The 57671-nt window shown below is 39.7% G+C and carries 60 protein-coding genes and 2 tRNA genes (1 of these 62 running past the window's edge); 20 read left to right on the forward strand and 42 right to left on the reverse strand.

Annotated elements, in window-relative coordinates; all coding sequences use genetic code 11:
* From F580_RS0103315 to F580_RS26265, 3 genes are all read left to right on the forward strand, one after another.
* Window positions 1-271, forward strand: a 271-nt coding sequence (locus F580_RS0103315; RefSeq protein WP_019026269.1) for a transposase, incomplete at its 5' end; no start/stop codon positions are given.
* Window positions 272-561: 290 nt separating this feature from the next.
* On the forward strand, window positions 562-2547 hold the full coding sequence (locus F580_RS0103320; protein ID WP_019026270.1) for an alkyl sulfatase dimerization domain-containing protein: 1986 nt from the start codon (window positions 562-564) through the stop codon (window positions 2545-2547).
* A gap of 267 nt (window positions 2548-2814) precedes the next feature.
* Window positions 2815-2976 carry a hypothetical protein gene (locus tag F580_RS26265; protein ID WP_019026271.1) on the forward strand — a complete coding sequence of 54 codons (162 nt, stop codon included), beginning with the start codon at window positions 2815-2817 and terminating at the stop codon, window positions 2974-2976.
* Window positions 2977-3165: 189 nt separating this feature from the next.
* Here F580_RS26265 and F580_RS0103330 read toward each other — a convergent pair whose 3' ends face one another.
* A complete protein-coding gene (locus F580_RS0103330; RefSeq protein ID WP_157442985.1) occupies window positions 3166-3696 on the reverse strand; it encodes a hypothetical protein in 531 nt (176 codons plus the stop codon).
* A 463-nt stretch (window positions 3697-4159) separates the two neighbouring features.
* Between F580_RS0103330 and F580_RS0103335 the strand changes: the two genes are divergently transcribed.
* Window positions 4160-4633 (forward strand): hypothetical protein, encoded by a 474-nt coding sequence (locus tag F580_RS0103335; protein WP_019026273.1) that lies wholly within the window; start codon window positions 4160-4162, stop codon window positions 4631-4633.
* 321 nt (window positions 4634-4954) lie between these two features.
* Here F580_RS0103335 and F580_RS25355 read toward each other — a convergent pair whose 3' ends face one another.
* Window positions 4955-7039, reverse strand: coding sequence for a sensor domain-containing diguanylate cyclase (locus F580_RS25355; protein ID WP_019026274.1), 2085 nt, complete (start codon window positions 7037-7039; stop codon window positions 4955-4957).
* A 710-nt stretch (window positions 7040-7749) separates the two neighbouring features.
* Between F580_RS25355 and F580_RS0103345 the strand changes: the two genes are divergently transcribed.
* Window positions 7750-8328: a lipid-binding SYLF domain-containing protein gene (locus F580_RS0103345; RefSeq protein ID WP_019026275.1), complete on the forward strand. Its 579-nt coding sequence runs from the start codon at window positions 7750-7752 to the stop codon at window positions 8326-8328.
* A 410-nt stretch (window positions 8329-8738) separates the two neighbouring features.
* On the opposite strand, the gene F580_RS0103350 is transcribed toward F580_RS0103345, so the two are convergent.
* A complete protein-coding gene (locus tag F580_RS0103350) occupies window positions 8739-9221 on the reverse strand; it encodes a YajQ family cyclic di-GMP-binding protein (RefSeq protein ID WP_019026276.1) in 483 nt (160 codons plus the stop codon).
* A 209-nt stretch (window positions 9222-9430) separates the two neighbouring features.
* Between F580_RS0103350 and F580_RS25360 the strand changes: the two genes are divergently transcribed.
* Both F580_RS25360 and F580_RS0103360 read left to right on the forward strand, forming a co-directional pair.
* Entirely contained in the window at window positions 9431-9769 is a 339-nt protein-coding gene (locus F580_RS25360; RefSeq protein WP_157442986.1) for a VanZ family protein, read from the forward strand.
* Window positions 9770-9845: 76 nt separating this feature from the next.
* Window positions 9846-10811 carry a ketopantoate reductase family protein gene (locus F580_RS0103360; protein ID WP_157442987.1) on the forward strand — a complete coding sequence of 322 codons (966 nt, stop codon included), beginning with the start codon at window positions 9846-9848 and terminating at the stop codon, window positions 10809-10811.
* 38 nt (window positions 10812-10849) lie between these two features.
* On the opposite strand, the gene thiI is transcribed toward F580_RS0103360, so the two are convergent.
* The 3 genes from thiI to pomA form a co-directional block, all read right to left on the reverse strand.
* Window positions 10850-12304: a tRNA uracil 4-sulfurtransferase ThiI gene (gene thiI, locus F580_RS0103365; RefSeq protein WP_019026280.1), complete on the reverse strand. Its 1455-nt coding sequence runs from the start codon at window positions 12302-12304 to the stop codon at window positions 10850-10852.
* A 109-nt stretch (window positions 12305-12413) separates the two neighbouring features.
* On the reverse strand, window positions 12414-13361 hold the full coding sequence (locus F580_RS0103370) for a flagellar motor protein MotB (protein WP_026301220.1): 948 nt from the start codon (window positions 13359-13361) through the stop codon (window positions 12414-12416).
* A gap of 74 nt (window positions 13362-13435) precedes the next feature.
* Window positions 13436-14200, reverse strand: coding sequence for a flagellar motor protein PomA (pomA, locus tag F580_RS0103375; RefSeq protein ID WP_019026282.1), 765 nt, complete (start codon window positions 14198-14200; stop codon window positions 13436-13438).
* 598 nt (window positions 14201-14798) lie between these two features.
* Here pomA and F580_RS0103380 point away from each other — a divergent pair.
* The 3 genes from F580_RS0103380 to dxs are packed head-to-tail and all read left to right on the forward strand — an operon-like array spanning window position 14799 to window position 17909.
* Window positions 14799-15047, forward strand: coding sequence for an exodeoxyribonuclease VII small subunit (locus F580_RS0103380; protein WP_019026283.1), 249 nt, complete (start codon window positions 14799-14801; stop codon window positions 15045-15047).
* The gene (gene ispA / locus F580_RS0103385) at window positions 15047-15949 is read left to right on the forward strand and encodes a (2E,6E)-farnesyl diphosphate synthase (protein ID WP_019026284.1); all 903 of its coding nucleotides are present in this window, start codon (window positions 15047-15049) and stop codon (window positions 15947-15949) included. Before F580_RS0103380 ends, ispA begins: the two co-directional genes overlap by 1 nt.
* Before the next feature lie 55 nt (window positions 15950-16004).
* The gene (dxs, locus tag F580_RS0103390; protein WP_019026285.1) at window positions 16005-17909 is read left to right on the forward strand and encodes a 1-deoxy-D-xylulose-5-phosphate synthase; all 1905 of its coding nucleotides are present in this window, start codon (window positions 16005-16007) and stop codon (window positions 17907-17909) included.
* A gap of 142 nt (window positions 17910-18051) precedes the next feature.
* Here dxs and nqrM read toward each other — a convergent pair whose 3' ends face one another.
* The 29 genes from nqrM to F580_RS0103535 all read right to left on the reverse strand — a co-directional run bounded on the left by nqrM (window position 18052) and on the right by F580_RS0103535 (window position 41973).
* Window positions 18052-18282, reverse strand: a complete 231-nt coding sequence (nqrM, locus tag F580_RS0103395; RefSeq protein ID WP_019026286.1) for a (Na+)-NQR maturation NqrM — start codon at window positions 18280-18282, stop codon at window positions 18052-18054.
* Between the two features lie 289 nt (window positions 18283-18571).
* Window positions 18572-19603: an FAD:protein FMN transferase gene (locus F580_RS0103400; RefSeq protein WP_019026287.1), complete on the reverse strand. Its 1032-nt coding sequence runs from the start codon at window positions 19601-19603 to the stop codon at window positions 18572-18574.
* A gap of 262 nt (window positions 19604-19865) precedes the next feature.
* A complete protein-coding gene (gene nqrF / locus F580_RS0103405; RefSeq protein ID WP_019026288.1) occupies window positions 19866-21089 on the reverse strand; it encodes an NADH:ubiquinone reductase (Na(+)-transporting) subunit F in 1224 nt (407 codons plus the stop codon).
* A gap of 118 nt (window positions 21090-21207) precedes the next feature.
* Complete coding sequence (nqrE, locus tag F580_RS0103410; protein ID WP_019026289.1) at window positions 21208-21831, reverse strand: NADH:ubiquinone reductase (Na(+)-transporting) subunit E; 624 nt, start codon at window positions 21829-21831, stop codon at window positions 21208-21210.
* Window positions 21832-21835: 4 nt separating this feature from the next.
* A complete protein-coding gene (locus F580_RS0103415) occupies window positions 21836-22459 on the reverse strand; it encodes an NADH:ubiquinone reductase (Na(+)-transporting) subunit D (RefSeq protein WP_019026290.1) in 624 nt (207 codons plus the stop codon).
* Window positions 22459-23271, reverse strand: coding sequence for a Na(+)-translocating NADH-quinone reductase subunit C (locus tag F580_RS0103420; protein WP_019026291.1), 813 nt, complete (start codon window positions 23269-23271; stop codon window positions 22459-22461). The genes F580_RS0103415 and F580_RS0103420 overlap by 1 nt, the downstream gene beginning before the upstream one ends.
* The gene (locus F580_RS0103425; protein WP_019026292.1) at window positions 23264-24475 is read right to left on the reverse strand and encodes an NADH:ubiquinone reductase (Na(+)-transporting) subunit B; all 1212 of its coding nucleotides are present in this window, start codon (window positions 24473-24475) and stop codon (window positions 23264-23266) included. Before F580_RS0103425 ends, F580_RS0103420 begins: the two co-directional genes overlap by 8 nt.
* A 2-nt stretch (window positions 24476-24477) precedes the next feature.
* Complete coding sequence (locus tag F580_RS0103430) at window positions 24478-25815, reverse strand: Na(+)-translocating NADH-quinone reductase subunit A (RefSeq protein WP_019026293.1); 1338 nt, start codon at window positions 25813-25815, stop codon at window positions 24478-24480.
* A gap of 546 nt (window positions 25816-26361) precedes the next feature.
* Window positions 26362-27720 carry a hypothetical protein gene (locus F580_RS0103435; RefSeq protein ID WP_019026294.1) on the reverse strand — a complete coding sequence of 453 codons (1359 nt, stop codon included), beginning with the start codon at window positions 27718-27720 and terminating at the stop codon, window positions 26362-26364.
* A complete protein-coding gene (locus F580_RS0103440) occupies window positions 27720-28586 on the reverse strand; it encodes an ABC transporter ATP-binding protein (protein WP_019026295.1) in 867 nt (288 codons plus the stop codon). Before F580_RS0103440 ends, F580_RS0103435 begins: the two co-directional genes overlap by 1 nt.
* A 38-nt stretch (window positions 28587-28624) precedes the next feature.
* Window positions 28625-28990, reverse strand: a complete 366-nt coding sequence (locus tag F580_RS0103445; protein ID WP_019026296.1) for a GntR family transcriptional regulator — start codon at window positions 28988-28990, stop codon at window positions 28625-28627.
* A gap of 231 nt (window positions 28991-29221) precedes the next feature.
* Window positions 29222-29626 carry a hypothetical protein gene (locus tag F580_RS0103450; RefSeq protein WP_019026297.1) on the reverse strand — a complete coding sequence of 135 codons (405 nt, stop codon included), beginning with the start codon at window positions 29624-29626 and terminating at the stop codon, window positions 29222-29224.
* A gap of 84 nt (window positions 29627-29710) precedes the next feature.
* Window positions 29711-30007 carry a two-component regulator propeller domain-containing protein gene (locus F580_RS27270; protein ID WP_019026298.1) on the reverse strand — a complete coding sequence of 99 codons (297 nt, stop codon included), beginning with the start codon at window positions 30005-30007 and terminating at the stop codon, window positions 29711-29713.
* 69 nt (window positions 30008-30076) lie between these two features.
* Window positions 30077-30529, reverse strand: a complete 453-nt coding sequence (locus F580_RS0103460; protein WP_019026299.1) for a two-component regulator propeller domain-containing protein — start codon at window positions 30527-30529, stop codon at window positions 30077-30079.
* On the reverse strand, window positions 30522-30737 hold the full coding sequence (locus tag F580_RS27275; RefSeq protein WP_019026300.1) for a two-component regulator propeller domain-containing protein: 216 nt from the start codon (window positions 30735-30737) through the stop codon (window positions 30522-30524). The genes F580_RS0103460 and F580_RS27275 overlap by 8 nt, the downstream gene beginning before the upstream one ends.
* A 12-nt stretch (window positions 30738-30749) precedes the next feature.
* Window positions 30750-30998 (reverse strand): two-component regulator propeller domain-containing protein, encoded by a 249-nt coding sequence (locus tag F580_RS0103470; RefSeq protein ID WP_019026301.1) that lies wholly within the window; start codon window positions 30996-30998, stop codon window positions 30750-30752.
* Between the two features lie 229 nt (window positions 30999-31227).
* Window positions 31228-32118, reverse strand: coding sequence for an RNA polymerase sigma factor RpoS (gene rpoS / locus F580_RS0103475; RefSeq protein WP_019026302.1), 891 nt, complete (start codon window positions 32116-32118; stop codon window positions 31228-31230).
* A gap of 96 nt (window positions 32119-32214) precedes the next feature.
* Window positions 32215-33084 (reverse strand): peptidoglycan DD-metalloendopeptidase family protein, encoded by an 870-nt coding sequence (locus tag F580_RS0103480; protein ID WP_245560584.1) that lies wholly within the window; start codon window positions 33082-33084, stop codon window positions 32215-32217.
* 55 nt (window positions 33085-33139) lie between these two features.
* Complete coding sequence (locus F580_RS0103485) at window positions 33140-33718, reverse strand: YqaA family protein (RefSeq protein ID WP_019026304.1); 579 nt, start codon at window positions 33716-33718, stop codon at window positions 33140-33142.
* Window positions 33718-34368: a protein-L-isoaspartate(D-aspartate) O-methyltransferase gene (locus tag F580_RS0103490; protein ID WP_019026305.1), complete on the reverse strand. Its 651-nt coding sequence runs from the start codon at window positions 34366-34368 to the stop codon at window positions 33718-33720. The genes F580_RS0103485 and F580_RS0103490 overlap by 1 nt, the downstream gene beginning before the upstream one ends.
* 19 nt (window positions 34369-34387) lie before the next feature.
* Window positions 34388-35143, reverse strand: a complete 756-nt coding sequence (gene surE, locus F580_RS0103495) for a 5'/3'-nucleotidase SurE (RefSeq protein WP_026301224.1) — start codon at window positions 35141-35143, stop codon at window positions 34388-34390.
* 19 nt (window positions 35144-35162) lie between these two features.
* Window positions 35163-36263, reverse strand: coding sequence for a tRNA pseudouridine(13) synthase TruD (gene truD, locus F580_RS0103500; RefSeq protein WP_019026307.1), 1101 nt, complete (start codon window positions 36261-36263; stop codon window positions 35163-35165).
* A gap of 50 nt (window positions 36264-36313) precedes the next feature.
* Window positions 36314-36826: a 2-C-methyl-D-erythritol 2,4-cyclodiphosphate synthase gene (ispF, locus tag F580_RS0103505; protein WP_019026308.1), complete on the reverse strand. Its 513-nt coding sequence runs from the start codon at window positions 36824-36826 to the stop codon at window positions 36314-36316.
* Between the two features lie 16 nt (window positions 36827-36842).
* A complete protein-coding gene (ispD, locus tag F580_RS0103510) occupies window positions 36843-37556 on the reverse strand; it encodes a 2-C-methyl-D-erythritol 4-phosphate cytidylyltransferase (protein ID WP_019026309.1) in 714 nt (237 codons plus the stop codon).
* Window positions 37557-37562: 6 nt separating this feature from the next.
* Window positions 37563-37880 (reverse strand): cell division protein FtsB, encoded by a 318-nt coding sequence (gene ftsB / locus F580_RS0103515; RefSeq protein WP_019026310.1) that lies wholly within the window; start codon window positions 37878-37880, stop codon window positions 37563-37565.
* Between the two features lie 66 nt (window positions 37881-37946).
* Complete coding sequence (locus F580_RS0103520; RefSeq protein ID WP_019026311.1) at window positions 37947-38597, reverse strand: hypothetical protein; 651 nt, start codon at window positions 38595-38597, stop codon at window positions 37947-37949.
* An 18-nt stretch (window positions 38598-38615) separates the two neighbouring features.
* Window positions 38616-39734, reverse strand: coding sequence for a beta-ketoacyl-ACP synthase III (locus F580_RS0103525; RefSeq protein WP_019026312.1), 1119 nt, complete (start codon window positions 39732-39734; stop codon window positions 38616-38618).
* A gap of 241 nt (window positions 39735-39975) precedes the next feature.
* Window positions 39976-41007: an ABC transporter permease gene (locus F580_RS0103530; protein ID WP_019026313.1), complete on the reverse strand. Its 1032-nt coding sequence runs from the start codon at window positions 41005-41007 to the stop codon at window positions 39976-39978.
* A gap of 84 nt (window positions 41008-41091) precedes the next feature.
* Complete coding sequence (locus F580_RS0103535) at window positions 41092-41973, reverse strand: ABC transporter ATP-binding protein (protein ID WP_019026314.1); 882 nt, start codon at window positions 41971-41973, stop codon at window positions 41092-41094.
* A 173-nt stretch (window positions 41974-42146) separates the two neighbouring features.
* On the opposite strand from F580_RS0103535, the gene F580_RS0103540 reads away from it, so the two are divergent.
* Window positions 42147-42353 carry a hypothetical protein gene (locus F580_RS0103540; RefSeq protein ID WP_019026315.1) on the forward strand — a complete coding sequence of 69 codons (207 nt, stop codon included), beginning with the start codon at window positions 42147-42149 and terminating at the stop codon, window positions 42351-42353.
* Between the two features lie 594 nt (window positions 42354-42947).
* Here F580_RS0103540 and F580_RS0103545 read toward each other — a convergent pair.
* A complete protein-coding gene (locus tag F580_RS0103545) occupies window positions 42948-45161 on the reverse strand; it encodes a tRNA(Met) cytidine acetyltransferase TmcA (RefSeq protein ID WP_019026316.1) in 2214 nt (737 codons plus the stop codon).
* A gap of 241 nt (window positions 45162-45402) precedes the next feature.
* Between F580_RS0103545 and napE the strand changes: the two genes are divergently transcribed.
* From napE to pdxH, 8 genes are all read left to right on the forward strand, one after another.
* The gene (gene napE, locus F580_RS0103550) at window positions 45403-45564 is read left to right on the forward strand and encodes a periplasmic nitrate reductase, NapE protein (protein WP_011041898.1); all 162 of its coding nucleotides are present in this window, start codon (window positions 45403-45405) and stop codon (window positions 45562-45564) included.
* A 28-nt stretch (window positions 45565-45592) separates the two neighbouring features.
* Window positions 45593-46120 (forward strand): ferredoxin-type protein NapF, encoded by a 528-nt coding sequence (napF, locus tag F580_RS0103555; protein ID WP_019026317.1) that lies wholly within the window; start codon window positions 45593-45595, stop codon window positions 46118-46120.
* An 18-nt stretch (window positions 46121-46138) separates the two neighbouring features.
* Window positions 46139-46465 (forward strand): chaperone NapD, encoded by a 327-nt coding sequence (locus tag F580_RS23905; RefSeq protein WP_019026318.1) that lies wholly within the window; start codon window positions 46139-46141, stop codon window positions 46463-46465.
* 88 nt (window positions 46466-46553) lie between these two features.
* On the forward strand, window positions 46554-49052 hold the full coding sequence (gene napA / locus F580_RS0103565; RefSeq protein WP_019026319.1) for a nitrate reductase catalytic subunit NapA: 2499 nt from the start codon (window positions 46554-46556) through the stop codon (window positions 49050-49052).
* 9 nt (window positions 49053-49061) lie between these two features.
* Window positions 49062-49565 (forward strand): nitrate reductase cytochrome c-type subunit, encoded by a 504-nt coding sequence (locus F580_RS0103570; protein WP_019026320.1) that lies wholly within the window; start codon window positions 49062-49064, stop codon window positions 49563-49565.
* A 168-nt stretch (window positions 49566-49733) separates the two neighbouring features.
* Window positions 49734-50321 (forward strand): NapC/NirT family cytochrome c, encoded by a 588-nt coding sequence (locus F580_RS0103575; RefSeq protein ID WP_019026321.1) that lies wholly within the window; start codon window positions 49734-49736, stop codon window positions 50319-50321.
* 347 nt (window positions 50322-50668) lie between these two features.
* On the forward strand, window positions 50669-50896 hold the full coding sequence (locus F580_RS0103580; protein WP_019026322.1) for a PA3496 family putative envelope integrity protein: 228 nt from the start codon (window positions 50669-50671) through the stop codon (window positions 50894-50896).
* A gap of 121 nt (window positions 50897-51017) precedes the next feature.
* Window positions 51018-51671: a pyridoxamine 5'-phosphate oxidase gene (pdxH, locus tag F580_RS0103585; RefSeq protein ID WP_019026323.1), complete on the forward strand. Its 654-nt coding sequence runs from the start codon at window positions 51018-51020 to the stop codon at window positions 51669-51671.
* Between the two features lie 60 nt (window positions 51672-51731).
* Here pdxH and F580_RS0103590 read toward each other — a convergent pair whose 3' ends face one another.
* The 6 genes from F580_RS0103590 to F580_RS0103615 form a co-directional block, all read right to left on the reverse strand.
* Complete coding sequence (locus F580_RS0103590; protein WP_026301225.1) at window positions 51732-52544, reverse strand: M48 family metallopeptidase; 813 nt, start codon at window positions 52542-52544, stop codon at window positions 51732-51734.
* Window positions 52545-52893: 349 nt separating this feature from the next.
* Complete coding sequence (locus F580_RS0103595; protein ID WP_019026325.1) at window positions 52894-54024, reverse strand: sodium ion-translocating decarboxylase subunit beta; 1131 nt, start codon at window positions 54022-54024, stop codon at window positions 52894-52896.
* An 8-nt stretch (window positions 54025-54032) separates the two neighbouring features.
* On the reverse strand, window positions 54033-55811 hold the full coding sequence (gene oadA / locus F580_RS0103600; RefSeq protein ID WP_019026326.1) for a sodium-extruding oxaloacetate decarboxylase subunit alpha: 1779 nt from the start codon (window positions 55809-55811) through the stop codon (window positions 54033-54035).
* A 65-nt stretch (window positions 55812-55876) separates the two neighbouring features.
* Complete coding sequence (locus F580_RS0103605; protein WP_019026327.1) at window positions 55877-56155, reverse strand: OadG family protein; 279 nt, start codon at window positions 56153-56155, stop codon at window positions 55877-55879.
* A 1134-nt stretch (window positions 56156-57289) separates the two neighbouring features.
* Window positions 57290-57366: transfer RNA gene (locus F580_RS0103610), tRNA-Arg, on the reverse strand.
* 82 nt (window positions 57367-57448) lie between these two features.
* A tRNA-Ser gene (locus F580_RS0103615) sits at window positions 57449-57541 on the reverse strand.
* A gap of 14 nt (window positions 57542-57555) precedes the next feature.
* Between F580_RS0103615 and F580_RS26675 the strand changes: the two genes are divergently transcribed.
* Window positions 57556-57671 carry part of the coding region annotated (locus tag F580_RS26675) for a hypothetical protein (RefSeq protein WP_211215605.1) on the forward strand (this coding region is incomplete at its 3' end). 77 nt of the annotated region lie beyond the right edge of the window, so 116 of the 193 annotated nt are shown.

A 57671-nucleotide genomic window follows, 5' to 3' on the forward strand; every position in this document is an offset into this window, starting at 1 on the left:
ACTTGAAGCTTGGTGCCGTCTAGCAGAATCAACTAATATATTGGCCTTACATAATTTTGCAGTCGGACTAAGAATGCACAAGGTAGGCATTTGTAACTATGCCAAATATAAGTTGACCAGTGCCCGTATTGAGGCAGGAAATGTTTCTATTGGGATGATTAGGAGGCGAGCCAGAGGAGTAAGGGATACCGAATACTTCAAATTAAAAATAAGGCAAACATCAGTTCCAGCAACGCATTCTATCTTTTATCCAAAAATCAACCTCACATAACCGGAGAAGAGCCGATTTTGTATCGAAAACGCCCCATTAAGAGTTTCATTAAACCATTACAAATTATAGAGTAATTGAAAAAAAAATGATTTGTTAAATTATTGTACACATGCAAGAATCCATAGAGTTTTTCATATACGCAATCTCATTGCCGACACTGTAGGTGGTACTACAATGATGTGGGAGATCGAACGGATTAGTAGGTTTAACACATGCAACCTTTAATCAGTTAGTACACAAAGCTCGCGTTTATTAACTGATCTTATACTTAATTGAGGAAGTAATTAAATATGAATAAATCATTTATAACAACTATAAATATGGCTCTACCCATTGCTATTACGGCTGCACTTTTTGCAACAGGTTGTGCAGCAGATACAGCTTATATCGAGGCGACGTCAAAAGTGGGTCAAGAACTTCAAACGAGTTCAGCTGCTCAATACCAAAACATCGATATTAACGCACGTTATAAAGATGAAGTTCTGTTTGAACATGAATCAAACCTATTTTGGGGTAAAGGTGAGCGCATTAAAGTATTGTCTAAAACAGGTGATTCTCTAGCGTACACAAAAGAATCTGAATTTGTGCATCCTACGCTAACTAAGCATGGTCGTAAAATGGATCAAGCGATGATTCAAGTCGATGACAATGTCTATCTTGGTTACGGTTTCGGTCTGGATACACCAGTCATGATAGAAGGTGATGACGGTATCATTATCATCGATCCAGGCGAGTCTGTTCAGATGGCTCTGTCGGTAAAAGAGCAGTTCCGTAAGATTACTGATAAGCCACTAAAAGCGATCATTTACACTCACAACCACATCGATCACATCGCTGGCGTTCGTGCCTGGGTTACAGATGCAGAAGTGGCATCGGGTGCAGTGAAAATCATCGCACATGAAGATCTAACCGCTGCCGTTGCTAACTGGTCTTCAAACCTTGGTACGCTCTTAGGTCAGCGTGTTTCTTACACGGGAGCTAAGAACGTTGAAGAGGGTGAGCACGGCACTGTAAACGATGGTCTTGGACCTCGCTTTATGCAAGGTGATACTTCATTCATTACGCCTAATGTACTTGTTAAAGATAAAGACAAGCTGGAGATCACAATCGCAGGCGTAAAATTAGAAATCGTCAGCGTGCCATCTGAAACGGCGGATGAACTGGTTATTTACTTGCCGGAACAGAAGATTTTGCATGCAGCTGAAGTGCTTCAGGGTGAAAACTTCCCTAACCTTCATACTATTCGTGGTACGAAGTTCCGTGAGCCAGCGATGTGGTTCAAGGGTATCGACGTCATGCGGGAGTTCGACACTGAAGTGATGGTCCTCTCGCACGGTCGTCCTGTTGAAGGAAGCGAAGCCGTCGCTAATGTATTAACCGCTTATCGTGATGCGATTCAGTTCACACACGATCAGACTATCCGTTTCATGAACAAAGGCATGATACCTGATGAGTTAGTAGAAGTGGTTAAACTTCCTAAGCATTTGGCTGAGCATCCATGGCTCGGTGAACACTACGGTACTGTAGCTCACGCGGTTCGTCAGATGTACGTTGGTTACATTGGCTTCTTCGAGGCAGATCCATGGCAGCTAGAGCCAATGGCTTATAATCAACGCGCTAAAGCGTTTGTTGAAATCATGGGCGGTCGAGAAAATATTATCGCAACGGCGAAAGCTGCAATCAGTGCAGAAAACCACACATTTGCCGCAGAGATATTAACTTACCTTATTACAGTAAATAAAGATGACACTGAAGTGCGGAATCTGAAAGCCGCCGCTTACAAAGCATGGGCAGCTAATCAAGTGAACATCAACTGGCGCAACTGGGCATTAAACGCAGCATCTGAGCTAGAAGGCACACGTGACTTCTCTAACATGATCAGCTTTGCATCGGTTGACATATTGACAGCCCTTCCAAGCGAGCAAATCTTCGACATGATGACTTCCACTATCATCGCAGAGAACACGCTTGACGTTCAAATGACGCTAACGTACAACTTTGCAGATACGAACGAATCATTCACTATCGAAATTCGTAACGGTATTGCACAGCTACATGATAAAGCGCTAGAAGGTGCAGACGTTCAAATCAACACCACGCGTGCGGTCCTGAACCAAATCCTAATGGCAGGCTCAAAAAGTCAAGAAGTTATCGGTAAGAATATACAGTCTGGTGACTTTAAGTTCGCTAAAGGTGACATCAAGGGTTTTGGTCAGTTCATGAGCTACTTCGATAAGCCATTGACGCCAGAAGAAATCATGCTAATCGTTCGCTAATCTCTTTTGCTAACGATTAGTTATAACTGATTGATATTGTCAAACGAAGTCGTGCCAGGGTACGCGACGCATGGTTACAACTGATCGCAGAGTTCGAAGCAAGCGGTCTCTCAAGAGCTGAGTTCACCCAGTTGCCGCCCTTCGACTATCTCTGCGAGTTGATGGAACGTGCCAAATCGAGCCCTGAGTGATTGGCCTACCTGCGTCGGTACGGCGTATAAGTAGAATAATAATTATATTGGTCAATTGAAAATTAGGTTGAATAATATGACGCTGCTTAAAATCACCTTTGTCATACTACTAGGCTGGCAAGCTACGGCCTGTGTAAAGGGAAAATATGCCTCTATGTCGGATAAAGAATTGGCCGAAAAGCAGAATCATTGTGACAGCATTCCAAAAAAGTCAGCCGTTTTCGCCAATGGTAGATAATTATATAATTGGCTAATTTGATAAAGATATGAAATAGGTACATGATCTGAACACCCTGATTATAGGTTTATTCAGACTGAAAAGACTATATAGCGCACATTGCTGACCTTTTTTAGGTATTAAAAAGCCGTCTCATAAGGACGGCTTTGTGCCAAGAGCAGTCGTTAATTTTTTTAAATTGATTCTAAATCAACTGTAACATTCCTCTTCAATGTACCAGCCAGCTTTGAGCGGTGCTATTTTAAAGTAGAATCTACCTTCCTCTCTAGTTTTTGGTATTTTTCCATCTTGATTATTTTTTACTGCAGTTACGCACCCCACATTTCTATGTACGGGCACACTAGTAACTCCTTTGCCGTGGCAATGTACTATAAAATATCCATCAACGTCATCCAACAACTCTAAGTAAGTGTTGTATCTTTCAATAGATAAGTTAGCTGCCGATAAAACTTGTTTTATGCTTGCATTCTTTATTTTAGGTTTGAATGCTAAATCTGAATTCCAGTAAATTCCCTGTCTGCGAGTATGGCCAACTCGGTCATCTGCCACATGAAAACAATTAGTTCCCCATCGCTCTTGTTTGATCATCGAATTTAGTTTTACAAAGCTATCAAAATCATCCTCAAACTTATCTTTAATTTCACTTAAGTCAGCGGGCCATATGCAGCCTTGGAGCAATCCAATTGATATTACAATCGCCAATTTAGCTTTCATTTTCATATTCCACCATAAACACATAGTTTTATATCTAATCTTGGTATATCTCTCCGGTCAACGCAATGAGCACTATAAATTGTCTATACAGATCTGAGTAATATTTTGTACAATTAGCGGTCAGTAGCAATGCTACTCTCGTTGGTAAATCAATTGTTAAAATTCCGCTTTTCGCTCTAAGGAGACATTAATATTTTCAAGCTGTTACGTCAACTATGCGCACCAAGAAGTCATTAGCGGTGAACTAGTTTTAACGTTCAATTAGTTAAAAGCTAAGGCTCACTGTTACCACTAAGAAGTCCTTAGCACTAATTGATTTTAGGGCCAAAAACTGGACTGCATGGGGAGGCAAATTCTTACCACATAAGAGTCATCTATTACAGGAGGAGTATTATTCATGACATATTCTCCTGAACTTTCAAGTCACTAATAGATATACTATACTTCCAGAAAATGGATGTTATAACAAATGAAACTGGAGAAATCAGTGAAACTTGGCTATAGGATAGACGACTTTGGAAATGAGGTTATTGGAACTTCAACTATCTCTACACGTATTAAGGAACTTGATGTAAAGCTTCTGATTCATATCAACAAAGATGTGAGTTATCCACTTCAAAGCCCACATAACAAAGGATTTCACGTCAAAGTTCGAGGAAAAGACGGAAAGTTGATTTCTGACTTTAACGTGAATGATGTAACAACGGAATCTGAATTGATTGATGCGGTTATAGATTTTTTCAACAACAAAGACAAGTATGTGATGATTACATCGGCTGTTTCGGGTGAAACATTCCAATATGAAACCAAAGTATATAATCAGACTGCTATCGATAACAAAAGTTACGATTGCTGGGATGAAGATTTGGAAGATCTAGAAGACAATATTGATCATATTGTGACGGTGTTTTTAAATAATGAACTACGTTGGGAAGTTGAATAGCTCAGCTGGCTGCATCTTCAAGTAGCTACCTATACAATCTAAGGCGCTTTGTGTCCCCAAAATATATAAAGCTAATAGTCACTATTAACGATCAGTTGACCTAACGAACAACCGATAGCTAACTTCCGCTCTACGCCCTGAGACCTTTCACAAGCTATTTCATTTGGAGTTCACAATTTTTTTAAATGAGTTGTTAAGGGCGGTAAGTACCACAAAGAAGACATTATAACATTCGACAATACGGGCAGCTATGAGCAACAAAGCGGACTTCAGGAATTAACCTTTTATTACTATAAGTTCAATCAAGTAATTTGTTACCAGTTATGCACATTCAACCCTGTTACGGCCATTTTTCTTGGCTTTATATAGCAGCTTGTCAGCTGCGCTGATCAGTGATGCTGGTTGGGTACTGATCGATGGAATGGTTGTGCTGACGCCAATGCTAATGGTAACCACATCATTGATTTCAGACGATTCATGAGGGATCTGCTGTTCGGTAATTTTGTTACGATATATTTCAGCCAACCGGTTGGCCTCTTTAGCATCCGTTTCAGGAAGCAATAGAATGAATTCTTCCCCTCCATATCGAGCAACCAAATCCGTCACTCGTTTGGATACTGACGTCAAGGCTCTGGCGACGGATATCAGGCAAATATCGCCATGTTGGTGTCCATATAAATCATTAAACTGTTTAAAAAAATCGATATCGATCATCATTAAGGAGAGCGGTTGTTGATTGCGTTGGGAACGGCTCCACTCGCAATCTAGCGTTTGGTCAAACATTCTTCTGTTTGCAATACCGGTCAGGCTATCCTGATAAGAGAATTGTTCCAATTTCCTTTGCAAAGATGCAAGTTCTTTTTCAGCTTGTTTGCGTTTGCTAATGTCCCGGATTGTTCCCTGAATAATTTTTTTACCATCCATATACAGGGAGGTTAACAGGACTTCGGCTGGGAAAACCTCACCTCCGGAGCGAATATGATTCCACTCAAAAGCATGATGTCCCCGGTGGAAGGCAGCAGTCATATTCTCCTCTATCAGTTCACTAGTACATTTCGAACCACACATTTGTGTATCTGAGGACCACTCTATCGGGTGTGTTCCGAGAAGTTCTTTTCTGCTTTTACAGCGGAACATGTGTAAAGTAGCATTGTTACAATCAATAAAACCTGTTTTATCTAGCAACATCAAAGCATCCGCACTTGATTCAAAAATTGTGCGAAATTTTCCCTCAGACTCTTTTAACTCTTTCGTCCGAACTTCAACCTTCTCTTCCAATTTGGTAAATGCTCTTGTTAATTCTTCTTTTGTTCTTTTCTCCAGTCTTAACATAAGGGATAACAAAACAAAAGATAGGGTTACGGTTAGGAACAGTACAAAAATGATGGTGAAACGTGTTTCATAATAAGGCCGCATAGCCTCTTCAGCGTCAATCTCAGTTGCAATACCAATGTCCAATGCCTCGTCCCATACCCACGCACCTAACACAGGGACACCGCGGTAGTCCCTGTAGCTGCCTATATTGTGGAACGGTAGTCCAGATATGGCACTCTTGGCCAATAGGGTAAGCGGCCTTTTTTTTGGAGGGATGCTAGAAATAAAACCCTCAAGCATGTTTCCGCCCGGGTCCGCTACCCGAATTGACAGTATTCCTTCATTTTCATAGCTAATGAGCCCAACGCGTCGAAGTTGATGGTCAAATCGGCTTTTGGTGATTAATAATCCTCCATAATCGAATGCATACGTTTCACCACTGTCCCCAATTCTGCCTAATTGTGTGATTCGGGTAAAATTACTTGAAGGGTCCAGGCGAAATGTAAGGACAGCTATGATATCCCCAGAATCACCCCTGATTGGTGATGCAACAAAAATCGTTGGCTGGTGCTTTCGCAGTTCACCAGAGCTAGTTTTAAGAGGAACATCGGAGTAGATAGTCGGGATAAATAGTGTCTCACCCGCAAACACACGTTCCAGGTATTCTTTTCTATGACGATGGATAATATTTTCACTGCCAACATTTTCGTCACGCATTGAGGCAACACTTGTTCGATCAGGTGCAATAACAAAAAAGCCCATGGCCGCCTGTTTCTTCATTTCCTTTGCCATTATCCGTCGTAATTTTTTCAGCGATGGACTATTGATTACGTCTTGGTGATTATTGTGTTCTGAAATAATTGTGCGAGTTAAAGTGACGACTTCACCTTCATTGGCAATATCCATCAAGTCACTTTTACGTTGCCCTATCCATATATGGAGTGCTTCTTGAGTTGTCTGGACGACAGTATGCAGTGATTTTATAACGTTTTGACGGGAATTTAATTCAATTCGTGAAAGTGCAAACCATGCAGAGCCTAAGACAATAATCAAAAATATAATTGTGATGATAGATCTGGGAGAAACTTTCAATACGATACCTTTTCACTAATTCAAAGCCTCGCTTGGCAGTCCAAACACCTGAATGATGAGGTTGGATATATCCCTTAATATTTGTTTCTGTTCGGCGTCGGACAGAGCAGTCACTGCCTGTAGAAGGCATAGTATATGTTCAGTATCCAAAAGTCTACGGGTATGAAACTTAAGTTCAGCTCGTGTTTTACTTTATGAATATCATGACTAAATGCTGTAAGCTCAAAAAATATCACTGTGAATCAACAAGAATTTCCTAGCCTCAAGATAACATTAAGCCCAACAGTCCATTGGAACTTTTAATGTCAGCTTTAGCGAACAGAAGACCATAGGAATTAAAGGTATTACTTCCGCTGTGCGCACCAAGAAGACGTTAGATGGTGCTATTTATATCTGTTTTTTGAGGTTTTTAAAAAGAAGAAATGTACGGGTACTGGATCATACTATCGTGCTTGCATATAAATTACTACGAACTATCATCCATTAAAACAATTACTTTATGCTAAATTTAGCTCAATTCTTTCTGCTGTATTTTGACCTCTTTGCCATGCTCTATTTATCCTGTAAGTCCCTACAAGCTGCAAATTATCATTATCTAGTCGAACAGCCAATTTAAAGCAAACCGACTATCTAAATTTTGTACAAAAACAGTTTTGTTGGTTGTTGATATATATACTATTATTACTTTACCCAAATAATAAGGAAATATAATGACAATAAAAAAATTAATATTAACAAGTTTATTTACTAGCTTGTTATGGGGTTGTGCTACAGGTAATACACCCGAAGCTAAAATGAAAAATGCGCGCGAAGAAACTGCCTCAGCGCTAGGTAAAATATATGAAGACCACCCTGAAGCCAAAGCAGATATAAGCGCTAATAGACCTCATGTAATATGTACCGGTAGTGATACCTATTTATTCGCCGCCTCAACAGGTGGTGGTATTTGTACTCTTCATGAGAATGGCAAGATAAAATATTACCGCTTTGCTTCGGTAGGTGTTGGTGCGGGCATTGGCTTTAAGCAAATAGCCTTTGTATATGTCTTTTTAAATAATGATGCTTTAGTTCGTTTTAAAGAGTCAGGCTGGGATGGAGGAGCGCGTGCAGAAGCAAGTGCAGAACATGATGGTGAAGGTGGTAATGCTTCAGCTAATCAATCTGCAGACGTTGACGGCGTGAAAATTTACCAAGCAAACTTATGGGGCGCGGCAGCACAAGCGACCGTTCAAGGGTATAAGTTTTGGCTTACCGATTTCACTGATGATGTAGTGCAAAACAGTGAATAGAGATACCAATCCATATAAGAAAGTGATCACTTAGCGAGAGTTTAAAGGCTTATAGGCAAGGCATTGGTTGCAGGTAATGGTTATTCAGGAGAATAAGCTCCTGCATTCTCTATTAAGCTACATCCATGCAGCGTCCTTATCAAAATCAATAACGCAGTATATAAGCCTTTAAAACTCGCCCTTTGGGAACTCATGGAGCACCATGATAACTTCACAAAACATGCTTGATGTAGAATGACTATAACTACGCATATTTCGATTGCTCTAATGTCGCCCACGCAGTTCTAAGTGGTCACTTCTTTATACGGAATGGTATGAGCTAAGAAAAAATAAAAAAACCATAACAAATGTTATGGTTTTTTTGATTTAGCTAATCTAAACAATCTTTAATGATTACAGTAATTGATCAATTAGTCTTTAAAGTTAGTATATTGAAAAGATTGCTCTAGGTCAGCGGCTTTTAGTAAACGCATTACTGCTTGTAAATCATCACGTTTTTTCCCTGTGACCCGCACTTGCTCACCTTGAATAGCGGCTTGAACTTTTAGCTTTTCCGCTTTAATCAGTTTGACAACTTTTTTAGCCATGTCTTGCTCGATACCCTCTTTAAAGCTTACTTGCTGACTCCAATTTCTACCGGTAGCACTTGCATCGCCAACGTTCATGGCTTTAGCATCAACATTACGTTTAGCTAATTGGCTGCGTAACATGTCGCACATTTGCTTCAATTGAAAATCACCTTCGGCTTTCAAAATTATATTAGGTTTTTTCCACTCAAAACTTGCCTCAACACCACGAAAATCAAAACGTGTGGTGAGTTCTCGGCTAGCATTGTCGACAGCATTACGAACTTCTTCTAAATCAGTTTCTGATACGATATCCATTGATGGCATAATCTATTCTCTATCTGGGGTGAGTTTTCTCGATACCCACTATTATACCGTTGCAATCAAAGCACGCAACTATAGCGAGACCTTAAACGAACAACTACCCGGGTAGCAGTGGTCGACAAGAAATACAGGGGTTTTCATGCTAGTATCGAATGACTCCTTTATTTAATTGCAGATTTTTTGTGAAAGCTCGCCAACATTCCTATTTTTTTATGACCATAGTTATCGTGATAACTTCGCTCTTTTTTGCCCATGAATTTCTCCCGGATACCTTGAGACATCGTATCTTTCAATTCCCTGCAATTGATACCCTCGGCCATTTAACTAGCTTTTTCATTTTAACTTGGGTTTGCCACTCTATTTTAAAGTTGTCTCTAGCCATCTGTGTGCCTTTGCTTATTTTTTATGGTGCATTCACTGAGATTGGCCAATCTTTTCTAGTGTACCGCAGTGGTGAGTTTGGCGATTTTATTGCTGATATTGTTGGCATTAGCTTGTTCGTAGTGGCAAAGTGGCTGTATCTCGGCTTAGCCAAAAAAACCTCTCATTAGCGTCGCCACTCGATGCTAGCATTTTGCCCTGATAACGATTCACTGACAACGAAAGAAAATGGTTACTAATTTACTTATGACAGACACACTAAATAATATTGTAATTGTTGGCCAAGGGGCTATGGGGCTACTTTGGTATCATCATTTATCTCAACAGCGCCTGAACAATCATCGGCAAAAAGTGACCTTGCTTGCTTCGAATCAAGCGTTACTAGACAAAGCGGCTCTGAACTCAGCGAAATATCAATTAACGCCCTACCGACAAGAACAGACTAAAAGCTACTCGCTCAAATACAGTCAAAAAGCTGATATCAATTCGGCTAATATCATAATCTTATGCTTGAAGTCTTTTCATATTGCCAGTGCGGTAGAGCGCATAGCAAAGGATATCAGCCCACATTGTCTGATTATTCTTGCTCATAACGGCATGGGGACTTTTGCAGGCGTTAGGAAGTTGCTGCCAAACAAGCAAGTTATCTTGGCTATGTTAACCACCCATGGCTGTTTCCGAACGGCCCCTTTAGCGATAACCCACACTGGGTTAGGACAAAGTGATATTGGTTTACTGGCTGGGGAGCTAAGTAACGAACAACAAAATCGGCTCACCAATCGGTTGAACTTAGCCCTGCCCCATGTCAGTTTTCATCAAGATATAAAGACTAAACAATGGCTAAAGTTAGCCATTAACTGTGTGATTAACCCAATAACCGCCCTTAATGACATTGATAACGGCGAGGTAAATAATAAGAAGTTTACCAAACAGATCAAGCTATTATTGGTTGAAATTATCGAGGTCAGTAAAAAAGAACATATAGATCTTGAGTTGAGTGAATTACAAGCAGTTGTACATAAAGTCGCTAACGCAACCGCACGAAACTGTTCTTCAATGCGTAGTGATACCCGAGCAGGTAAGGCAACTGAAGTAGATTATATTAACGGTTATATACACAGTTTGGGTCAACAAAATAATATTGCCACCCCCGAGAACTCTCGATTGTGGCAACAAGTGCTGAACCTCAATCATTCGCTAAATCGCGAATGATTGCATAACTTCATTGATTCTTTAAAATTAAAGGCTATTTATGGGCGGTATACTTTTACGTTTTTAAAGCCATTATCAAGTAAGTACAATGCCTGAAGCTTACTCATCACACCATGGTCGCAATATAACAAGTATTCTTTGGTCATATCTAGGTCACCAAACTGTGTAGATAACTTGTAAAACGGGATGTGCTTAACTTCTACTTTACCGAGCTCTAAAGGTTTGTCTTCTTCTTCTTCTGGACTACGAATATCAACCACAACAGCATTTTTTGGGATATTCTCAACCAAGTCGACCGCGCGGATTTCTTCTTCCGTTTCTTTACCAATATCTCGAATATCATAAACACGCGTTTCACTAACAACTTTGTCTAAAACATCAAAATCAAAGTTACCTTCTTCTTCTTCAACTTTAGATAACACCGCTTTAACCGTGGGTTTTTTAGAAATAACACCACAATATTCAGGGATAGTTTTAGAAAACTCTTCGGTGCCAATCGCGCGCGCTATGTCAATAATATCTTGTTTATCGTAAGCCGCTAAGGGACGTAGAATTAGCGTATCTGTTACCCGGTTAATTACGTTTAAGTTAGTTAGCGTTTGGCTTGATACCTGACCTAAACTCTCGCCAGTGACCAATGCTTGAATTTTACCTCGTTCTGCTATTTTGGTTGCAGCACGTATCATCATGCGTTTTAGCACCACACCCATGTGGCTATTTTCAACGTTTTCTAAAATCTCAGCAACAACAGGCTCAAAGTCTACCGCAAAAAACTTAACTTTATGTGAAGAGCCAAATTTGTTCCACAAATAATAACTGATTTGTTTAACACCCACTTCATGCGCAGAGCCACCAAGGTTAAAGAAACAGTAGTGAGTACGGGCCCCTTTTTTAATCATTTGGTAACTCGAAACACCGGAGTCAAACCCACCAGACATTAGTGATAACACATCTTCTTGGGTCGCGATTGGAAAGCCGCCCATCCCTTTATGACGTTCAGTGACAATGAATAGGTCTTTATTTTTAATTTCTAAGCGGATGGTAACATCAGGGTTTTTTAGTTTAACTTTGGCACTTTCTACCGCTTGATTTAAGCCGCCACCAACATATTGCTCTACTTTCAGTGAGTTAAAATCATGATTGCCGGTACGTTTGGCTCGTACGCAAAAAGTTTTATTTTCAATTGTTTTGGCGTGAATCGCTAATGTTTTTTCATAAATGTCATGAACATCTACAAATTCCGTTTGTTGTACTTCTAAAAATAGTGGTATACCCGGAATACATTTTAAGGCTTCAACTAGACGTGCACGATTTTCAGGTGAATTGTCTTTAGTATTAACTTCAATATTATCCCAGTTCATCCGGGTAGTGACTTGTTCGTCAATACGACGGAGAACATTTCTAACGCTCGACTCTAATATTTTAGTAAAACGTTTACGGACGGGGCGAGACTTAATGGTGATCTCGGCTTGAAGCTTTACGATAAATTTCATCGGTTATAACCTAAAAAAGACAAAAAAATAATGGCGCGGATTATATACTATTTTTAAGTCTTTTTTAAGTGTTTACCACTAAGTCTTCCAAATTTGGCTAAAGAATAGCTTACTTATCTTTCGTAATACTAATTCGCTCGGTTTCTTTAGCTTTACCTTGATTAATGGAAATTTCAACACGACGGTTTCTACGACGATTAAGCGCATTAGTGTTTGGCACGAGTGGGCGCGTATCGGCATGACCCGCAACCACTAAACGAGTAGGGTCAAAGCCAGGTACTTTAATCAATACATGGGCGATGGCAACTGCGCGTTTACTGGACAAATCCCAGTTCGAGCTAAATAGTTCAGAATTAACACCTCGATTATCGGTATTACCCGATACCATGATTTCGCCCGGCACTGTATTGAGCAATTCGCCAATTTCTCTAATAATAGGGTGAAATTTAGGTTGTAAAAAAGCTGATCCCGAAGGAAAGGAGCCATTTTCACGAATACGGATAATCACTTGTTGACCTAGAGATTCTAACTCAATAGCACCATCTTGAATTTGTTGTTCAAGTTGCTCGGCTATTTTCTTTACTAAGTCGTTCACTTGATCTTGCGCAGCTTGCTCTAAATCATCTTGGGCTTGTTGCAGTGCTTGCTGTGACAACGCATCTTCAGTATTTTGAGCTTGGCCACCACGCTCAGTGCCGCGCTGTTCTTGACGACCACCGGCAGAAGTTTCATCACCTGCCTGGAATTCCAACATTTGTTGAGTCATTTCCATGGTTTGCTGTTGAATAACTTCGATAGGTGTTGGCTCGGGTTTACCTGGACGGAATTCTTGGGCAATAATACTAGTGCCCTTGGGAATATCTTTCACTTCAATTTTATTTTGCACACCAAAGGCAAATTTCATTGAGCCGGCAATTTGTTTGAACTTTAAAACATCCATTTCAGAGAAAGATAATAATAAAATAAAAAAACACATTAACAGTGACATCAGGTCAGCAAAGGTGCCCATCCATGCAGGTAATCCTGGGGGTGGGCACTTACATTTTGGCTCAGCCATGCTTACCTCGTATCATAAGCACTCCTAACATAAACCCTCTTAACATCAGCATTCCTAACATAAGTCTACTCCCGCTATTCTTCTGTGGTATCAACTTTTCGTTTACCTTCAGCTAAATAATTTTTTAATAAGCCTTCGATAACACGGGGGTTTTGACCATCTTGAATACCTAAAACAGCATCAAGTACTAGCTCTTGATTCATTTTTTCTTCAGCCATACGCAGTTTCAATTTAGAAGCGATAGGAATAGCAATAACATTGGCTAGGAAGGCGCCGTACAGCGTGGTTAATAATGCTACCGCCATCGCTGGCCCAATGGATTTTGGATCATCCATATTTGATAACATAGCAACCAAACCAATTAAGGTGCCTATCATACCCATCGCAGGAGCAACATCGGCAAGTGCCATCATCATATTACTGCCGGTCTCATGACGCTCGGTAGTTAAATCAATATCTTTTTGTAAAGTAGATCGTACTACGTCGGCATCATGACCATCAACCAACATATCGACCCCCTTTTGCATAAAGGGATTAGTTATTTCCGCTTCTTCTAACGCTAAAAATCCACCTTTACGGGCTGCATCAGCCATATCAACCGCTTTTTCAATCAACTCTTCTGGTTTTTCTAATTTAAAAATAAAAGCTTTGATGATGATTTTACCGATACCGAAAAACTGTCCCATATTATAATTAGCCATCACCACAAAAAGTGAACCACCAAAAACAATGATCACTGACTGTGTATCAAGAAACATCATTATGTCACCTGCTAATACCATAGCCATGACTAATAAACCGATGGCACCTAAAATACCAATTAACGTAGCTAAATCCACAGAGTTCCCCTAAACAACCAACGCATTACGTTTCAGGACCTTATTTTAAATCCCATACTTCAATAAAAGAATAGTACATTATGTGAAAGGTATTCGCTAATATCTAACGATTAATTCACGAATAATAAAATATGCACATACGGTTATTATCGCCCGTAGTGTCAATTACTTAACACGAATTATGAAATATTTATTCAACTATGTCCGTTACCAATCAAGATGCAGGTTTCAGAGTGCTTGAGCAATTTCAATTCAAGGCACTGTGATGAAATAATGGTTATTCAGGAAAATGTGCTCCTGCATTCTCTTATAGGCTCCATCCATGTAACGTCATTTTAGATCACAGTAACGATGAAGTGATGTTGTTCAAGCGCTTCTTTGATGGGTTTAAAATGAATTTATACGGCGTTAAATAATCAAACCATAGAATAACTATGCTTAAACTATTTCTCTTGCCTAAAATCATTTTAATTCCCACTGAAATCCTGCACTTTGAATAGTAACGGGCATATAATTGAACTAGATCAATTGACCCGCGTGACAAGCTAGGGTAAGTTTGGCGCAATTATCTTTATGTTATCCGCTTAGAGCAAAAATCATGGCTAAAAAGAAACTAGAAAACCTCTCTTTTGAAGAATCATTAAACGAACTTGACACCATAGTGCAAAGCTTAGAACAAGGAGAGTTGAGTTTAGAAGAATCAATGGCACTTTTTGAACGCGGCTTGAACCTTAGCCAGCTAAGCCAGGTAAAATTGCAAGCTGCCGAGCAAAAAGTACAAATTCTGCTCGATAAAAATGGCACTAGCCAATTAACTGATTTTGATAGCAGTGTGAGCGAAAGTTAATGACCACTTTGATTTCATATCTGCATTATCAACAACGTATTAATGATTTTTTAACGGCTAAGTTGGAAAGCCTTGCCGTCAATGATCCTAAGTTACTTGAAGCCATGCGTTATGGACTACTGATTGGTGGCAAGCGCATGCGCCCATACCTTGCCTATATTACTGGTGAGGCAATATCCGCTAGCTTAGATGATATTGATGCTATTGCTGGCGCGTTAGAATGTATTCATGCTTATTCACTGTTACATGACGATTTACCCGCGATGGATGACGATGATTTAAGGCGTGGTAAGCCAACTTGTCATAAAGCCTTTGATGAAGCTACCGCCATTTTAGCCGGAGATGCCCTGCAAACCTTGGCTTTTGATATTTTAGCGAATCACAATTTTTCGTCGACAAAAAATGCGTCTAAGTCTCAAATACAAGTAAAACTTTTTCAACTGTTAGTTCGTGCTTCGGGATATCAGGGGATGTGTGGTGGACAGGCGCTTGATTTAGCCGCAACAAATAAAGTCATTCCACTAAGTGAATTAGAAACTTTGCATTCGTTAAAAACTGGTGCCTTGTTAGAAGCCTCGGTAATAATGCCAACTATATGTAGTGAACGCATCACCAATGAGCATAAAGTTTTTCTGAGTGAATATGCCCAACGTGTTGGCTTAGCGTATCAAGTACAAGATGATATTATTGACTTAACCTCGACCGAAGCAGAGTTAGGAAAACCCGTGGGTTCTGATTTAGCGGCCAACAAAAGTACCTACCCTGCACTACTGGGTTTAGAGGGAGCACAAGACAAAGCAGAAAACTTATTACAACAAGCACTTCAAGCTTTGGCTAGATTACCTTACAATACCCAATCTTTAGCAGATTTTGCTACCTTTATTGTTAAGCGCCGCCACTAAACAATATTGGCAGTGCAAAACTTGAAATAAAATAATTATTACCAATAGACAAACTATGACTACAAACCTTGCTGATTACCCACTACTTTCTCAAATTAATACGCCTGAAGAGCTGCGCAATTTTCCAAAAGAGCAATTAACCCGTATTAGTAATGAATTGCGTAGTTATTTACTAAATTCAGTGAGTAAAAGTAGTGGCCACTTTGCATCTGGCTTAGGTACAATTGAGCTAACAGTAGCTCTGCATTATGTTTATAACACGCCATTTGATCATTTGATTTGGGATGTTGGTCATCAGGCATACCCTCATAAGATCCTCACTGGCCGTCGTGACCAGTTACATACCATCAGACAAAAAGATGGCTTACACCCTTTTCCGTGGCGTGAGGAAAGTGTCTATGACGTTTTAAGTGTTGGCCATTCTAGTACTTCAATTTCTGCGGCGTTAGGCTTAGCTGTCGCCGCAGAAAAAGAAGGTGAAAATCGTAAAACTGTCGCCGTTATTGGCGATGGCGCCATGACTGCGGGCATGGCTTTTGAAGCCTTAAATCATGCCGGTGACATTAAGAAAGATATGTTGGTTATCTTAAATGATAATGAAATGTCTATATCACAAAATGTTGGTGCGCTGAATAATCACTTAGCAAAAATGCTCTCTGGCAGTTTCTATGCTGGCTTAAGGGAGGGTGGCAAAAAGATTTTAGGCAGTATCCCACCCATTAAAGAATTAGCTAGTCGTGCTGAAGAACACTTAAAAGGTATGGTTGTACCAAGTACCTTCTTCGAAGAACTTGGTTTTAATTATATAGGCCCTATTGATGGTCATGATGTTAATGGTTTAGTTGATACCATTAAAAATATGCGCAACCTTAAAGGCCCACAGTTGCTACATATTGCCACGAAGAAAGGTAAGGGTTATCAAGCCGCAGAGCAAGATCCAATTAAGTATCATGCAGTACCTAAATTTAATCCACAAGACACCAATTTACCTAAAGCAAAACCTAGTCTACCTACCTATTCAAAAATCTTTGGTGATTGGTTATGTAAAACCGCTGAAGTTGATAGTAAATTAGTAGCCATTACCCCAGCTATGGCTGAGGGCTCAGGTATGGTTGAATTTAGTCAGCGTTTTCCTGATCAGTACTTTGATGTTGCCATAGCAGAGCAACACGCGGTCACCTATGCAGCTGGCCTTGCTATCGGTGGTCAAAAGCCGGTAGTGGCTATTTATTCAAGCTTCTTACAACGTGGTTATGATCAATTCATTCACGATGTCGCCATCCAAAATTTACCGGTTATGTTTGCAATTGACCGTGCCGGTATTGTTGGTGCTGATGGGGCGACCCATCAGGGTGTCTTTGATTTAAGCTTTTTACGTTGCATTCCGAATACCATTATCATGGCCCCTTCGGATGAACGTGAATGTCAGTTAATGCTTAACACTGGCTTTAAACATAATGGCCCAAGCGTTGTCCGTTACCCTCGTGGTAGTGGTACCGGGGCGACACTGCCTAGCGTTGATGAAACCATAGCGCTTGGCAAGGGGGTAACCATCCTTAAAGCACAAGTGCAAAAAGATAAGACTCAAGCAGAAAAAAGTATTGCACTATTGAGTTTCGGCTCTATGTTAGTTCAGGCAAAGAAAGCCGCTATTGAGCTTAATGCCACTTTGGTCGATATGCGTTTTGTTAAACCACTAGATGGAAGCCTAATTGATGAACTCAATGCAAATCATGACTGTTTAGTGACTATTGAAGATAATGCCATTGCCGGTGGTGCTGGCTCTGGGGTCAATGAATATCTACTTGCTCAAGGTAAAGCCGTAAGAATACTTAATATAGGCGTTGCTGATCATTTTGTTAAACATGGCACGCAAGAAGAAGTGCACCATGACTTAGGCTTAGATGCCCCTGGCATTGTCGCTAAGGTGCTCAAGTTTATTAACCTACAAAACCAGTAGTTTAATATGCCAAGACATCTGAGTAAGCTGTATTGGCCTAACAAGTAATAAAAAAGGATAATGAAGTCATTCATTATCCTTTTTTATTAACACTACATATAAAGTTCGGCTTAGTATGGCAATCGCTATAAAGCTCTCTCAATCATAAGTTTGTTACGTCAATTCTGTTTGTTAAGTTATTTTCAAGTGCGGCTTTTTTCTCACGCTGCTGACGTTTTTCACACGGGTTATCACAATTACACTCTTTGTCGATACCAACGCTAGCTAGGCCTCCACAACTTCCTGCTAAGGTTTTATTCTGAAAAATATAACCCACTGCCATCGCAGCACCTACCACAAGGAAAAAACCAAAGGTGATAAAAAAAATCATCATAATACTATGCTCTCAACTTACTTAACTTATTTTAATTTACTTCACTAAAGATCACCAATGCTCAGGACAGGAGTCATTGCTTTAAGTGATATCTGGACATTTTTTACCAAAATAAAAAATTGCTCAGCGTTATACCAATTTCATTAAATCATTGCTCACTTGTGCTGGCTAAAATAGTCCAAAACTACGTTGCTCTCAATTCCAATAGCCTGCTATTGCTCAATCGAGCGCCTTGTCCTGAAATATTTTTCCTATGCACAACAAGACCACAAACTTAATGAAAGTGGTATTACTTCAAATATTGTTTGAATTTTACCGTAAATCGCTCATCAAAGCCATTTTCAGTTTTAGCAATAAATAATGCCGCCACATTATTTTCCACAGCAAAAGCCATGCCTTTTTCCATGCCCATTACCATTAACGAGGTTGATAAACCATCAGCCGTCATGGATGAGGCATGAATGACAGTTACCGAGACTAAATTATGGGTAATGGGTTTGCCGGTATCTGGATCAATAATATGTGAAAAACGTACGCCGTCAGCTTCAAAATAATTTCGGTAATCACCTGAGGTTGCTACAGCATTATCTTTAGGGATGATGACTTGATGAATTTCTCGCTCTTCACCACTAGAATCGAGAATTGGCTTTTCTATTGCGATAGCCCATAACTCGCCGGTATGCTTAAAGCCTCTTAAGCGCATTTCTCCGCCTATTTCTACTAAATAGTTAGTAAATCCATGACTTTCAATTAACTCAGCAACAACATCAACGCCATAGCCTTTGGCAATCGTAGATAAATCTATATACAAGTCAGGGATATTTTTAGATAGTTTGTTGCCCTCTAATGTTAAGTTCTCCAAACCGACACGCTTATGAGTCGTTGCAATTACCTCATCACTAGGTGCAGTTTCAGGACGTTGCTCAGGACCAAAACCCCAAAGGTTAACTAATGGACCAATACTGACATCAAGCTTGCCCTCACTTAAGTTCCATAAGCGAATTGACTCTTTCATCACTCGAGCTAAACCGACACTAATTTCAATCGCATCTGTTGAGCGACTTTTATTAAAACGAGATAATTCAGAGTTAGAAATATAGGTCGACATTTCTTGGTTAACTTGCTTTAGCGCTGCATCAATTTTTTGCGGTAATTTCAGCGCTTGCAACTGCTCTTGTGTTGCCACTATTTTAATATTATACGTAGTGCCCATGGTACGACCTTGCAGTAATACTTCAATTGCATTTGAAGGATTACTCGGGAAACAAGCCGATAGGCTTAACACTAAAACAGTTAATAACAGTAGTTTAAGTTTATTCATAAGGGTTCCAAATTATTATTTATATCGCTATATTCTTAGCTGAAAAATATAGCGATATAAATAACCTATTTACTGTAATCAGTTCTTAAAATAATAAAGACGACCGAAGTCGTCTTTATTCTAAATGTTCATTCGATAATTAATTGTTTAACTTTTAACGCTGAATATTGCCTTTAGTTCGAGAAGGCTGCGCGGAGTTGACGGTAGTCAATGAGCACAGCCGACGACAAAATTAAGGCGATAGGCAAGTTAAAATAAACGATTAGCCGCCGAAGTCATCTAGCATGATATTTTCGTCTTCTACGCCTAAATCTTTAAGCATACCGATAACAGCAGCATTCATCATTGGAGGACCACACATGTAGTACTCACAATCTTCTGGCGCTTCATGATCTTTCAGGTAATTTTCAAAAAGTACATTATGAATAAAACCAGTCATGCCATCCCAGTTATCACCTGGTTGCGGATCAGACAAGGCAACATGCCAGACAAAGTTGTCATTTTCAGCCGCTAGGCCGTTATAATCATCTTCATAGAACATTTCACGTTTAGAGCGTGCACCATACCAGAAACTTATTTTACGCTTAGACTTAAGGCGCTTAAGTTGGTCAAAGATATGAGAACGCATCGGCGCCATACCAGCACCACCACCAATAAAGACCATTTCATTATCAGTTTCTTTAGCGAAGAACTCACCAAAAGGACCTGAAATAGTGACTTTATCACCAGCTTTAAGGCTGAAGATGTACGAAGACATTTTACCCGCTGGTAAATGTAAGCGTCCAGGAGGCGGCGTAGCAATACGCACGTTCAGCATAATAATGCCTTCTTCTTCTGGGTAACTTGCCATTGAATAAGCACGTAAAGTTTCTTCATCAACTTTTGATTCAACATCAAAGAAGCCAAAGTGTTGCCAATCGCCTCGGTACTGTTCATCAATGTCAAAATCTTTATATTTAACATGATGGGCTGGGGCTTCAATTTGAATGTAACCACCTGCTTTAAACGGTACTGATTCGCCATCAGGAATTTTTAATATTAATTCTTTGATGAAGGTTGCTTGGTTATCATTAGAGATAACTTCACATTCCCACTTTTGCACGCCGAAGATTTCATCTTCAACTTCAATAACCATGTCTTGCTTAACCGCAACTTGACAGGCTAAACGACAGCCAGTTTTGGCTTGGCGTTTAGTAATATGGCCTTCTTCGGTTGGTAATATATCACCACCACCTGAATGCACGTCAACACGACATTGACCACAAGTGCCACCGCCGCCACATGCTGAAGGAATAAAAATTCCTTGGTCAGCTAATGCGCCTAATAATTTACCACCAGCAGCCGTTGTTACAGACTTAGATGGGTCGCCATTTATACTTATTACAACGTCACCTGAAGAAACCAACTTTGATTTAGCGAATAAAATCACTACAACCAAAGCTAATACTATCGCGGTAAACATTGATATGCCGAGAATAATTTCCATCGACTTTTCCTTTAATTTTTTTAAAACCTCTAACCTAATTATTAACGAGTAACAAAATTAGGTTGCGTAGTATCGCTGCCAACATAGTAATGGCAGCCATAATGCGTGAGATAAACCGTTACAGGGAAATACCACCGAAAGACAAGAAGCCAAAGGCCATTAATCCAGCAGTAATAAACGTAATACCTAAACCTTTTAATCCGTCTGGCACATCAGAGTATTTCATCTTTTCACGCAAACCAGCCATTAATACGATTGCTAACATCCAACCTACACCTGAGCCAATGCCGTAAACAACACTTTCGCCAAAGGTAAGGTTTTTCGCAACCATAAAGGATACCGCACCAAAAATGGCACAGTTAACAGTAATTAAAGGTAGGAATATGCCAAGTGCCTGATACAAAGCAGGGAAATATTTATCTAAAATCATTTCCAAAATTTGTACTAAGGCAGCAATTACCCCGATAAATGTGATAAATGACAGGAAGCTAAGGTCAATTGATTCTTTCGGATCCGTAATGCCCATTAGGCTATCAAGTGCTCCAGGCGCTAAAATAGCTTGGTAGATAACTTGGTTAGCAGGAACTGCTAAACCTAAGACCACTACCACTGCAACACCTAAGCCAATGGCTGTACTTACTTTCTTAGACACTGCTAAGAATGTACACATACCTAAGAAGAAACTTAGCGCCATATTCTCAATGAAGATGGTTTTAATAAAAATACTTAAATAATGTTCCATAGGTTTAATCCTTCTCTACTTGTTCAGGTTTCCACTGGCGAATTGCCCAGATGATTAAACCAATAATGAAGAATGAACTAAATGGTAAAACCAATAAGCCGTTACCTTGATACCAGCCACCGTTTTGCGTTAACTTAAATATCTCAACACCGAACAGAGTACCAAAACCGAATAATTCACGGAAAAAAGCAACAACCATTAATACTGCGCCGTAACCTAAACCATTACCTATACCGTCTAAGAAACTCACACCTGGCTTTTCTTTCATTGCAAAAGCTTCAGCACGACCCATAACAATACAGTTAGTGATGATCAGACCAATAAATACTGATAACTCTTTCGATAATTGATACGAGAAAGCTTTCAAAACTTGGTCAACCACGATTACTAGTGAGGCAATAATTGCCATTTGCACAATAATCCGCACACTTGATGGTATTTGCTTACGAATAATCGAAATAAACAAGTTAGAGAAAGCCGTAACTAACATTACCGCCAATGACATTACTAGCGCATTTTCCATTGAACTAGTAACAGCAAGCGCAGAACAAACCCCTAATACTTGTAAAGCAATTGGGTTGTTATCGACAACAGGTCCAAAGAGGACTTTTTTAGTATCTGAAGACATTAATCAAGCCCTCCATCTTTAAATTTGCTGATGAAAGGACCATAGCCCTCATCACCTAACCAAAAGTGTAAAGTATGCTCAACGCCATTACTGGTTAATGTCGCACCAGATAGAGCATCAACACCGTGAATGTCACCTTTTTTAGCGCCACCTTTAACGATTTTAATGGCGATATCACCTTGCTCGTTAAACATTTTTTTACCTGGCCATAAGGCTTTCCATCTCGGGTTAAGCACTTCAGCGCCTAATCCAGGGGTTTCCTTAAGTTCAGAGTAAACTACGCTGCTAACGGTATTTAAATCAGCTTCTAAGCCAACAAAACCATACATTAAATCCCATAAGCCCATGCCTAAGATAGGTAAGACAATAGTATTTAATTGACCTTGTTCGTTTTTAACTAAGTAAACAACCGCGCTATTAGCACGACGGTTAATACCCGCCATATCATTTTTAGGTTTTATGCTTTGAGTCACATCACGTGCAGCACTACGTTCATCAAAAGCATTAACATCACCCTCAATAATTGCCCCTGAATCAAGGTCAATCATTTTAGCAACAACATATTTTTCGTAAGTACTTACGATACTTTTATCTTCGCTACCAGCAACTTTTATGTTTTCCGGTTTTAAAGCGACAGCTAATAAATTAGAGGCTTCAAGAATTTTAGTTTGTTTGTCGAGCAATTTGTTAGCCGTTTGTAATGGTTTCAAGCCCACTGCCGCCACTGATACCAGAGCAGCACATACTAAACAAATAATTAAAACAAAGATCAGCGTTCCGGCAACCGTTTCCGTTTTTTTAGTATTAGACATTGCGTGCAAGCCTCCGTTTGATATTGCCTTGTACTACAAAGTAGTCAAACAATGGTGCGAACAAGTTAGCGAATAAAATAGCTAACATCATACCTTCTGGGAATGCCGGGTTAACAACACGAACCAATACCACCATCACGCCAACTAAAGCGCCAAACCAGTATTTACCTGTATTGGTAAACGAAGCAGACACTGGGTCGGTTGCCATAAACATCATACCAAAAGCAAAACCACCAATAACTAAGTGCCAATGCCAAGGCATAGCAAACATAGCATTAGTCTCACTACCAATAACATTGAATAACAACGAGGTAAGTACCATACCGCCAAACACACCTAAGACGATGCGCCATGAAGCAATGCCTTTATATAGGATGTAAGCACCACCTAATAAAATAGCAAATGTTGATACTTCACCGACAGAGCCTGGAATAAAGCCCCAGAAAGCATTCCACCAATCTGCATTCATGGTGTAATCAACCATGCCCGCCGTACCAGCATTAAATGCACTTAACATAGTAGCGCCTGAGAAGCCGTCAACAGCAACCCAAACTGCATCACCTGATATTTGAGCAGGATAAGCAAAGAACAAGAATGCACGACCGGCTAAGGCAGGGTTTAAGAAGTTTTTACCTGTACCACCAAAGATTTCTTTAGCGATAACGATACCAAAAGTAATACCAATGGCTACTTGCCATAATGGAATACTCGCTGGCAAGATAAGGGCGAATAAAATAGAAGAAACGAAGAAACCTTCATTGACTTCATGTTTACGCACTGCAGCAAAAAGAACTTCCCAGAAACCACCTACAGCAAACGTTACCGCGTAGATAGGTAGAAAGAAACAAGCACCATAAAGCATCATGCTAAACGTATCAGAACTGGCCGTTAGTGTACCACCAAGCAAGGTAAATAAATCAACCTGCCAAGATTGTGGTAAAGCATAACCTGCCGCTAATGCGTCAACAGCTTGATAACCAATGTTATACATACCAAAGAACATAGCAGGGAAAACCGCAAGCCATACTGTGATCATGATACGTTTTAAGTCGATGCTGTCACGAAGATGCGTTTTACCTTTGTTCACATAACCTGGTGTGAACAAACCGGTAGCTACAGCTTCATAAAGTGCAAACCATTTCTCATGTTTGCCGCCTTTTTCAAAATGCGGTTCAATGTCTTCAATAAACTTTTTCAAGCCCATGACTAACCTTCCTTTTCGATTGTGGTTAGGCAATCACGAAGAATTACACCGTAATCTGTTTTGCCTGGACAAACAAATGTACACAGTGCTAAATCTTCTTCGTCTAGCTCTAAGGCACCTAATTGTTGCGCGCCATCGGTATCACCAGAGCAAATATCGCGTAAAAACAAGGTAGGTAAAATATCTAATGGCATAACACGTTCAAAGTTACCAATAGGTACCATGGCACGTGAACTACCGTTAGTGGTAGTGGTCATGTTAAATAACTTACTCGGGAAGAAATGCGATAAATAAGCGCGTGTTACTGAGAATTTATTAGAGCCTGGGTACATATAACCAATAAACTCTTTTTCTCGACCTTCAAGAATTAAAGATATTTGTACGTTATAACGACCTAAGTAACCGTGAACAGCTGTTGCCGTTGAACCCATTAATAATGAGCCCGAAACAACACGCAACTCACCATCAATAGTTTCACCTGCTGATAATTCAGCAGTGCTAGCACCTAGAACCGTACGTACTAAACGTGGGTTAGTAGCAGCTGGGCCGGCAAGTGAAATAACACGGTTATTGTCAAGTTCACCGGTGGTAAATAACTTGGCAACGGCGATAACGTCTTGATAACCAACGTGCCAAACAAATCTGTCGGCGCTTGCTGATTTCAAGAAGTGAATATGCGTACCTACAAGACCTGCAGGGTGCTTACCAGCAAACTCAGTTACTGTTGCATTGTCATCTACTGGGATATTTGCCCCAGGAGCCTTGCTAACAAAAACTTCACCGTCAGTTAAGCGAGATAAAATAGTTAAACCATTTTTAAATGCTTCACTTTGTTCATTAATGATGACTTCTGGATTTGCAGCTAGTGGATTGGTATCCATGGCGCTAACAAAAATCGCAGCAGGTGCACTATCAATCGCAGGTACTTTGCTGAATGGGCGAGTTCTAAATGCTGTCCATAAACCTGAATCAACTAGGTTCTTAACAACGTCTTCGCGTGCTAGAGAAGCAAATTCAGTTGCTGGATAAGCGGTAAACGTTTCTTGATCAGAGCCATCTATATCGATAACAACTGATTGTAAAACACGTTTTTCACCACGGTTAATTTCTTTAACAACACCGGCAGCTTGAGCTGTGAATTTAACGCCAGGATTTTTTTTATCTTCAAAAATCGCTTGACCTTTTTTAACGCGATCACCCACTTTAACAAACATGGTTGGACGCATACCCACAAACTCTTCACCGAGTGTTGCAACGGTTTTGATGGACGGACCATCATGGATTACCTGCTCGGGAATGCCTTTTACAGGAACATCCAAGCCTTTTTTTATTGTAATCATAAACACTTGCACTACTTTTGATGGGAGTATAAAAATCAGTTCGTTAGTTTATCTAATGAATATCGCAGTTTTCAAACCATACAGAATGGAATAAACACCTAAATATCAATTAGATAAAATTAAAGTCACCAATTTCAGTGTATTTCAGTGAAGAATTAATTTTAGCGTTGCCACTAAAGAAAAATACCCACTGGCTCTAAGTTAAAATTTTCTGGCGCGATAGTACCATAAAATGGCCTTTTTATTCTACGGGCATTCAACATTTTTCATTACAATTTAGTCTATTAATATGCTTTTTGCCTAGCTTTAGCAGATAATTTAACCTAGCTATTAACATTAAAGGGTATTTATCGCTTTGAAAGCTAACAAAGCCTACTTGTGGCATCTATTGGGACTTTTATTTTGTCCAAGTAAAACAGCGCTTAAATTGGGGTTTTTGTGGGGATACTAGGTAGGAAATTAGAGTAGATTATGCCTGCTTTAAGCCGGCATAATCTACTGATGAGCCATATAAACATTAATTACGGTATTAGTACTTACGTCGCGTTAAGAGGATTTTTTTAAATAACGGTAACTATTAATACTGATCATCAACACGCTTACCGCTAGCAGAGCTTGAAATACGCCATTAAAAACTAGCGGTGTCATATTGCTAGATGCCATATGGGTAGCAAAAATAATAGTACCGATAAATGCTATGAGCATTATCCACACCACAATATTACTGTGATCTTTTTCTGCTCTCCAAGCCATTAACATTATTGATATTGTGAGCAGACAAAAGACCAATAAAATCGATATTAAATTAATATAAACTTTAAAATTCATATGGCCGAAAACCTTAGCGGTCACAGCCAACAATACCGCTATAAAGCCGTACAATAGCACTTGATTAGAGATGACATAAGCTAGTAAAGCCCGTGAAAAAACCTTTTCAGAGCTAAAGCGGGGCAATATGGCAAGCCGTGCTAAGTAGCTTTTCTTATTTTGAACAATTTGAAATAACGTTATGCTTCCTGTACCTATTATCATTACGGGAATAAGGGTCACCAAGGGGGTAAAAAATTGGCGATAGCTTTCATCGATTACTAGCCCTAAAATACAAATAAGTGCTATTCCTACAGACCACAAAATATAAGCATTTAAGCCAAATGAGTTGACACTTTGACAACTTATCGCTATTAACTGTCGATTTGATAGTGCTGTTGCCTTACCCTGCTTATTAATCAATTTCCGGTAATAATCAAAATTACTGTTTGCCCACCACTGAGATACTTTTGTTCTTTCATTAAAAGGAATACTCTCTTGTACTGCGAGTGTTTGTCCCATACTGACATTCATCATCGCTAAAATTTTACTAACATGGTGTTGGTTACCGCGGTAATTAACCAATTTATTCAATAATAAATATCCCCAACCACCAATCAAAGGCAATAACCATGCTAAAGCGTAAAAAAGTTTACCTTTATTAAAGGGGATATCAAATAGCGCTAGCAGTAATGGTATTAATATAAAGAGCCAAATAAAAATCTGATATTTGGGCTGATAAATCATCGCAACAAAAACGAATGTCGCCAACATTGATATTGAAATAAATGCCAACCATGTCACGACATCCGGTAAGATTAGTAACGTCGGTAATAAGCTGATAATAAATAGTACTTGTAGGTTCTGCTTTAATTTATGTGAAAAATCAGGCAACAGAATAGACATTTTACTGTGCGTTAATAGCGGTAATCGAGTTGCTACCATGAGATAAAACAAGAAGTTACTAAAAGTAATTAAAGTGAATAGTATGTCTTCTCGAGTATCATCATTCATGGTAAGGCGGAACACTAGGGCTAGGCTCCATAATAAGACGATGAATACTTTCGCTAACCAACCGTGTAATAAAATAGCAGTCATTATGCTGTTAACTCCAAGAAAATATCTTCCAGACCCATCGGGTTAATGGTTACTTCTACTGCTTGATTTTGCATCTGTGTTAACCATGCTTTATCAAGTTTAGAGACAATGCCATATTGTCCTTTTGCGAATTTACTGCCACGAAGCAAGTTAGGTATGGTTATATTTTGCTCTTCCTTACAATGCACGGTTAATTGCACAACATTTTCTTTGGTAGCATCTAGGTCATTGAAGTAACAAATCTGGCCTTTATCTAAAATAGCGACTTTATTGGCAATACGTTCAAGATCTGAAGTAATATGGGTTGAAAATATCACCGTGATATCCTCATCACTGACTAAAGTTAAAATTTCTTTTAGGAAATCTCTTCGCCCAGCAGGGTCTAAGGCTGCGGCTGGCTCATCAAAAATCAATAACTTCGGCATTGGCGCCAGTGCTAAAATAATAAGCACACGCTGAACTTGGCCTGGTGATAATTCTGCCATTTTCTTAGTTATGTCAATTTCCCATCTGCCAATGAGATCTGTTACCTTTTCGTCTGACCAAGTAGGATAAAACTGCTTTCTAAAATTGATTAGATCCCTGACAGACAACCAAGATATTTCATCATTTTCTTGTGGCACGTAACCAATAAGGGCTTTGCTCTGCGTTGTTAGTTGCTTATGCGGCTCTCCAAAAATAGTGATTGTGCCACTGTCCACTTCATTCATATTTAATAAGCTTTTTAATAACGTTGATTTACCCGCGCCATTCTTCCCTAACAAACCGACTACATCTCCTTGCTGTATTTTCCAGTTAACGCCAGTTAAAACTTGTTGTTTTTTATATGATTTCGTTAAGTTTTCAATATTAATAATAGTGGTCATACCCTATTCCTTGGTTGCGTTAGTGCTCAGTTATTTAACTACTTTCGATTAATTATTTGGATAATTTCTTGCTGACTTATGCCCATATGGTGAGCTTGAGACAGTAACTCACCAATCATGACCTCTATTATGCTTAACTTATCTTGTTGTAAAGTCTCCTCGTCACGCTGATTAACAATCATGCCTTTCCCACGAAGTCGCGTTAAATAACCGCGTTCCTCTAATAAACCATAGGCCTTAGAGACCGTCATGGGGTTAACATCTAAGTCACTAGCCACTTGTCTAACTGAAGGTAATTGTTGTCCGACGGGAAAATAGCCATTGAGCACCATTCGCTCCACTTGGCTATATAGTTGTTTGTAAATAGGGATGCCTGAACTGGCAGAGATAATAAATTGTTCCATGAGATAGCAGCTCAAATTCTAGTGTATCAATACAATAATACACTGATACGATATTTTCAATGCTTTTATTTATTATGAATAGTTAAAATGGCATTACCGTTGTTATAAACGCATAAAAACACAACTAAATATCAATTAAAGCCAAGAGGATAATTGCACATCAAGTTGTATGCTCTTGTTTCTGAGGAAGTTTACTAACCAGTACTATTTCTCCACTCTTTACGCTATCAATCAAATTAAAGTTACCAATACGGTCAAAATTACTGAGATCAAAATGATCTCCCGCTGAGATTCCTGCCCAGCTATATTTGCCACTGTGGAGAAACGAATGCTACTATCATCAGACTGTTCGTTAAAGCTATAGACTAACTCAAAGGGCTTATTTATATTTTTTAAGTACAGCCCTTCAGTAGTCGACAACCACAACCTTAAATAGCTATCAATAAACATAGTATCCACAGAGCCATGACTCGATTTTATCTCTGACTTTTCAGTGAATGTAATATGCTTTATTTCATTTTTTTGTATATTAAATTCATACAAGCCACTAGCACTACCAATCAATAACTTATCGTCATATTCAAGTATTTCACTGATATAATCACTTGCTCCTCTTAGGCCACTTTTATCAAGCAAGCTAAAAGCAATAAAGTCATTCGTTTCAGGCTGTAGTTTATTCAGACCACCATTTTTGGTGCCAATCCAAATATTGCCATTACTTTATTGTTTTATAGTGGTTATTGCATTGTCAGACAATGAATTAAACTGACCTTTTTTATGCTGAAAGTGTCGGATTAATCCCATCCTATCATTGAGATGAATCACACCACTTGTTTCAGTGCCTAGCCAAATATCACCAGAATTATCGATTAAAATCGACGATATAGACTTTTCATGTATGCTACTGGGAAAGTATTGTGTAAGATCCTTTAGATGGAAGTTATGATCATCTAAAGCAAGAAAATGTAATTTACCCCGCCTGCTGCCTAACCAAATACTGCCATGTTGATCACTCATCAAAGCAGAATAAGCGGCATACCCTAATGTTGAAAATTCCGGGTATTCGTCCTTCAGGTAGTGAAATTTTTAGGTAGAAAAATCGAAATAGGCTACGCCATTAAGTGTTCCTAACCAAAAAGTACTTTGCTGATTTTTCATTATAGAGACTATGGTCTGCGGCCCATTTTTTTGCTGTGCACCACTGTCCTGGTAAAATCGCTTGAACTTATTGTTGGTAATATCAAGTGAGTTTAAGCCTCCGCCCCAAGTACCAATCCATAGCTTTTGATTATTTTCATCAAACAATAATGACTGAATGACATTACTTGATAGTGTGTTGTTATTTGTCGCGCTATTTTTATAAGAAGTTACTTGCTGGCTTCGCTCATTTAACTTGATAACACCATTATCTCTCGTGGCAATCCATAATTCATCTTCATTTCCTTCTACCAAGTCACGTAAGTACAACGAAGAAGCGTTATCGCTATTATCAAGTGGTATTCGTTGGAAGTTATTTTGAAGGGCATTAAACTTATTCAAGCCCCCCTGATGTGGCAATATAGAGCTCCCCCTGTTTAGAAAGTAATAACTTACGAATATTATTATGACTTAAGCTATGCTGATTATCTTTTTCATATTGAAATAACCTGATTTTTTGATTGATATTCGCCAGCTTTACTAGGCCTTTATTTCGTGACCCAAACCATAAGTTTTTATTATTGTCCTGAATAATGGACCAAACCTCCAATTGCTCTAAATCTTAATTAGTACTCTTAAACTCGTAACCATCATAACGTAAGACTCCGCCAGACGTACCCAACCAAATGAAGCCTTGGTGATCTTGAAACATAGTATATATGGCTAAGTTCTCAATTTGTAACGCCCCCAGAGGACTTTGAACATGATATTCGCTAGGTATTGACATTTTATCGGGAAAGCTAGCCTGTGCAGGTTGCCACAGGGTAAGTAGCAAAAGCAGCGAGTGGACAAGGAAATTTTTAACTAACATTAGGCTAAATTCTCACCCTTAATTAAGCACTTTTTGGACGACATTAATTAAGTAAAGTATAAGGGCGGTATTATTGCAATATCACTAATAATCAAATAGCAAAAAGGGGGAAGAAATTTATTGGAATGGGTATTAGACATAAAAAAGCAGCAAAATATTGCTGCTTTACATTTTACCAGTAGGTCTATGCCTAGCTACATAAAGTTGTACGAGTTAACAACTCGCCTTGTTAAGCCTGAAAAATGGCTTCAATTGATAAATTTTGCTGTGATAAAATATCACGTAGTCGTTTTAATGCTTCCACCTGAATTTGACGAACACGCTCTCGCGTTAAACCAATTTCACAGCCGACATCTTCTAGGGTAGCGGCTTCATAGCCAAGTAAGCCAAATCGTCTTGCTAATACTTCTCTTTGCTTAGTATTAAGCTCATTCAACCAATGGATAATATTATTACTCATGTCCTGTGATTGTAAGTCTCTTTCTGGACCGGAACTTTTTTCATCTGCGATAACATCAAGTAAAGCTTTATCTGAATCTCCTGCAAAGGGTGTATCGACAGAAGCAATGCGTTCATTTAATCGCAACATTTTATTGACATCAGCGACGGGTCTATCAAGGTGTATGGCTATATCTTCGGCGGTGGGTTCGTGATCAAGTTTTTGAATTAATTCACGTGAAGCGCGTAAATATATATTAAGCTCTTTGACTACATGAATAGGCAGTCGAATAGTACGGGTTTGATTCATTATTGCCCGTTCAATGGTTTGACGTATCCACCAAGTCGCGTATGTTGAGAAGCGAAAGCCACGCTCTGGATCGAATTTTTCAACAGCTCTAATTAAACCTAAATTACCTTCTTCAATTAGATCTAACAGCGGTAAGCCTCGATTATTATAACGCCTGGCTATCTTCACCACTAAACGGAGATTACTCTCTATCATGCGTTTTCGTGACGTTTCATCCCCTTTTAGGGACAGGCGTGAGAAATATACTTCTTCTTCAGCGGTTAATAATGGCGAAAAGCCTATCTCGCTTAAATAAATCTGCGTAGCGTCTAAATTTGACGGTGCGTCTTCCTTTGATTCGACTGCATTTTCTTCTTTTTGTAATGTGACCATGCCATTCTCCCAAATTTGCAAAGCTTATTTTAATATTTAAATATTCACGGTAACTCCGATTTTTTAGTTTTATCTTAGGTTTATTATTTATTGTTATTATTGTTTAGGTAAATATTTTAAAGGGTCAACCGACTTACCTCGAAAACGTACTTCAAAATGCAACATAACTTTATTAGCATCCGTGTCTCCCATAGTCGCTATAACATCACCGGCGTTTATGAACTGTTGCTCTTTAACAAGAATATGATCGTTATGAGCATAGGCGCTGAGGTAGTCATCATTATGCTTTATGATAATGAGTTTACCATAGCCCCGAAGAGCATTACCTGCGTAAACAACCTTTCCCTTCGCCGAAGATTTAATTTTTGTCCCTCGACGACCGGTAATATCAATGCCTTTATTACCTTGTACGCGACTCGAAAAGTACTCAACCACTTTCCCTTTAACAGGCCACTGCCACTGGCTAATTTTCTGTGAAAAACTTTCCGTTGCCAATGTGGATTTTCCGTATGATTTTCGAGTGTTTACATTTTCACCATACGCCTGCTTTTTAGTAGATGCAAGTGTATTTTTTATATCGTTTTTAGTATTGTGAGTAGAGTTTTTAGTCGGTTTTTTATGCACAAGCTTGTTCTTACTTGCTTGCGGTGATTTTTTACTCTTCGGAGCAACTAAAAGTAATTTTTGTCCTGGATGGATTACATAAGGTGATGAGATTTTATTGAGTTGCGCTATTTTCCTAACATCATTATTCGAACGCCAAGCAATAGAAAAAAGAGTCTCCCCTTTCTTTACCGTGTATTGAGGAGAATTAATGCTATCTTTATTTCGCTCACCTAACACACTTATACTTGATACCGGTGCAGGACTATTCCTACTGCTACAAGAGAAAAGTACAGTACCGAATAAAAAGTAAGCAAATGTGTATTTTGCAATATGAATAAAACTCAAAGGAACTCTTCTCACTGCTTCTCTTTGCGAAAGGTAACTATTTATAAACATAAGAAGCATTGTAATTCACTTAACGTAAGGCAAAATAGCCAACAACAATAACACCAACAAAACCCCAGCCTAACACATCAACCCATTGACGAATCTTTTGTTCCATAGCACTACCACCCCATTTTATCAGGCCGGCCACAAGGAAGAAGCGCATACCTCGGCCTATAGCTGAGGCAATAAAAAACGGTAAAAATGCCATATGTAAAAAGCCAGCACTGACCGTGAATAACTTATAAGGTATTGGCGAGAAGCCAGCAATAAAGACCACCCAAACGCCCCAATCATTAAACCAATTAATTGCGATGTTAAATCTATCTTGATAACCAAATTCAGTAATAATAGGCTGAATCCACGGTTCAAACATCATATAGCCAAGCCAATAACCAACTGCACCACCTAAAATAGAAGCGATAGTAGTTAAACTCGCGTAATACCACGCTTTTTGTGGCTTAGCCAATACCATAGGTGCGAGTAACACATCAGGTGGAATAGGAAAAAATATGGACTCAGCAAAGGTTAAGACCGCCAAAAAACGTGGCGCAAACTGATGTTCAGCCCAGCGTAAAGTCCATTGATAAAGGCTAGAAAATATTTTCACTACAATAAATCTCCGGGTACTAAAGGTACAAAGCGTACTGCTTCTATTTGTTGTTCATTAAAATCATCTCCGTGACGAGTGATAATTTTTAAAATTTGAGTTTTGTCACCTACTGGAATAATTAAGCGTCCACCATCAGCAAGCTGCGCTAATAAAGCAGGGGGTACACTAACGGGTGCAGCAGTAACAATAATAGCCTCAAAAGGCCCTTTACTTTGCCAACCTTGCCATCCATCGCCATGCTTCATCGCCACGTTGTGCAAATCCATCGAACGCAAGCAACGCTTTGCTTGCCATTGAAACGCCTTAATACGCTCCACAGAGTAAACTTTATCCGTCAGTTGCGCCAAAATTGAGGTTTGGTAACCAGAGCCAGTCCCTATTTCTAATATATTTTTAGGCCTACCTGCTGAAAGTAATAATTCAGACATCCTAGCTACGATGTAGGGCTGTGAAATAGTTTGCCCTTGGCCAATAGGTAGTGCGGTATTGTCATAGGCTTTATGTGCCAGAATTTCTGGGACAAAAATATGCCGAGGAGACTGAGCAATTGCTTGTAATACATCAGGATTACTTATGCCTTCACTTTGCAGTTTTTGCGCTAATAATTCTCCACTGCGTTTTGATTTTCCAGCTATACGATTAGACATCATAAAAATACATCTCGATTTAATCTGATAAGTTGAGCTCACTGAGCCAGCATTTAATATTTTCAATACTTCGATGAGCAGTCATATCGACAGTCAACGGTGTTACCGAAGCATAGCCATTGGCAACAGCATGGAAGTCTGTACCCTCGCCGCCATCTAACTCCTGACCTAACAAGCCATACCAATAAATATCACGCTGCCATGGGTCTTGCATTTTTTGCATGCTTTCCGCTTTGTGGCGATGACCCAAACGCGTTACTTTTATTCCTTTTAGCTCTGCTAAAGGAATATTGGGCACATTGATATTTAAAATTTGATCTGCGGGTAATGGATGGGTTCGTAAACGTTGGATAATTTTTGCAGTCACCACGGCAGCCGTTTGATAGTGCTGCTCGTTTTTACCCGCTAAAGATACCGCTATAGCGGGCATGCCCATATGACGACCTTCAGTTGCCGCCGCGACAGTGCCTGAATATAAGGTATCATCACCTAAGTTAGCGCCTTTATTAATACCCGCAACCACTAAATCACAATCGGTATAAAGCTGACTAAGTCCTAAATGCACTGAATCGGTCGGTGTGCCATTAACCGAGGTAAAACCATTATCTAACTGCTGGGTTCGCAACGGATTGAGTAATGTTAAAGAGTTACTAGCACCGCTACAGTTTCTATCTGGCGCTACGACATTGACGGTAAAGTGCTTATTCAGTTCATCAAAAAGTATTTTGATGCCTAAGGCGTGTACACCGTCGTCGTTACTTAATAATATCTTCATTTTATCGGGTGAAATATGCTTATCCATTACTTGTAACTGGCGCTATTGGGGCTAAACTAGCGCTTGTTTGCCTTTTATCAATACGGGTGGTCATATCTCGGTAAGTTAACAGTTCACGTAAAATGGTTGTTGCATAACTGCCTGCGGGTAGAAAAAAACTCACTTTTACGGTGTTACTTTCGGTTTGATCTGGCAATAACTCAATATTGGTATCACTGATAGTTAAGCGAATGCGGCGTCGTTCCTGCTTCAAGCCAAAGCGAGGCAGCCCTTGGCAAAACGCGTCATGCTCTTCGGCTATTTTCTGCTCGAGCAGAAGCGGTTCATTGCTAGTCATTAACTCACCTGCACCCCACATTGGCGCAGTAATATCAATATCTTTATCAATAAAACGCTGCTTAATAAGGCTATCGATTTCATCAAGATGAAAGACCGATTGTGTGCCAGCTAGCATCAATACATCCCCTACTGCGACCTTATCAAAACACTGCTGCTTAATACGCTCATTGATGACTGCATTAAAAATATGAGAACGCGCTGCTGATAGATACATACCGCGTTTTTTCTTATCTTTAACCTTTTGACCAGAGAATAAAGCTAAGGCTCGCTCTATATTGCCGCCACCAATGCCAAAACGTTGTTCGCCAAAATAATTAGGAACGCCATGCTCAACTATCTTTTGCCAGCGTTCTGTCAATGCTTTAATAGCCGTGACATCACGTAAGATAATATCAAATCGATTACCCGTTAATGCGCCAGTGCGTAATTTTTTATTATGTCGTTTATATGATAAAACCTCTACGCCTTCGATATTCAAATCAGCTAAGTTATATTCCTGTTTCCCCGGAACATGCACACCAAACCACTGTTCTGTAACAGCAAAGCGATCTTTTAAACCTGCGTACGATACTAGCTGCTCTTTTACTTCGAAATACTTAGCTAGCTCTCGAGCGACAAACAAGGTATTAGCGCCTGTTTTTCTAATATGGACGAATAAATGCTCACCTTCACCACAAGGCAAAAAGGGTAATTGCTCAAAAACTTTAAAGTCGGTTATCTGGCTACGTAATGAACCGCTGGACTCTGGTTTTCCGTGTAAATAAGCTTGTTCTGTTAACATATATTCATCTTCTTCTAATGCTGTGGTGAGCCCGTTTGAGCGAGTAAAAACTAAATGTTTTGAATTTCTTCCATTGGCGGAAGTGGTTGTTCTATTGCCATTAACAGAACGACTGCATGTACCGAGATACCTTCTTTTCGTCCGGTATAACCCAATTTTTCAGTGGTCGTGGCTTTGACGTTTACTTGTTCCATACTTGTTTGTAAATCTTCACTTAAACAAGCTCGCATCGCTAATAAATGTGGCGCCATTTTGGGGGCTTGGGCAACAATAGTGATATCGGTATTACCAATTTCAAACCCTTTTTCAATCATGAGTGAAACCACATGACGCAATAAAATTCGGCTCGAAATATTTTCATATTGGCCATCGGTGTCAGGGAAGTGATTACCAATATCCGCTAAACAAAGCGCACCTAAAATGGCATCACACAGTGCATGAATAGCAACATCACCGTCTGAATGGGCGATAAAGCCCTGCTCAAAAGGGATTTTAACCCCACCAAGAACGATAGGCCCTTGGCCGCCAAACTTATGTACATCAAAACCATGACCTATACGCATTTTATCGTCCTTTTATCTAGCGAGTCGATTGTTTATTTAGGTAAAACTCAGCTAATGCCAAATCATCCGGGTGAGTAATCTTAATATTTTCACAACTTGCCGATACCAGTAAACTTTCAAGGCCGGCATATTCAATGGCAGACGCTTCATCGGTAATGCTGCCCCCGTGTTCGATTGCCGATTCGATAGCATTAGTTAGCTCTGAGGTTTTATAGAGTTGCGGGGTCAAGGCATGCCATAATTGCTCTCTATCAACAGTATTTTTAATAACGTTATTACCCGCTTTTTTAGCCACACCACGTTTCATGGTATCTCGAACGGGTGTCGCTAAAATACCACCACAGTCATTTTCTAGGCATTGGCTTATGAGTCTATCGATATCTTGATGTGTCACACAGGGCCGGGCTGCATCATGCACTAAAACCCAAGGGTATGCTTGTACATCAACTGCCTTTAGGCCACTCAATACAGAATCTACCCGTTCAGCGCCTCCTTTTACCCGAATAATATCTTTATGTTGAGCTAAGCTAGATTCACTAAAATACTGATCGTGCTCACCTAACGCTAAAATAACGCGAGTAATCAAAGGGTGGCTTAACAACCTCATCACAGTATGGTGCAGAATACTTTCATTATTAATACGTAAGTATTGTTTCGGGCAATTGGCTTGCATTCTTTTACCCACACCCGCAGCCGGTACAATAACAATAAATTTTTGTGTAAATGTCATTAAAAACTAACCTTGGTTGTCATTGCGATAACTATTAAAACCAGCACTATTCTCTTTTGGAATCAGACGAAAAAAAGTTTCACCTTCTTTAATCATACCTAGCTCATTTCGAGCCCGCTCTTCTATGGCTTCAAGCCCTAATTTTAAATCATCGGTATCTGCATAGAGTAATTTATTACGTTGTTGCAGTTTTTCATTCGCATTGAGTTGGCGTACAACATTTTCTTGCAAGATTAGATAATCAGGCACACTATTTTTACCAAACCAAAGTCGGTATTGTAGTAACACTAAAAATATTAGCAAAATAGCTGTAAATACGCGCATAGTAACCTAAATAAAGAACAAAAATGCAGAGGATATTGCGGTTATTATACCTAAGTAAAGGCAGAGTTAAATAGCCAAAGGCTTTTTGAAGTTTTGCCAATTAATTGAACAAGATAGTAATAGCTCTCGCAAGCTAGGGACTATGGGGAGTTGCTTGCTATTACCTTGCCATGAATGACCCGCACAAGCTGATGCCATGATCCTTTTATTTGGCTTAAGTAAGCGTTTATTTAATCCTGGTTGCTTGTTGGTAAATTCATTAGCGTTTAATGAAAACCAACCACCGACATTAGTGCGCAATCTCTGTTTTTCTAAATCTATACGATCAATACAATCAATAATGATGTGATCAGCCAATAATACCGGTACAACTAAACCGACATCAATATTACCCTGCAAGTACCATGAAAAAGCACGTTCCAGCTCTAGTTGTGTTTCCTGCCCCGTTAACGGTAATTTACTGCTTTGTTTTGTTGACCAACTAGCATTCTGATTATCTAACTGCAGCGGCGATGCCCCTTGTGCCATAACTTGCGTCATAGCATGGGCAGTTCTATTAATATAATAAGACACGCTTTTCAAGCGCGCCTGCACAGCCTCAACACGGGTGAAATTACCTTTAGCAATAAGGTTAATTTCACGTTGATAAAGAGCATTACATAATTCAGCAAAGTCCCCTGCTTCAGTATGTGTTTGCCATAAGCTAGACTGTGTCATAGGCGCAAGATTAACTCGTTATAGGTATTCCAGTATTAAACAACAAGCGGAGTAACCAGCACCAAAAGAGCATAATACGCTTTTATCACCGGCGACCAAGTTTTGCTTATTTTTATGTAAAGCAATGATACAGCCGGCTGAGCTAGTATTGGCATACTCATCTAATATAATAGGGGCTTCACTGCTCTTAGGCTCTCTTCCCAGCACTTTTTTAGCAATGAAATTATTCATATTTATATTGGCTTGATGTAAATATAAGCGCTTAATATCGTCAGCACCCAGACCCATTTTTGCCATTTCGCTAGTAATTAAATTAGAGACCATAGGCAATACTTCTTTAAAAACTTTTCGCCCTTGTTGGATAAAAAGTTTATCAACGTCATCAACATTGTCTGGGCTACATTTATTCATATAACCAATATTACTGCGTATATTATTAGAAAATTGGGTAATGGGTTGCTCACTGATGATTTTAAAAACATGCTCACCATTGGCTGTACTCTCATCCTCGATAATAGAAGCGGTAGCTACGTCGCCAAAAATAAAATGACTGTCACGATCACGGTAATTAATTTGTGGTGATAATATTTCAGGGTTGATCACCAACACTGTTTTTGCTGTGCCACTGCGAATAGCATTGGCGGCATTGATAATCCCAAAAGTTGCTGCCGAGCAAGCGACCAGCATATCAAAACCCCAACCACCACAACCAAGAGCATGTTGTATTTCAATAGCAATAGCAGGATAAGAGCGCTGAGTATATGCACAGGCAACAATAACAAGGTCAATATCTGCAGGGGTTTTATTGGCGGCTTTCATGGCTTCTTTAGCTGCCGCAACGCCTATTTCTGCCTGCATAGAAAGTTGTTCATTATCACGCTCCTTAAAACGGGGCGTCATAACATCAACATTTAGAATATCATCTTTCGCCATGACATAGCGGCTTTTGATACCTGAAGCTTTTTCAATAAAAGCACTATCTGAGGGAGATAATGCTGTCACTTTACCCGCACTAATTTCTTGCGCGTGAGTGGCATTAAATTTTTCGACGTATTGATTAAAACAGTGTACTAATTCATCATTTGAGATGCTCTGCGAAGGAGTATACAAACCCGTTCCGCTAATCACAACAGCCATATTAGGTCTCTCAATAAAAAGGGATAAAACACTGGTAGTTATAGTTGCAACTACCTATTTAACAGCAAGTATACTGGTATGACCATGTGATTACCACAAACTCAGTAAAGCAGTAAAGTTCTCCAACACCTTACCCTACTTACTTGTTTATAATACTAATACTACACCACAATACTCCCATTAAAATTCTTTATTCCAAAAGAGATCTGCTAACCAATCAGCACGATAAAGGGCTAAGCGCTTAACGCTCGGTATTCCAACTAAACAGGTAAGCCCCCAACAGTAAAAATAAGCTACTCATCACCAACAAAGCATTAATATGAAAACTAATATCACTCAGTGAGGCCCCCTCTGTTATAACCGCTCTAGCGCCCGCAACTAAATGGGTAAGAGGCATAAAGTTAGCAAAAATTTTCAGCGCCTCAGGCGCCCCTTCTAAACTGAACCAAACGCCTGAGAGCATCATCATAGGCCAAGATGTTAAATTCAATAAACCACCAATAAGCTCCTCACTTTTACTGCGACTTGCGACTAATAAGCCGAGACTAATTAAACAAAATGCCCCTAGTGCTCCAATGATAAATAAATCGATATAGCTTCCTAGCATGAAGAAGTCGAAAAAGAGATTACAGCCACTATAAACGACCGTAGACATAAACATCACTATAAATAAGCGTGATAATAATTGCGCTGAAACAAATTCAAAAGCTGATAATGGTGTTGCTTTTAAGCGTTTAAGTACCGAGTTTTTTCGGTAGCGGACAATGACATAGCCGACACCAAATAGGCAACTAAACATCATATTCATACCTAAAATCCCTGGAAGTACCCAATCTACATAACGAATACTCTGACCACTACTTTGTAAACGAGTAAAATCTGATGGTTGAGCTAGTGGTTGACCGAGGAATATTTTTTCGGCTAAATAACTTTTTGATGACTCTTCATTGACCCAATAACGCTCAGTACTATAATCCACAACCAAATCGAGGCTATGACGGCTAAGTTTTTCTTTAGCGAGTTCGAGGTCGCTATAGTCGATAAAGTCAATAAAACGTATTTTCTTGAGCGTTACTTGCGCCTGACTTTCGCTGTGCTCTTGACCAGCAAGTAAACCTATTTTATAGGCTGAACGGCCCTCACCAGAAAAAATAAATGAAAAACCGACCAAAAGTAAAACGGGGAAAAATAAATTCCAGCCAAGGGATGACTTATCGCGAAAAAACTCAATATTACGCGCTTTAAAAACGGCAATAAAACGTTTGAAATTCATATTAATTCCTACTATATATAGCGTTAAGCTATGCCTTTAAAACTAGACCTACGGACCTATGCCTATAGACCTGAGCTTATAAACCTAAGTCTGAAGAGAGTGACCGGTAAGTTTTAAAAATAAATCATCAAGGTTCGCGGATTTTACATGTAAGCCATCAAGAGAAACCCCCTGTTTCATCAATAGCGATAGTGTTTGTTCCACATTTTTGCTGGTGATCTCGATTCGATCAGCTAATTTATGCCAACCCTGCTCTGTTACTAGCTCACTAGGCACCTGTGCCTGGGGCAGATAGATATAAACATCGTCAAAATGTTTCGCTAATAAATGCTGTGGTGTGCCCGCTGCAATTATTTTACCTTTATCCATAATGACAATATCATCACATAATTTCTCTGCTTCATCCATATAGTGAGTCGTTAAGATAATGGTTTTATTTTGTGCTTTGATGTTGGTAATTAATTGCCAAAAATTTCGTCTCGCATGGGGGTCTAGGCCAGTCGTTGGCTCATCAAGGAAGATGATTTTAGGATCATTTATCAAGGCTAAGGCCAGTAACAAGCGTTGCCTCTGTCCACCTGATAGCAAACGGTTATCTCGATCTAAAAATTCATTTAAATCACACAATTCAATCAATTGATCTTGTGATAGGGTATTTTCATAAAAAGAGGCGAATAAATTAAGGGTTTCTTTAACGGTTAAAAAGTCTTGTAAGGCGGTATTTTGGAACTGAATACCAATCTGTTGAGACATTTGAGCATCAACGGGCTGACCTTGATAAAGCACCTGTCCCGAAGTGGCACTGATAATACCCTCCATAATTTCTATGGTGGTCGTTTTACCTGCGCCATTTGGACCGAGCAAACCAAAGCAATGGCCTTGCTCAACCTCAAAGCTCACCTTATCAACCGCGCAAATATCTTTATACTGCTTGCACAGTGACTGCACGCTAACCGCTGCGCTCATTAACTCGCTCCTTGTTGGTCGATGTCTATTCATACTGTACTACTCAAGGCGTTTAGTAAAATTAAATCACATTTAGTTTTACTAACGTTACTAAAATCAACTAATGGTAATGATTATCATTTGTGTTATTGAGTTTCTTTGTTTATGCTTAAGAAAAACATGAGGGGGGTGAGATGGCTTTTATAACCGTTAACAATGCCGACAAAGTACAGGTAGAGATCTCAAGTAATTTACTTACTTGTTTACTCAATTCAGGTTTACTTCATTGTGGTGACTGTAAGTGTTTAAATGCAAATGCTAAAGCGGTCATTTGGCATAATTTACTTGCTAATAGCACCTATATTGATGGTAGTGATGGAGATAAAAAATTATGTGCCTAACCGCATCAAAAGAGTTCACTTATATGGATAAGTGGTGATACCAATTCCAATAAATTTCTTCCCACTCAGCGAGAGTTAAAAGGCTTAGAGGCAAGGCATTGATTGCAGATAATGGTTATTCAGGAGAATAAGCTCAGGATAATATGCTCCTGCATTATCTAATATGGAACTTCCTGTACCGTCTGCATTCTCTAAGAACACCATCCATGTAGCGTCCTTATCAAAAACAATAACGCAGCATATAAGGCTTTACCTTTTATTAGGTACTCGCCCTCCGGGAGCTTTCCAGCGATTCGATAACCGCACAGAATTCCTTTAATATAGAGTGACTATATGCAAAAAAATTCTATTTGTTCTCAAAACGCTGGCAAGCTCTGAGTGGGAACTAACTTAATGGACTTGGTATTAGTTATGTTGCTAACCACTTATAAGAACAATCCAAGTCCGGCTTAGCACAAACTATCAGCTTCTATTTGAATAAGTTGCTGCAGAACGATGATTTCGATTCCTGCGGTGTTATACGCTGTGATTATATCCCTATGCAACGCTATTGGCACTGGCATGCAGTAAGGGGGGAACTCATTAATAGCTGCTTTAGTCCTTTAGCACCTGCAGCCGCCAAGTAATATAGTCTTTAATATGTTGGTTCAGCATCTTCTTGCCTGTTAAGGCATATAATTGACAGACGGTGTCACTATCATGTTTTTGTATCAAGCGGGCAATAAGCACTAAAGACTGCTGAATTTGAGCTGTAGAGCAAGGTTTTTCATGAGTTAGCAGGTCATGTTTGAGCCATTGATACAGACTATAACAACAACTACTATATAAACGCTCTCCTCGTGCATACGCATGGACACTCTCGATATCAGTAGCAGACAACTCAGCGATAAATTCCTTAGCACTTTGTTGCAATAACAAATGCACAAGTTTACTGGTTAGCGTTTTATATTCTTCTAACAGTAAATAATCAAAGCTACGGTAAAAGTCCTTCTTAAATTGCCGCTGCCTTTGTTCTCCAATCTCATTTGTGCCTTTAATCACTAGAGCTGAATGCTCCCCACTGGCTTTATCTTTAGTAAAGCCTATACGCACCATAGTAAAACCGGCTTTAAACCAAAATGATAACAGCTGCTCATTAACACCAAAACTAGCGCCAACAAAATCAGCATTCTGCTTTATCGCTAGTTGCTGGATTTTATCTATAAAATGTAAGCCAATGCCTCGCTGTTGTATTTGTGGATGCACAGCAATGCGCATAATGCGTAAATAAGAATAATCAAATGCTTGTTCAAAGCCACAATGACTTAATAAGGATTGTGGCAAAAAGTGATTGCGCAAACGGCGTTGCGAATTTTTTATCGCCCTGACATCAGCCTCATTAACACCATAACGGTTGCCCTCATTCATTAACAAGGCAACAGCGATGACTTCGAGGTGATTGTTGTTTTTATAAAAAAGACCGGCCAGTTGTACCTGTGGGTTATCTAATAACAACTGCAAATCGCTCGGCTTGGTTTGATAATGTGCTGTCACCAAAATAGCAAAAACTTGCCTTAATAGCCTTTCATCCCCAACAAGATCTGTGGCGGTAATCACTTTAAAGACCGTGGCATTAATATTTAAGGTCGTTGCCGATGCACTACTTTTATCTTCCAGTAAATCACCTAATGTCGGTAACTCAGCATTTAACAAACAAGCATCAAATACTAGCTGCTCAAGAGGATCGTTTTCTCGCCAACGTACCGGTTGTTTAATATGTAAACTGCGCCACTGTGGGCATAACTTGCTCAGCGTGCGTTGAAACTTTAAGGTAAAGCCTCGCCCCGCCCCCTCATACCCATGGACAGTACTGGAGAAAACCATTCGGTGATAGCAGCTAAGTAATTTTTCAAGTAAATACACAGGAATAGCCGCCGCTTCATCAACCAAAACAAGATTAACTTTAACTGGCTGCTTTAACAGTTGATCAACGGCGATGAATTCAAGACAGGCTTTACCCAAAGTAAAAGTATTGCCTCGTTGCTCAGCACTAGGCAAGCTATGACTTAACTGTCTAAAGAAAACCGTCAAAGCTTGAATATCTGGTGCGGTAATAACAATGTTAAATACACCGTTTTCATTTGCTTGTAATAATTTCGCACAAGCAATAGCCAATGCTGATGATTTACCCCTGCCTCGATCCGCCGTTAAAACTAAGGGCCTGTTCCTATGACCGGTAACGACCTTAACAATGGCTTGTACCGCACTGTATTGCTCAGCACTAACGCAAGCCAAAGGAAAGTGTGGCATCACCCGCTCGGGCACGTTATCGGTAATACTAATTTTTGGCGACTGTGTTTGAGATTGGCAGATTACCGCATGAATAGGCATTGACTGGATTAATGAAAACAGCCGGCTCAAAAAAAGGCTTTCTTGGCTCTTAGTCTTTATTGACGGTATGATCAGGAAAAAAATACCGCCGGCAACTAGGGTTCCCGATAAGGCAGCAAACGCATCAATATTAAACTGGCTATCGGAAAAAATTATCAGCTGACTTTCACTACCTAACTTATCTCTGTAACGTTTTTTCTGCACAGTTGCTGGAAATACTTGGCTATCACCATAGATAAGACAATGGTCTCCGACCAAAGCTGTTTGAGCAAGGCCTTTAGGATCAGCGCCCAAACTAGCGTTCACCCCGTCAATAGATTGCAATAATGACCGCGCCCAAAGTTCACTTCCCGATAAAACTACAAGACGACGCTCATTTCGTAGTGATGCTTGCTTAGCGTATCCTTTAATCCAAGGAGTGAAGAGTTGAACTTGCATAGGTTATTAGCATCCTGAAATAAGCATTAAGGGAAATAACACCAAGTTTATCAAGTATTTTAAATAAAAAAATAAAAATTAACCTCGATTTTTTATACTTTTAACTCCTATACTGGATAAAATCATAAATGAACTATGGTTATTTTGTATAGTTTGATCTACGTCAATATAAGTAAACGAACAAGGGATTAAAATTAATCCTAAATATAGCTTACCTTAATCATAAACTTTCGAGAGCATTATGAATCAAGCAACATCTCCTGAACAACAAAAAAAGCATGAGCGAAATACCTTTATCTTTTTAGCGGTATTTCTAGCGCCAATTCTATCGGTAATTATTGTTGCAGGCTTTGGCTTTGCCGTATGGATCAGCCAGATATTTTTTGGTCCACCAAGCGCTTAGCCCCTTGTTCACTGAAAAGGCTAAAACTGTGGAACGCTTAGCAGACCCCTCAAGAAGACGTTTTTTTCGCGGCCGTGTTAAAACTAAACAAGAACTGCGCTTACCTTGGGTGATTAACGAGGCTGTTTTCACCTCAGGTTGCACACAATGCCAAGACTGCATTAGCAGTTGTGAAAGCAATATTATTGTTAAAGATGAAGATGGCTTTCCAAAGATCGATTTCAGCTTAGGTGAGTGTACCTTTTGTAATAAATGTATCGAAACCTGTGAACAACCACTTTTTTCAGGCTCTTTCACTGAAGAAAACATAATCAACAATAGCGAAAAAGCTTGGCCTGTCACATTAGAAATCAGTGATAAGTGTTTAGCTAAAAATAACATCTATTGTCAAAGTTGCCGTGATGAATGCGAAACCAGCGTAATTAAATTTAATTACCTCAATTCAAGCATTCCACAGCCAAGTTTAGATGACGTTGATTGTAGTCAGTGCGGTGCTTGTATCAGCGTTTGCCCGCAAAGCGCAATAGCATTCAAATTCGATCCAACAGTAAAATAACCTATATCACGAGTAATTATGACACAAAATAGCGACACTCGACCTTCTGAATACCATGTAGCCAGCTTAGTTGCCTCTTGTATATTGAAAGATGTTGAAGCGGTAAAAAAAGCAATTACTGAAGTTGATGACACCGAAATTCACGCGACCAGTGCAGAAGGAAAAATAGTTTTCACTATCGAAGGCACCAGTTATAAAGATATTGATAAAAAGATAGATATTATAAGAGTCCATACTGGCATCCTCAATTTATCACCGGTATATCATCAAGTCCTAGATGAAGACCAAGAGAGGAAGCTTGCAGAAAGTGATAAAGCCGATGCATTAAGCTATCAAATCAAATAATACCAGCAAATCAGTTTTATAAAAAATCATAGAAAATATAACCATTTATTTAAAATCGAATCAAAATAAGCAAAAGGAAGGTGACACGATGACATTTAATCGCCGAGAATTTATTAAAGCAAATGCAATTGCTGCAGCCGCAGCTGTTGCCGGGGTGTCTGTTCCTGCAATAGCCTCAAACTTAATTACCAGCTCTGATATTACCAAACTAAAGTGGGATAAAGCCCCTTGTCGTTTTTGTGGTACTGGCTGTAGTGTGAATGTTGGTGTGATGGATGGCAAAGTTGTTGCTACCCATGGCGATATCAAATCACCGGTAAATAAAGGCCTTAACTGTGTTAAAGGTTACTTCCTTTCAAAAATCATGTACGGCAAAGATAGATTAACAACGCCACTACTTCGTATGACCAACGGCAAGTACGATAAAGAAGGTGAATTTGCGCCAGTTTCTTGGGATCAAGCGTTTGATGTTATGGCTGAAAAAGCCAAAGAGACCTTAAAAAAGGATGGCCCAACAGCAGTTGGTATGTTTGGCTCAGGTCAATGGACTGTACAAGAAGGTTATGCTGCAGTTAAGTTAATGAAAGCAGGCTTTCGTTCAAACAACATAGACCCTAACGCTCGTCATTGTATGGCTTCAGCTGTAGGTGGTTTTATGCGTACCTTTGGCATCGACGAACCTATGGGTTGTTACGATGATTTAGAAGCTGCTGATGCCTTTGTATTATGGGGCTCAAACATGGCCGAAATGCATCCTATTTTATGGACACGTTTAACCGATCGCCGTTTAAGCTCACCTCATGTAAAAGTTGCCGTATTATCTACTTTTGAGCATAGAAGTTTTGATCTAGCGGATAATGGCATGATTTTCACGCCTCAAACTGATTTAGCTATTTTAAACTACATTGCCCATTATATTATTAGCACAGGCAGGGTTAACAAAGATTTTGTTAGCAAGCACACTAACTTTAGATTAGGTGAAACGGATATTGGTTATGGTTTACGTCCAGAACATCCATTAGAGCAAGCAGCTAAGAACAATGGCAAAACCGCCGGTAGTTCTACGCCTATTGATTTTGAAGAATATGCTAAATTTGTTAGTACTTACACGGTTGAATATACCTCAAAATTATCAGGTGTACCTGAGCATAAATTAGAAGCCTTAGCTGAGTTATATGCCGATCCAAAAATCAAAGTAACCTCTTTCTGGACTATGGGTTTTAACCAACATACCCGTGGAGTTTGGGCTAATAACTTAGTTTATAATATTCACTTATTAACCGGAAAAATTTCAACACCGGGTAACAGCCCGTTTTCATTAACTGGTCAACCTTCAGCTTGTGGTACGGCACGTGAAGTCGGAACATTCTCACACCGGTTACCGGCAGATATGGTGGTTACCAACCCTAAACATCGCGCCACCGCTGAAAAAATATGGGATTTACCTGAAGGCACTATTCCTGCTAAACCCGGCTACCACGCTGTTTTACAAAACCGTATGCTTAAAGACGGCAAACTAAATTTCTATTGGGTGCAGTGTAATAACAACATGCAAGCCGCTGCTAACATCAACGAAGAAGGTTATCCTGGTTACCGTAACCCTAAAAACTTTATTGTCGTTTCAGACCCGTACCCAACGGTTACCGCACAAGCAGCTGATTTAATTTTACCGACCGCTATGTGGGTAGAAAAAGAAGGAGTTTACGGCAACGCAGAGCGTCGTACTCAGTCTTGGTATCAAATGGTTGAAGCACCGACCGGCGCTAAATCAGATTTATGGCAGTTAGTTGAGTTTTCAAAACGTTTTGCCATTGAAGATGTTTGGCCAGAAGAGCTTATTGCTAAAAAACCAGACGTGCGCGGTAAAACTTTATATGACGTACTCTATAAAGATTCGTCTGTTGGTAAGTTCTCCCTTGATGAAGTTCCTGAAGATCGCTTAAATGACGAGTCTCGTCATTTTGGTTTCTATATCCAAAAAGGCTTATTTGAAGAATATGCAACCTTTGGTCGAGGTCATGCTCATGATTTAGCACCTTATGATAGATATCATAAAGAGCGTGGTTTACGCTGGCCGGTAGTTAACGGTAAAGAAACTAAATGGCGCTTTAAAGAGGGTTCTGATCCTTACGTTAAAGCGGGTAGTGGCTGGGATTTTTATGGTCACAAAGACGGTCGTGCAAGAATTTTTGCTCTCCCTTATGAGCCACCGGCAGAGTCACCCGATGAAGAATATGACTTATGGTTATCAACAGGTCGTGTTTTAGAACATTGGCATTCAGGTTCAATGACACAACGTGTTCCTGAGTTATATAAAGCTATGCCTGATGCCCTGGTTTATATGCATCCTGATGATGCTAAAAAACGCAACATGCGCCGTGGTGATTTAGTTAAGCTTATTTCTCGACGTGGTGAAGTACAAACCCGCGTAGAAACTAGAGGCCGTAACAAACCACCTATAGGTTTAGTGTATATGCCTTGGTTTGATGCCAGCCGTTTAGTTAACAAAGTCACTTTAGATGCCACAGATCCGTTATCGAAACAAACTGATTTCAAAAAATGTGCTATCAAAATTGTTAAAGTTTAGGAGTCTACAATGAAAAATTTTAACCTAGCAGTCATTGCCAGTTTATTGGTACTAGCAGTATCACCAATTATGTACTCGCTAAACGCCAATGCGGCGGATAAAGAAACGGTTAACTCTGTGGCTACACTCAGGGATGCTACCCCTATCGATGTGCAAAAAGAGCCTAACCGTATCCCTAAAGTAATCAATAAGGATATCAAAAAAGCACGTAATTATCCGATGCAGCCACCGGTTATCCCTCATACTACCCGCAGTTATGAGGTGAACAAATATAACAACAAGTGTATGTCATGTCATTCTCGTCAACGTACAGAGAAATCACAGGCACCTATGGTAAGTGTGACTCACTTTATGAATCGAGATGGTAATTTCTTAGCAGAAATATCACCGCGTCGTTACTTTTGTAACCAGTGTCATGTTACCCAACTTGATGCAGAGCCTTTAGTAGAAAATACCTTCATTGATATGCACAGCTTAATGAAACAAAAAACAGCTAACGCTAAAGAACACTAGGAGTAGCCATGAAAAAATTATTAATGCATATGAGTTTGGCAAAACACAAAATGTCATCAAATCAGACTAAAGAACACCAGGAGTAGCCATGAAAAAATTATTAATGCATACGAGCCTGGCAGAACAAAAAATGTCATCAAATCAGACTAAAGAACACCAGGAGTAGCCATGAAAAAATTATTAATGATTGGCTGGAAAACGCTCATGAAACCGAGTGGTTATTACAGCCTAGGAGCTTTGGTTATCGGTGGTTTTGTTGCGGGTGTTATTTTCTGGGGTGGTTTTAATACCGCGCTTGAATTTACTAATACTGAAGAGTTTTGTATTTCCTGTCATTCAATGGAAAGCAACTCCTATGAAGAGCTGAAAACCACTATCCATTTTAGCAACCGCTCAGGCGTGCGCGCTACTTGCCCTGATTGTCATGTGCCACATAAATGGACCAACAAAATAGCCGCTAAAATTCGCGCTTCAAAAGATGTATGGGGTTGGCTTTTTGGTACTGTTAATACTCGCGAGAAGTTCTTAGTACATCGAAGAAGTTTAGCCGAAAACGAGTGGCGTAGACTGAAAGCAAACGACTCTTTAGAGTGTCGTAACTGTCACAACTTTGATTATATGGACTTTACTGAGCAAAGTGACCGTGCTGCATATCAACACTCTACAGCCTTAGCCAGCGGTGAGAAAACCTGTATAGACTGTCATAAAGGTATTGCCCATCAATTACCCGATATGAAAGGTGTTGAAGGTTGGTAATCTCCTTATAAGCAGAATATCAATAATATAAATACAACCAGTGCTTGCCACTGGTTTTTTTATTGTCTAGCCGTTAAAACCTGCAGCCAAAAAAATTAAAAACCGCATGGTGGAATATTAACTCTCTACGGATAATTATCGCTAAGCCTAAGAAAACGCTATAAAAACAATAACCTTAAAATTAAATCAATATTTTCAATACCTTAACTTTATAAAGTTTTATTTTTAAGCTGGTGTACTATTTTTAGCGATTTATTATCAAACCTTATTGAAAATAGCTATTATCTTACCTATCTTAAACCCTACAGATAAAAATATTACGACCCATAATTATTAAAGGTAGAGCAATGGTAAGCGATATTGACGATAATTTTCTCGACCAAGAAAGTGCTAGTAACGAAAGTGATAGTAACTTAGATGAAAGTTATGATAATAATGCTCTAAAGGCAATATCACTGGCTGAAAAAAGTGCTCAAGAGCAAGCTCAAAAAAACCTATTAGCACGAAAACGCATTGATGAATTAAAAGAAAAAAAGCGCCTTAAAGACTTACTTGATGACAGTGAGGATTGGTAAGTCCGACATAATTAAAGCCCACAATCCTGTAACCTTGGTATACCCTTGATATAACTTTGCAATAACTTCATTTAGGCATAGAATAACCCTCTGTTTTCAATCTCATTTACTTTAAAATATTATGACGTTATTTGAAAAACTGCGCTGCCTATTGACCTTCGGTCAAGGCGTTGCATTATCACTTCCCGAAATATCTACCGACACAAGCCCTAGCCAATTATTTGAGCAATGGTTTACTGATGCCAAAAAGTCTGGAATATTACTGCCAGAAGCCATGTCTGTTAGTAGCTGCAACGCCGACGGTCAGCCAAGCTCACGTATGGTATTACTAAAAAACTATGATGAAGACGGTTTTGTATTTTTTACCAATTATGCTAGCCGGAAAAGCCATGAGCTTATTGAAAATGATAAGGTTGCCTTACTATTTCATTGGAACGTACTACAAAGACAAATTCGTATTGAAGGAACGGTGGAAAAAGTATCAGAGCAAGAATCCGCTGACTATTTTCATAGCCGTGATAGAGGCAGCCAAATAGGCGCTTGGGCCTCTAAGCAAAGTCAGAAACTCAAATATGATGATGAGCTTAAAGAGCGTATGAGTCATTACCAGAACAAGTTTTCAAAGGGCGAAGTTCCGTACCCTGAATTTTGGGGTGGATGGCGCGTTAAACCCCATGCCATTGAATTTTGGCAAGGCCGAGCCAATCGTTTACATGATAGAATATGTTTTGAAAAACAGAATGAACTATGGACACAACATAAGTTACACCCCTAAGGGATAATAAATACTCAGGGGGGCAATATTTAAATCCCCCCACGTTTTGTGATAATACGGCTAAGACTTAGGTGTTGGGATCAGACTAGGTTTTTTGCATTGTGGTCTATTACCCGTTTGATAATATTTCATCGACACCGGTAAATGTGCGGTTAATTGTTTAATACGCGTTTCATTAGATGGATGGGTTGACATAAATTCAGCTGGAGCATCTTTACTCAGTTTCGCCATATTTTGCCAAAGTTTAATGCTGGCACTCGGTTCAAAGCCCGAACGAGCCATTAGGTCTTGGCCAACGATATCCGCTTCACTTTCATGAGCTCGACCATATGGCATGATCACGCCGTATTGTAACCCGACACCTAGCCCAGCCATCCATAAACCTTTATTCTCTACATCTGTCATAGCAACAGCTGTTGTTGCCGCGGCCATGCCCATATTTTTCAGTTTGTTAGCTGATAACCGTTCATTAGAGTGATGCTCGATAACATGACCAACTTCATGGCCAATAATAGCGCCTAATTGATCTTGGTTTTCAGTAACTTTTAAAATGCCCGTATAAACACCAATTTTACCGCCTGGTAAGGCAAAGGCATTCACTTGTGGGGAATCGAAAACAACAACCTCCCAATTACCTTTATGAACGGATTTAGGTACGTTTTTGGTAATGGCGTTGGCAACACATTGCACAAAGTCGTTGATTGCCTTATCTGTACTAATCGGGGTTTTCGTTTTCATCTCTTCGAATGAAGCAGCCCCCATTTTATCAAGCTCGCTATCTGAAAATAGCATCACTTGTGTGCGACCAGTGCTCGAACTTGTACAGGCAGTAAGCGCAATTAATGCGCTAAGCATAATGAGGGGACGTTTCATGGCTGACTTAATTAATCCTTAAATGATAAGTGGGCCTATATTATGATGATGACTAACAAGATGCTAGTCGGTTACACTTTTTAGTTATTATAATCACCGCAACTTTTTAATAGAGTAATACCCGTATCATTAAGTTTGTGATCTTGTTGTGCATAGGGATAATACATCAGGGCAAGGCGCTCGATTGAGCAATAGCTGGCTATTGGGATTGAGATCAACGCAGACATGACGTATTTCACCCCCACAAGTGGGCAATAATTTAAGGAGATTGGTATCAATAATCAGACATAAAAAAACCGAGCAAGGCTCGGTTTTTAATCAGTGTAATTTGTTAGGGTACTTTAGCAGCTTAACCCACTAGCGCCAATAACACCCCAGCGGCAACAGCAGAGCCTAGCACACCCGCCACATTAGGCCCCATAGCATGCATAAGTAAGAAGTTATGCGGATTAGCTTCTAAGCCAACCTTATTTGCCACACGTGCTGCCATAGGTACGGCAGAGACACCAGCAGCGCCAATAAGTGGATTAATAGGGATTTTAGAGAACTTATTCATGGTTTTTGCCATGATTACCCCTGAAGCAGTACCAATGGAGAAAGCCACTGCGCCTAACCCTAAAATACCTAAGGTTTCGACATTTAAGAATGCTTCAGCACTTAACTTGGAACCAACACCTAGACCTAAGAATATAGTGGTAATATTAATAAGCTCATTTTGCGCGGTGGAACTTAAACGATCAACCACACCCGACTCTCGCATTAAGTTTCCTAAACAAAACATACCGACCAAGGGTGTTGCTGCAGGTAAAAAGAAAATAGTCATTAACAAGACACCTAATGGAAAAATAATTTTTTCTATTTTAGTGACTGATCTGAGTTGCGCCATTTCAATTTTACGTTCATCTAACGTGGTTAATGCTCTCATGATTGGCGGTTGGATAATGGGTACCAAAGCCATATAAGAATAAGCGGCTACCGCAATTGCGCCTAATAAATCAGGTGCTAATTTTGAAGCAAGAAATATTGCCGTTGGCCCATCTGCGCCACCAATAATGGCAATAGCTGAAGCATCTTTAAGGGTAAACTCTATACCTGGGACGTAGTTTAGTGCGATGGCGCCAAACAAGGTAGCAAAAATACCGAACTGCGCTGCTGCGCCTAAAAGCAAGGTTTTAGGATTAGCGATCAGGGCACCAAAGTCCGTCATCGCACCAACACCCATAAAGATAATGAGTGGGAAAATTCCCGTATCAATACCGGCATAGTAGATATAATGCAATAAACCACCGACTTCTGAAAAGCCTGATACTGGGATATTGGTTAAAATAGCACCAAAGCCCATTGGTAATAATAATAATGGCTCAAAGTTTCGCGCAATAGCTAAATAAAGCAGGCCGCAGCCCACTAACATCATCACTACTTGCCCTATCTCAAAATTTGCTAAGCCAGTTGAAAGCCATAATTTAGTTAATGAATCCATGATAACTCCTATGAAAAACTAAGCAAGGCATCACCAACGGCAACTGAGTCACCTTCTTTGGTAAATAACGAGACAATTTCCCCGGCAGTTACTGCGCGAATCTCAGTTTCCATTTTCATTGCTTCCATAATAATCACGACTTCATCCGCTTCCACATGGTCGCCTTCTCTAACCAAAACTTTAAAGATATTACCCGCTAATGGTGCGTTTAATGTCTCTTCAGCAGAAATTGAAGCGGATTGTTTCATGGCATCATCACCGGCAGGATGCGTTATCGCATCGATAGAACCGCCCGGTGCAACTACAACATCGTAAACCTTGCCATCAACACTAACCGCATAGTTTTCAGGTGGGGTCGCTGAGTTTGCTTCATTGACTACCTTACTTGCTTTATTTGCTTTAGTCGGGATGGGTTCAAAAGCCGCAGGGTTGTTTCGATTTTCTAAGAATTTCAACCCAATTTGAGGGAATAAAGCATAGGTTAATACATCGTCAATACTTTCATCGGCTAGCTTGATATTTTTTTCTTTTGCTAAGATTTGTAGTTCTTCAGTAAGCTTATCAATCTCAGGGTTTAACAAGTCCGCAGGACGACAGGTAATGACTTCTTTACCATTTAAAACACGTGCTTGTAGTTCCGCATCAACTGGGGCCGCTGTAGCGCCGTATTCACCTTTTAACACCCCTGCAGTTTCTTTTGTTATAGATTTATAACGCTCACCCGTTAATATATTGAGAACTGCTTGCGTACCAACAATTTGAGAAGTTGGTGTAACTAATGGGATATAACCTAAGTCTTTACGAACTTTTGGTATCTCAATTAATACTTCATCAAACTTATCTGCTGCGCCTTGTTCTTTTAACTGGTTTTCCATATTTGTTAACATGCCACCAGGTACTTGCGCTGTTAATATGCGGGCATCAACACCTTTTAAGCTGCCTTCAAATTCGGCATATTTCTCTCTAACATCACGAAAATATGCCGCCACCTCGGCCATTTTTTCAATGTTGAGTCCAGAAGCCCTTGGAGTGCCTTCGACTATCGCGGCAATGGTTTCCGTGGGTGAATGGCCGTAAGTCATACTCATTGACGAGATGGAAGTGTCGATAACATCAATATCGCAATCAATAGCTTTCATTTGTGTGGCAACACTTAAGCCTGTTGTCGCATGGCAATGCAAAGCGATAGGCAAAGCAACAGTTTCTTTTAATTTACCAATCAACTCAGCGGCATCGTATGGCTTTAACAAGCCTGACATATCTTTAATACACAGAGAGTGTGCGCCCATATCTTCAATCTGTTTGGCCATCGTTAACCAACCTTGGAGATTATGGACCGGGCTTTCGGTATAACTCAATGTACCCTGGGCATGAGCACCTACCTTAACGGCGGCTTTAATTGAGGTTTGAAGGTTGCGGACATCATTCATCGCATCAAAAATACGAAAAACATCAACACCATTAATGTGAGCACGCTCAACAAATTTTTCTACCACATCATCAGCATAATGGCGGTAGCCAAGAATATTTTGACCACGGAATAACATTTGCTGTTTGGTGTTAGGCATCGCCTTTTTAAGGGCACGAATTCTCTCCCACGGATCTTCACCGAGGTAACGGATACATGAATCAAACGTAGCACCGCCCCAAGATTCAATGGACCAATAGCCAACCTCATCAAGTGTTGCAGCAATAGGCAGCATGTCTGCTAATCGAAGCCTAGTGGCCAGAATTGATTGATGTCCGTCTCTTAAGACAACTTCGGTGATACCTAATGGCTTAGTCATGTTTATGCCCTTTTAGCAAAATTTTTAATTATATTGGTGAAGCAAAATTTCAATTTTTATCAAGTTTATTTGTCTTTGCCATGCTGAGTGCGATAACGTTTCACCGCGCCACTAATGGCCGCAACAACAGCAGGTGATATCTCACCGTGAGGTTTAGAATGGCTTTTACTTTTCCGATTAGTACGTGATAGCGGTGCGACAATAGGGTCTGGAAACTTGATCGCCAATCTTGCCAGTACGGTATTAATAAAAATAATTAGCATGCTTAAAAATACAAATACAAAAACCATACCTGCTAACATTAAAGTGCCCGCTTCAAAAAACTGCTGTTGCATATTGTCCATAATTTATTCTCGTTCAAATTCATTGTAACTTCTTGTAATTAGAATAATCACTCCAATAACTAAAAAGCAAACACTTTCCACGAGTTTCACAAAAATAAACTACCGTCAAGACCCAAATCGGTAAATATTCAGCTAAAAAACCATTATATTCACACTATTTTGTATACATTAAATATTGTATACAACATCAAGGCTATGAATACAGAGTATCAGCAAAAGATAAGCGACAACTTTATACAATATACAACGGCAATTAAAACATTCATGATTCTCAATTTTTATGTATATTTATACCAAAGCCTAGGTAATAGAATACCAAATATACAATAATTTATGTAAGACCTTAGCCATAGATTTTTCCCACCCCATAGTCATTCAATAACCCATAACCTAGATAACGCCACTTAAAGTGTACGACAACAAGACAAGCACTCCCCTCAGCACAATAGTGAACTTATCCTTGATAAATGGCGTATCCATTAAGGTGAAGTTTGTCGGTTATATTTAACAGCCAACAAGAATCGAATCTTTTTTTTAAGATAGTGAGGGCTAGCTCATAGTAGTAGCTGTTATCTTCAACGAGGCCTATTCAGAGCATTCTCAGCGCCCCTTACTAGCTTTGAGTATATGACAGGCACAAAGGAGAGTATTTCATCGTAGGGCGCTTTCTATTTAACATAAGGCTACCTGCTGAGCTGGAATTATCTTGTTAAATTTTATTACTACTCTAAAACGAAAAAAGCCCTACCTATTAAGGTAGGCTTGGTATGTGGTGGGCGTAACAGGGGTCGAACCTGAGACCGTTTTACTTAATAAGGATAATCTTCGTAGGCCGCTCTCTATATAACGCTTTCTATATAACATAAGGCTGAGCTCAGCTGCATTTATCTTGCTACATTTTATCCTGACGCTAAAACGAAAAAGCCCGACCTAATTAGATGGGGCTTTCGATGTGGTGGGCGCGGCAGACATCTACCTACAAGAGAAACCTGCGACCGAAAGGGATTCAGTTTCGTAGCCAGCTTTCTATATAGATAAGCCTATCCAGCTGAGCTACACACACCACATACTTTAATTAATTTGTAGATATCCAGAAACGAAAAAGCCCCACCTAATTAGATGGGGCTTTCGATGTGGTGGGCGCGGCAGGAGTCGAACCTGCGACCGCCTGGTTCGTAGCCAGGTACTCTATCCAGCTGAGCTACGCGCCCAAAATAAACTATTTTTAATATCTTAGTCTAAAGATAGCGAACTTTCGTTCTACACAACCATTATTTATCCTAAGAAGAATAATGGCGGAGAGGGAGGGATTCGAACCCTCGATCCGGCTACAAACCAGATACTCCCTTAGCAGGGGAGCGCCTTCGGCCACTCGGCCACCTCTCCAATAGGTACAAATAATGAGGAAATCTAAAAAATATCTTTATAAAACCTCAAAACAGCAACTCTTCATTATTTTACCACTTGAAAGAAGTGGTGGGCGCGGCAGGAGTCGAAGCCTTTGCTTGAACAGCGC

Source organism: Colwellia piezophila ATCC BAA-637, assembly GCF_000378625.1.
Classification (GTDB): Bacteria; Pseudomonadota; Gammaproteobacteria; order Enterobacterales; family Alteromonadaceae; genus Colwellia; species Colwellia piezophila.

Excerpts from the sequence above, each read along its gene's own strand:
- F580_RS0103420 (WP_019026291.1), bottom strand. The coding sequence starts at position 23,271 with ATGTCTAATACTAAAAAAACGGAAACGGTTGCCGGAACGCTGATCTTT.
- F580_RS0103330 (WP_157442985.1), bottom strand. The coding sequence starts at position 3,696 with ATGAAAATGAAAGCTAAATTGGCGATTGTAATATCAATTGGATTGCTC.
- F580_RS0103490 (WP_019026305.1), bottom strand. The coding sequence starts at position 34,368 with ATGTCTAATCGTATAGCTGGAAAATCAAAACGCAGTGGAGAATTATTA.
- F580_RS0103445 (WP_019026296.1), bottom strand. The coding sequence starts at position 28,990 with ATGGAACAATTTATTATCTCTGCCAGTTCAGGCATCCCTATTTACAAA.
- rpoS (WP_019026302.1), bottom strand. The coding sequence starts at position 32,118 with ATGGTCACATTACAAAAAGAAGAAAATGCAGTCGAATCAAAGGAAGAC.
- F580_RS0103605 (WP_019026327.1), bottom strand. The coding sequence starts at position 56,155 with ATGGACAATATGCAACAGCAGTTTTTTGAAGCGGGCACTTTAATGTTA.
- ispF (WP_019026308.1), bottom strand. The coding sequence starts at position 36,826 with ATGCGTATAGGTCATGGTTTTGATGTACATAAGTTTGGCGGCCAAGGG.
- F580_RS0103370 (WP_026301220.1), bottom strand. The coding sequence starts at position 13,361 with ATGGCTGAGCCAAAATGTAAGTGCCCACCCCCAGGATTACCTGCATGG.
- F580_RS0103535 (WP_019026314.1), bottom strand. The coding sequence starts at position 41,973 with ATGAGCGCAGCGGTTAGCGTGCAGTCACTGTGCAAGCAGTATAAAGAT.
- thiI (WP_019026280.1), bottom strand. The coding sequence starts at position 12,304 with ATGAAATTTATCGTAAAGCTTCAAGCCGAGATCACCATTAAGTCTCGC.
- F580_RS0103580 (WP_019026322.1), top strand. The coding sequence starts at position 50,669 with ATGGTAAGCGATATTGACGATAATTTTCTCGACCAAGAAAGTGCTAGT.
- F580_RS0103520 (WP_019026311.1), bottom strand. The coding sequence starts at position 38,597 with ATGACACAGTCTAGCTTATGGCAAACACATACTGAAGCAGGGGACTTT.
- F580_RS0103415 (WP_019026290.1), bottom strand. The coding sequence starts at position 22,459 with ATGTCTTCAGATACTAAAAAAGTCCTCTTTGGACCTGTTGTCGATAAC.
- F580_RS0103595 (WP_019026325.1), bottom strand. The coding sequence starts at position 54,024 with ATGGATTCATTAACTAAATTATGGCTTTCAACTGGCTTAGCAAATTTT.
- F580_RS0103440 (WP_019026295.1), bottom strand. The coding sequence starts at position 28,586 with ATGACCACTATTATTAATATTGAAAACTTAACGAAATCATATAAAAAA.
- F580_RS0103345 (WP_019026275.1), top strand. The coding sequence starts at position 7,750 with ATGACAATAAAAAAATTAATATTAACAAGTTTATTTACTAGCTTGTTA.
- F580_RS25360 (WP_157442986.1), top strand. The coding sequence starts at position 9,431 with ATGACCATAGTTATCGTGATAACTTCGCTCTTTTTTGCCCATGAATTT.
- F580_RS0103525 (WP_019026312.1), bottom strand. The coding sequence starts at position 39,734 with ATGGCTGTTGTGATTAGCGGAACGGGTTTGTATACTCCTTCGCAGAGC.
- oadA (WP_019026326.1), bottom strand. The coding sequence starts at position 55,811 with ATGACTAAGCCATTAGGTATCACCGAAGTTGTCTTAAGAGACGGACAT.
- F580_RS27270 (WP_019026298.1), bottom strand. The coding sequence starts at position 30,007 with ATGAGTGATCAACATGGCAGTATTTGGTTAGGCAGCAGGCGGGGTAAA.
- F580_RS0103425 (WP_019026292.1), bottom strand. The coding sequence starts at position 24,475 with ATGGGCTTGAAAAAGTTTATTGAAGACATTGAACCGCATTTTGAAAAA.
- F580_RS0103335 (WP_019026273.1), top strand. The coding sequence starts at position 4,160 with ATGAAACTGGAGAAATCAGTGAAACTTGGCTATAGGATAGACGACTTT.
- F580_RS26265 (WP_019026271.1), top strand. The coding sequence starts at position 2,815 with ATGACGCTGCTTAAAATCACCTTTGTCATACTACTAGGCTGGCAAGCT.
- F580_RS0103350 (WP_019026276.1), bottom strand. The coding sequence starts at position 9,221 with ATGCCATCAATGGATATCGTATCAGAAACTGATTTAGAAGAAGTTCGT.
- ispA (WP_019026284.1), top strand. The coding sequence starts at position 15,047 with ATGACCACTTTGATTTCATATCTGCATTATCAACAACGTATTAATGAT.
- F580_RS23905 (WP_019026318.1), top strand. The coding sequence starts at position 46,139 with ATGACACAAAATAGCGACACTCGACCTTCTGAATACCATGTAGCCAGC.
- F580_RS0103400 (WP_019026287.1), bottom strand. The coding sequence starts at position 19,603 with ATGAATAAACTTAAACTACTGTTATTAACTGTTTTAGTGTTAAGCCTA.
- ispD (WP_019026309.1), bottom strand. The coding sequence starts at position 37,556 with ATGACATTTACACAAAAATTTATTGTTATTGTACCGGCTGCGGGTGTG.
- nqrM (WP_019026286.1), bottom strand. The coding sequence starts at position 18,282 with ATGATGATTTTTTTTATCACCTTTGGTTTTTTCCTTGTGGTAGGTGCT.
- F580_RS0103470 (WP_019026301.1), bottom strand. The coding sequence starts at position 30,998 with ATGTTAGTTAAAAATTTCCTTGTCCACTCGCTGCTTTTGCTACTTACC.
- dxs (WP_019026285.1), top strand. The coding sequence starts at position 16,005 with ATGACTACAAACCTTGCTGATTACCCACTACTTTCTCAAATTAATACG.
- F580_RS0103570 (WP_019026320.1), top strand. The coding sequence starts at position 49,062 with ATGAAAAATTTTAACCTAGCAGTCATTGCCAGTTTATTGGTACTAGCA.
- F580_RS0103530 (WP_019026313.1), bottom strand. The coding sequence starts at position 41,007 with ATGAATTTCAAACGTTTTATTGCCGTTTTTAAAGCGCGTAATATTGAG.
- F580_RS0103360 (WP_157442987.1), top strand. The coding sequence starts at position 9,846 with ATGACAGACACACTAAATAATATTGTAATTGTTGGCCAAGGGGCTATG.
- ftsB (WP_019026310.1), bottom strand. The coding sequence starts at position 37,880 with ATGCGCGTATTTACAGCTATTTTGCTAATATTTTTAGTGTTACTACAA.
- F580_RS0103590 (WP_026301225.1), bottom strand. The coding sequence starts at position 52,544 with ATGAAACGTCCCCTCATTATGCTTAGCGCATTAATTGCGCTTACTGCC.
- truD (WP_019026307.1), bottom strand. The coding sequence starts at position 36,263 with ATGTTAACAGAACAAGCTTATTTACACGGAAAACCAGAGTCCAGCGGT.
- nqrE (WP_019026289.1), bottom strand. The coding sequence starts at position 21,831 with ATGGAACATTATTTAAGTATTTTTATTAAAACCATCTTCATTGAGAAT.
- F580_RS0103575 (WP_019026321.1), top strand. The coding sequence starts at position 49,734 with ATGAAAAAATTATTAATGATTGGCTGGAAAACGCTCATGAAACCGAGT.
- pdxH (WP_019026323.1), top strand. The coding sequence starts at position 51,018 with ATGACGTTATTTGAAAAACTGCGCTGCCTATTGACCTTCGGTCAAGGC.
- F580_RS0103435 (WP_019026294.1), bottom strand. The coding sequence starts at position 27,720 with ATGACTGCTATTTTATTACACGGTTGGTTAGCGAAAGTATTCATCGTC.
- F580_RS0103380 (WP_019026283.1), top strand. The coding sequence starts at position 14,799 with ATGGCTAAAAAGAAACTAGAAAACCTCTCTTTTGAAGAATCATTAAAC.
- F580_RS0103320 (WP_019026270.1), top strand. The coding sequence starts at position 562 with ATGAATAAATCATTTATAACAACTATAAATATGGCTCTACCCATTGCT.
- F580_RS0103540 (WP_019026315.1), top strand. The coding sequence starts at position 42,147 with ATGGCTTTTATAACCGTTAACAATGCCGACAAAGTACAGGTAGAGATC.
- surE (WP_026301224.1), bottom strand. The coding sequence starts at position 35,143 with ATGAAGATATTATTAAGTAACGACGACGGTGTACACGCCTTAGGCATC.
- napE (WP_011041898.1), top strand. The coding sequence starts at position 45,403 with ATGAATCAAGCAACATCTCCTGAACAACAAAAAAAGCATGAGCGAAAT.
- F580_RS0103430 (WP_019026293.1), bottom strand. The coding sequence starts at position 25,815 with ATGATTACAATAAAAAAAGGCTTGGATGTTCCTGTAAAAGGCATTCCC.
- napA (WP_019026319.1), top strand. The coding sequence starts at position 46,554 with ATGACATTTAATCGCCGAGAATTTATTAAAGCAAATGCAATTGCTGCA.
- F580_RS0103545 (WP_019026316.1), bottom strand. The coding sequence starts at position 45,161 with ATGCAAGTTCAACTCTTCACTCCTTGGATTAAAGGATACGCTAAGCAA.
- nqrF (WP_019026288.1), bottom strand. The coding sequence starts at position 21,089 with ATGGAAATTATTCTCGGCATATCAATGTTTACCGCGATAGTATTAGCT.